56 protein-coding genes, 1 tRNA gene and 2 pseudogenes are annotated in these 55,320 nt (G+C 64.2%); 27 read left to right on the top strand and 32 right to left on the bottom strand.

Annotated features, from left to right (window positions below; translation table 11 throughout):
- Window positions 1-30 precede the first annotated feature (30 nt).
- Window positions 31-753, top strand: a complete 723-nt coding sequence (locus J1C48_RS17515) for a hypothetical protein (protein WP_207259299.1) — start codon at window positions 31-33, stop codon at window positions 751-753.
- Between the two features lie 40 nt (window positions 754-793).
- On the opposite strand, the gene J1C48_RS17510 is transcribed toward J1C48_RS17515, so the two are convergent.
- From J1C48_RS17510 to J1C48_RS17500, 3 genes are all read right to left on the bottom strand, one after another.
- Window positions 794-1,435 (bottom strand): MBL fold metallo-hydrolase, encoded by a 642-nt coding sequence (locus J1C48_RS17510; protein ID WP_207259298.1) that lies wholly within the window; start codon window positions 1,433-1,435, stop codon window positions 794-796.
- Window positions 1,436-1,527: 92 nt separating this feature from the next.
- Complete coding sequence (locus J1C48_RS17505; RefSeq protein ID WP_207259297.1) at window positions 1,528-2,208, bottom strand: spermidine synthase; 681 nt, start codon at window positions 2,206-2,208, stop codon at window positions 1,528-1,530.
- A gap of 107 nt (window positions 2,209-2,315) precedes the next feature.
- Entirely contained in the window at window positions 2,316-3,206 is an 891-nt protein-coding gene (locus tag J1C48_RS17500; RefSeq protein WP_207259296.1) for a branched-chain amino acid aminotransferase, read from the bottom strand.
- A 209-nt stretch (window positions 3,207-3,415) separates the two neighbouring features.
- Between J1C48_RS17500 and J1C48_RS17495 the strand changes: the two genes are divergently transcribed.
- The 3 genes from J1C48_RS17495 (at window position 3,416) to J1C48_RS17485 (ending at window position 6,271) form a co-directional block, all read left to right on the top strand.
- Window positions 3,416-3,964 carry a MarR family winged helix-turn-helix transcriptional regulator gene (locus J1C48_RS17495; protein WP_207259295.1) on the top strand — a complete coding sequence of 183 codons (549 nt, stop codon included), beginning with the start codon at window positions 3,416-3,418 and terminating at the stop codon, window positions 3,962-3,964.
- Window positions 3,961-4,686 (top strand): response regulator, encoded by a 726-nt coding sequence (locus tag J1C48_RS17490; RefSeq protein WP_207259294.1) that lies wholly within the window; start codon window positions 3,961-3,963, stop codon window positions 4,684-4,686. Before J1C48_RS17495 ends, J1C48_RS17490 begins: the two co-directional genes overlap by 4 nt.
- Window positions 4,687-4,975: 289 nt before the next feature.
- Window positions 4,976-6,271 (top strand): ATP-binding protein, encoded by a 1,296-nt coding sequence (locus J1C48_RS17485; protein ID WP_207259322.1) that lies wholly within the window; start codon window positions 4,976-4,978, stop codon window positions 6,269-6,271.
- A 32-nt stretch (window positions 6,272-6,303) separates the two neighbouring features.
- Here the strand turns inward: J1C48_RS17485 and J1C48_RS17480 are convergent, their stop codons facing one another.
- A complete protein-coding gene (locus tag J1C48_RS17480; protein ID WP_207259293.1) occupies window positions 6,304-7,260 on the bottom strand; it encodes a D-2-hydroxyacid dehydrogenase in 957 nt (318 codons plus the stop codon).
- A 318-nt stretch (window positions 7,261-7,578) separates the two neighbouring features.
- On the opposite strand from J1C48_RS17480, the gene J1C48_RS17475 reads away from it, so the two are divergent.
- Window positions 7,579-8,955: a tetratricopeptide repeat protein gene (locus tag J1C48_RS17475; RefSeq protein WP_207259292.1), complete on the top strand. Its 1,377-nt coding sequence runs from the start codon at window positions 7,579-7,581 to the stop codon at window positions 8,953-8,955.
- Window positions 8,956-8,967: 12 nt separating this feature from the next.
- On the opposite strand, the gene J1C48_RS17470 is transcribed toward J1C48_RS17475, so the two are convergent.
- On the bottom strand, window positions 8,968-9,981 hold the full coding sequence (locus tag J1C48_RS17470; RefSeq protein WP_207259291.1) for a ligase-associated DNA damage response exonuclease: 1,014 nt from the start codon (window positions 9,979-9,981) through the stop codon (window positions 8,968-8,970).
- Between the two features lie 134 nt (window positions 9,982-10,115).
- Between J1C48_RS17470 and J1C48_RS17465 the strand changes: the two genes are divergently transcribed.
- On the top strand, window positions 10,116-10,790 hold the full coding sequence (locus J1C48_RS17465) for a YitT family protein (protein ID WP_207259290.1): 675 nt from the start codon (window positions 10,116-10,118) through the stop codon (window positions 10,788-10,790).
- Window positions 10,791-11,225: 435 nt separating this feature from the next.
- Here J1C48_RS17465 and infC read toward each other — a convergent pair whose 3' ends face one another.
- Window positions 11,226-11,765, bottom strand: coding sequence for a translation initiation factor IF-3 (gene infC / locus J1C48_RS17460; protein ID WP_207259321.1), 540 nt, complete (start codon window positions 11,763-11,765; stop codon window positions 11,226-11,228).
- A 328-nt stretch (window positions 11,766-12,093) separates the two neighbouring features.
- Between infC and J1C48_RS17455 the strand changes: the two genes are divergently transcribed.
- The 3 genes from J1C48_RS17455 to J1C48_RS17445 all read left to right on the top strand — a co-directional run bounded on the left by J1C48_RS17455 (window position 12,094) and on the right by J1C48_RS17445 (window position 14,343).
- The gene (locus J1C48_RS17455; protein WP_207259289.1) at window positions 12,094-12,921 is read left to right on the top strand and encodes an alpha/beta hydrolase; all 828 of its coding nucleotides are present in this window, start codon (window positions 12,094-12,096) and stop codon (window positions 12,919-12,921) included.
- Window positions 12,922-13,206: 285 nt separating this feature from the next.
- On the top strand, window positions 13,207-13,833 hold the full coding sequence (locus J1C48_RS17450) for a transglutaminase-like cysteine peptidase (protein WP_207259288.1): 627 nt from the start codon (window positions 13,207-13,209) through the stop codon (window positions 13,831-13,833).
- A 261-nt stretch (window positions 13,834-14,094) separates the two neighbouring features.
- Window positions 14,095-14,343: a hypothetical protein gene (locus J1C48_RS17445; protein WP_207259287.1), complete on the top strand. Its 249-nt coding sequence runs from the start codon at window positions 14,095-14,097 to the stop codon at window positions 14,341-14,343.
- 323 nt (window positions 14,344-14,666) lie between these two features.
- On the opposite strand, the gene yacG is transcribed toward J1C48_RS17445, so the two are convergent.
- The 5 genes and pseudogenes from yacG to cysS all read right to left on the bottom strand — a co-directional run bounded on the left by yacG (window position 14,667) and on the right by cysS (window position 19,475).
- Entirely contained in the window at window positions 14,667-14,870 is a 204-nt protein-coding gene (yacG, locus tag J1C48_RS17440) for a DNA gyrase inhibitor YacG (RefSeq protein ID WP_207259286.1), read from the bottom strand.
- A gap of 461 nt (window positions 14,871-15,331) precedes the next feature.
- Window positions 15,332-15,937 (bottom strand): annotated as a pseudogene (locus J1C48_RS19035) (Maf-like protein); the annotation flags it as partial.
- A gap of 20 nt (window positions 15,938-15,957) precedes the next feature.
- Window positions 15,958-16,176, bottom strand: coding sequence for a translation initiation factor IF-1 (infA, locus tag J1C48_RS17430; RefSeq protein WP_019994787.1), 219 nt, complete (start codon window positions 16,174-16,176; stop codon window positions 15,958-15,960).
- A gap of 315 nt (window positions 16,177-16,491) precedes the next feature.
- The gene (murA, locus tag J1C48_RS17425) at window positions 16,492-17,781 is read right to left on the bottom strand and encodes a UDP-N-acetylglucosamine 1-carboxyvinyltransferase (RefSeq protein ID WP_207259284.1); all 1,290 of its coding nucleotides are present in this window, start codon (window positions 17,779-17,781) and stop codon (window positions 16,492-16,494) included.
- A 230-nt stretch (window positions 17,782-18,011) separates the two neighbouring features.
- Window positions 18,012-19,475, bottom strand: a complete 1,464-nt coding sequence (gene cysS / locus J1C48_RS17420; RefSeq protein ID WP_207259283.1) for a cysteine--tRNA ligase — start codon at window positions 19,473-19,475, stop codon at window positions 18,012-18,014.
- Between the two features lie 467 nt (window positions 19,476-19,942).
- Between cysS and J1C48_RS17415 the strand changes: the two genes are divergently transcribed.
- Complete coding sequence (locus J1C48_RS17415) at window positions 19,943-20,122, top strand: hypothetical protein (protein ID WP_207259282.1); 180 nt, start codon at window positions 19,943-19,945, stop codon at window positions 20,120-20,122.
- Between the two features lie 272 nt (window positions 20,123-20,394).
- Here J1C48_RS17415 and J1C48_RS17410 read toward each other — a convergent pair whose 3' ends face one another.
- On the bottom strand, window positions 20,395-21,024 hold the full coding sequence (locus tag J1C48_RS17410; RefSeq protein ID WP_207259281.1) for an SOS response-associated peptidase: 630 nt from the start codon (window positions 21,022-21,024) through the stop codon (window positions 20,395-20,397).
- 76 nt (window positions 21,025-21,100) lie between these two features.
- On the opposite strand from J1C48_RS17410, the gene J1C48_RS17405 reads away from it, so the two are divergent.
- From J1C48_RS17405 to J1C48_RS17390, 4 genes are all read left to right on the top strand, one after another.
- Entirely contained in the window at window positions 21,101-21,517 is a 417-nt protein-coding gene (locus tag J1C48_RS17405; RefSeq protein WP_207259280.1) for an NUDIX hydrolase, read from the top strand.
- 263 nt (window positions 21,518-21,780) lie between these two features.
- Window positions 21,781-22,230, top strand: a complete 450-nt coding sequence (locus J1C48_RS17400; protein WP_207259279.1) for a TIGR02301 family protein — start codon at window positions 21,781-21,783, stop codon at window positions 22,228-22,230.
- Window positions 22,231-22,331: 101 nt separating this feature from the next.
- On the top strand, window positions 22,332-22,592 hold the full coding sequence (locus J1C48_RS17395) for a hypothetical protein (RefSeq protein WP_207259278.1): 261 nt from the start codon (window positions 22,332-22,334) through the stop codon (window positions 22,590-22,592).
- 154 nt (window positions 22,593-22,746) lie between these two features.
- A complete protein-coding gene (locus J1C48_RS17390) occupies window positions 22,747-23,727 on the top strand; it encodes a hypothetical protein (protein ID WP_207259277.1) in 981 nt (326 codons plus the stop codon).
- 244 nt (window positions 23,728-23,971) lie between these two features.
- Here J1C48_RS17390 and J1C48_RS19200 read toward each other — a convergent pair whose 3' ends face one another.
- The 3 genes from J1C48_RS19200 to J1C48_RS17375 all read right to left on the bottom strand — a co-directional run bounded on the left by J1C48_RS19200 (window position 23,972) and on the right by J1C48_RS17375 (window position 27,863).
- On the bottom strand, window positions 23,972-25,240 hold the full coding sequence (locus J1C48_RS19200; RefSeq protein ID WP_207259276.1) for a diguanylate cyclase: 1,269 nt from the start codon (window positions 25,238-25,240) through the stop codon (window positions 23,972-23,974).
- 421 nt (window positions 25,241-25,661) lie between these two features.
- A complete protein-coding gene (locus J1C48_RS17380; protein ID WP_207259275.1) occupies window positions 25,662-27,053 on the bottom strand; it encodes an 8-oxoguanine deaminase in 1,392 nt (463 codons plus the stop codon).
- Between the two features lie 12 nt (window positions 27,054-27,065).
- Window positions 27,066-27,863 (bottom strand): creatininase family protein, encoded by a 798-nt coding sequence (locus J1C48_RS17375; RefSeq protein WP_207259274.1) that lies wholly within the window; start codon window positions 27,861-27,863, stop codon window positions 27,066-27,068.
- Between the two features lie 198 nt (window positions 27,864-28,061).
- Here J1C48_RS17375 and J1C48_RS17370 point away from each other — a divergent pair, with 198 nt between their 5' ends.
- Window positions 28,062-28,532: a MarR family winged helix-turn-helix transcriptional regulator gene (locus J1C48_RS17370; protein ID WP_207259273.1), complete on the top strand. Its 471-nt coding sequence runs from the start codon at window positions 28,062-28,064 to the stop codon at window positions 28,530-28,532.
- A 46-nt stretch (window positions 28,533-28,578) separates the two neighbouring features.
- On the opposite strand, the gene J1C48_RS17365 is transcribed toward J1C48_RS17370, so the two are convergent.
- The 6 genes from J1C48_RS17365 to J1C48_RS17340 form a co-directional block, all read right to left on the bottom strand.
- Window positions 28,579-30,030 carry an aspartate aminotransferase family protein gene (locus tag J1C48_RS17365; protein WP_207259272.1) on the bottom strand — a complete coding sequence of 484 codons (1,452 nt, stop codon included), beginning with the start codon at window positions 30,028-30,030 and terminating at the stop codon, window positions 28,579-28,581.
- A gap of 11 nt (window positions 30,031-30,041) precedes the next feature.
- A complete protein-coding gene (locus tag J1C48_RS17360) occupies window positions 30,042-31,055 on the bottom strand; it encodes an NAD-dependent epimerase/dehydratase family protein (RefSeq protein ID WP_207259271.1) in 1,014 nt (337 codons plus the stop codon).
- The gene (locus J1C48_RS17355) at window positions 31,052-31,513 is read right to left on the bottom strand and encodes an EamA family transporter (RefSeq protein ID WP_207259270.1); all 462 of its coding nucleotides are present in this window, start codon (window positions 31,511-31,513) and stop codon (window positions 31,052-31,054) included. The genes J1C48_RS17360 and J1C48_RS17355 overlap by 4 nt, the downstream gene beginning before the upstream one ends.
- 89 nt (window positions 31,514-31,602) lie before the next feature.
- A complete protein-coding gene (locus J1C48_RS17350; RefSeq protein WP_207259269.1) occupies window positions 31,603-33,039 on the bottom strand; it encodes an FAD-binding oxidoreductase in 1,437 nt (478 codons plus the stop codon).
- Window positions 33,032-34,468: a UbiA family prenyltransferase gene (locus tag J1C48_RS17345; RefSeq protein WP_207259268.1), complete on the bottom strand. Its 1,437-nt coding sequence runs from the start codon at window positions 34,466-34,468 to the stop codon at window positions 33,032-33,034. Before J1C48_RS17345 ends, J1C48_RS17350 begins: the two co-directional genes overlap by 8 nt.
- 274 nt (window positions 34,469-34,742) lie before the next feature.
- The gene (locus J1C48_RS17340; protein ID WP_425523522.1) at window positions 34,743-35,090 is read right to left on the bottom strand and encodes a hypothetical protein; all 348 of its coding nucleotides are present in this window, start codon (window positions 35,088-35,090) and stop codon (window positions 34,743-34,745) included.
- 212 nt (window positions 35,091-35,302) lie between these two features.
- Between J1C48_RS17340 and J1C48_RS17335 the strand changes: the two genes are divergently transcribed.
- Window positions 35,303-35,377 (top strand) — tRNA-Asn (locus tag J1C48_RS17335).
- Window positions 35,378-35,499: 122 nt separating this feature from the next.
- A complete protein-coding gene (locus J1C48_RS17330) occupies window positions 35,500-36,690 on the top strand; it encodes a BaiN/RdsA family NAD(P)/FAD-dependent oxidoreductase (protein ID WP_255679446.1) in 1,191 nt (396 codons plus the stop codon).
- Between the two features lie 437 nt (window positions 36,691-37,127).
- Here J1C48_RS17330 and J1C48_RS17325 read toward each other — a convergent pair whose 3' ends face one another.
- Window positions 37,128-37,649 carry a hypothetical protein gene (locus J1C48_RS17325; protein ID WP_207259267.1) on the bottom strand — a complete coding sequence of 174 codons (522 nt, stop codon included), beginning with the start codon at window positions 37,647-37,649 and terminating at the stop codon, window positions 37,128-37,130.
- A gap of 505 nt (window positions 37,650-38,154) precedes the next feature.
- Between J1C48_RS17325 and rpsF the strand changes: the two genes are divergently transcribed.
- From rpsF to J1C48_RS17300, 5 genes are all read left to right on the top strand, one after another.
- Complete coding sequence (gene rpsF, locus J1C48_RS17320) at window positions 38,155-38,604, top strand: 30S ribosomal protein S6 (protein WP_207259318.1); 450 nt, start codon at window positions 38,155-38,157, stop codon at window positions 38,602-38,604.
- A 6-nt stretch (window positions 38,605-38,610) separates the two neighbouring features.
- Window positions 38,611-38,859, top strand: coding sequence for a 30S ribosomal protein S18 (rpsR, locus tag J1C48_RS17315; RefSeq protein ID WP_207259266.1), 249 nt, complete (start codon window positions 38,611-38,613; stop codon window positions 38,857-38,859).
- A 210-nt stretch (window positions 38,860-39,069) separates the two neighbouring features.
- Window positions 39,070-40,038, top strand: coding sequence for a hypothetical protein (locus J1C48_RS17310; RefSeq protein WP_207259265.1), 969 nt, complete (start codon window positions 39,070-39,072; stop codon window positions 40,036-40,038).
- Window positions 40,039-40,092: 54 nt separating this feature from the next.
- Entirely contained in the window at window positions 40,093-40,701 is a 609-nt protein-coding gene (gene rplI / locus J1C48_RS17305; RefSeq protein ID WP_207259264.1) for a 50S ribosomal protein L9, read from the top strand.
- Window positions 40,702-41,055: 354 nt separating this feature from the next.
- Window positions 41,056-42,345 carry a cyclopropane fatty acid synthase gene (locus tag J1C48_RS17300; RefSeq protein ID WP_207259263.1) on the top strand — a complete coding sequence of 430 codons (1,290 nt, stop codon included), beginning with the start codon at window positions 41,056-41,058 and terminating at the stop codon, window positions 42,343-42,345.
- A 239-nt stretch (window positions 42,346-42,584) separates the two neighbouring features.
- Here J1C48_RS17300 and J1C48_RS17295 read toward each other — a convergent pair whose 3' ends face one another.
- The 9 genes from J1C48_RS17295 to J1C48_RS17255 all read right to left on the bottom strand — a co-directional run bounded on the left by J1C48_RS17295 (window position 42,585) and on the right by J1C48_RS17255 (window position 49,759).
- Window positions 42,585-42,929 carry a hypothetical protein gene (locus J1C48_RS17295; protein WP_207259262.1) on the bottom strand — a complete coding sequence of 115 codons (345 nt, stop codon included), beginning with the start codon at window positions 42,927-42,929 and terminating at the stop codon, window positions 42,585-42,587.
- 85 nt (window positions 42,930-43,014) lie between these two features.
- Window positions 43,015-43,554: a chemotaxis protein CheD gene (locus tag J1C48_RS17290; protein ID WP_207259261.1), complete on the bottom strand. Its 540-nt coding sequence runs from the start codon at window positions 43,552-43,554 to the stop codon at window positions 43,015-43,017.
- Window positions 43,551-43,940 carry a response regulator gene (locus tag J1C48_RS17285; protein ID WP_207259260.1) on the bottom strand — a complete coding sequence of 130 codons (390 nt, stop codon included), beginning with the start codon at window positions 43,938-43,940 and terminating at the stop codon, window positions 43,551-43,553. The genes J1C48_RS17290 and J1C48_RS17285 overlap by 4 nt, the downstream gene beginning before the upstream one ends.
- 89 nt (window positions 43,941-44,029) lie before the next feature.
- Window positions 44,030-45,058: a protein-glutamate methylesterase/protein-glutamine glutaminase gene (locus J1C48_RS17280; protein ID WP_207259259.1), complete on the bottom strand. Its 1,029-nt coding sequence runs from the start codon at window positions 45,056-45,058 to the stop codon at window positions 44,030-44,032.
- A 143-nt stretch (window positions 45,059-45,201) separates the two neighbouring features.
- Complete coding sequence (locus J1C48_RS17275; protein WP_207259258.1) at window positions 45,202-46,098, bottom strand: CheR family methyltransferase; 897 nt, start codon at window positions 46,096-46,098, stop codon at window positions 45,202-45,204.
- A gap of 115 nt (window positions 46,099-46,213) precedes the next feature.
- A complete protein-coding gene (locus J1C48_RS17270) occupies window positions 46,214-46,696 on the bottom strand; it encodes a chemotaxis protein CheW (protein ID WP_207259257.1) in 483 nt (160 codons plus the stop codon).
- 5 nt (window positions 46,697-46,701) lie between these two features.
- On the bottom strand, window positions 46,702-48,996 hold the full coding sequence (locus J1C48_RS17265) for a chemotaxis protein CheA (RefSeq protein WP_207259256.1): 2,295 nt from the start codon (window positions 48,994-48,996) through the stop codon (window positions 46,702-46,704).
- 80 nt (window positions 48,997-49,076) lie between these two features.
- Window positions 49,077-49,448, bottom strand: a complete 372-nt coding sequence (locus J1C48_RS17260; RefSeq protein ID WP_207259255.1) for a response regulator — start codon at window positions 49,446-49,448, stop codon at window positions 49,077-49,079.
- Window positions 49,445-49,759: an STAS domain-containing protein gene (locus J1C48_RS17255; protein WP_207259254.1), complete on the bottom strand. Its 315-nt coding sequence runs from the start codon at window positions 49,757-49,759 to the stop codon at window positions 49,445-49,447. The genes J1C48_RS17260 and J1C48_RS17255 overlap by 4 nt, the downstream gene beginning before the upstream one ends.
- A gap of 697 nt (window positions 49,760-50,456) precedes the next feature.
- On the opposite strand from J1C48_RS17255, the gene J1C48_RS17250 reads away from it, so the two are divergent.
- The 5 genes from J1C48_RS17250 (at window position 50,457) to modC (ending at window position 54,485) form a co-directional block, all read left to right on the top strand.
- Window positions 50,457-51,434: a ribokinase gene (locus tag J1C48_RS17250; protein WP_207259253.1), complete on the top strand. Its 978-nt coding sequence runs from the start codon at window positions 50,457-50,459 to the stop codon at window positions 51,432-51,434.
- A complete protein-coding gene (locus J1C48_RS17245) occupies window positions 51,431-51,820 on the top strand; it encodes a LysR family transcriptional regulator (RefSeq protein WP_207259252.1) in 390 nt (129 codons plus the stop codon). The genes J1C48_RS17250 and J1C48_RS17245 overlap by 4 nt, the downstream gene beginning before the upstream one ends.
- A 60-nt stretch (window positions 51,821-51,880) precedes the next feature.
- The gene (gene modA, locus J1C48_RS17240; RefSeq protein WP_207259251.1) at window positions 51,881-52,642 is read left to right on the top strand and encodes a molybdate ABC transporter substrate-binding protein; all 762 of its coding nucleotides are present in this window, start codon (window positions 51,881-51,883) and stop codon (window positions 52,640-52,642) included.
- Window positions 52,639-53,313: a molybdate ABC transporter permease subunit gene (gene modB / locus J1C48_RS17235; protein WP_207259250.1), complete on the top strand. Its 675-nt coding sequence runs from the start codon at window positions 52,639-52,641 to the stop codon at window positions 53,311-53,313. Before modA ends, modB begins: the two co-directional genes overlap by 4 nt.
- 89 nt (window positions 53,314-53,402) lie before the next feature.
- The gene (modC, locus tag J1C48_RS17230) at window positions 53,403-54,485 is read left to right on the top strand and encodes a molybdenum ABC transporter ATP-binding protein (protein ID WP_231081880.1); all 1,083 of its coding nucleotides are present in this window, start codon (window positions 53,403-53,405) and stop codon (window positions 54,483-54,485) included.
- Window positions 54,486-54,715: 230 nt separating this feature from the next.
- Here the strand turns inward: modC and J1C48_RS17225 are convergent.
- Window positions 54,716-55,121, bottom strand: a pseudogene (locus J1C48_RS17225) (transposase); the annotation flags it as partial.
- Window positions 55,122-55,320 lie beyond the last annotated feature (199 nt).

Here is a 55,320-nt window from a genome sequence, read left to right as displayed (position 1 = left end):
GTTAATCAATCCTTACCCAGGGAGTGCGACATGGCTCGATTCGGACTGTTCGCCCTGACGACGTTTGGGGCGATCGCTTTCGCCGGCGGCGCGCTCACACCCCATGCCGATGCGCAGCCGTCGTCCCGCACAGCAGCTTCCGGCCATGAAATCACGGGGCAAGAGCGCTTCCTGCGCGATGGCGGCAGCGTGCGGTTGACCCCGGAGGCGAGCCGGCGGGGCTCTCACGGACGCAAGATCCCGATCAGCGATCCCGGCGATCGCGGGATCAGCGGCATCGACCAACTGAGCGGTGGCGGTGCTCTGGAGGATTACCGAGAGGACAATCTCGGCACCACGCCGGATATGGGCTCCACCAACGAACGAGAAGACTTCGTCGAAGATGGCGGCACCATGCCGCCGGCGATCGTCAAGCGTAACGGCGTCGAGATCATCCGCGAGACCAACATCGCGCAGTTGCGTCACGTCATCGTCAAGCCGGCGAGGATCAGCGAGCGCGGCTCCTTCGCCTTCATCACCGCCGATGTCGACGACCATGAAGGCGACACGTCATTCGCGGGCAGCGCGGACGGTTTGGGCGTGACGATCAGCCGCCCGTTGAGCCAGCCGAAAATCATCGACGTTGCCCGCGAACGTCTCGACCGCCGGCAGATCCCGCCCGAGGGCATCGAGATCATCTGGCACGGCGGCGCCAAGATCATCCGCATCGCCCACGGCTACACGCGTCGCGACGCGTCGGACTCATTGAAATAGGCCCGCGTGCCGGTTGGCTTGAGGCCACCCGGCCACAGCCTTATCGCAGGAACGGATTGGTTCGTCGCTCATCGCCAATACGGCTACCGGGGCCATGGCCGCAGAGGAAACCAACGTCATCGCCGAGCGGCAGCACCTTGTCCTCGATCGAGCGCAAAAGTGTCGCGTGATCACCGCCAGGCAGATCGGTCCGGCCGATCGAGCCGGCAAACAGCACGTCGCCGAGGTGAGCAAAGCGGGCCGCCCGGTGGAAAAAGATCACATGCCCCGGCGCATGGCCGGGCGTGTGAAACACCTCGAATACATGACTGCCGACGGTCAAGCTGTCGCCCTCCTCCAGCCAGCGATCGGGAGCGCAGTTCTTCATCCCCGTGCCGGCGCCGAACATCATCGCCTGTTCTTCGATCGATTCGAGCAGCATCTGGTCGTCTCGATGTGGCCCGACGATCGGCACGCCGGCCAGGCTTTTGAGATCCATCGCGCCGCCGGCATGATCGAGATGGCCATGGGTTAGCCAGATCGCCGTCAGATCGATTCCAAGCTCTTTGACCGCTGCGAAAATGTGATCGGCCTCACCGCCCGGATCGATCACCACCCCCACCTTGTCGTCGGCATCGAAGAGGATGCAGCAATTCTGCTGAAACGGTGTAACCGGAATGATCTGAGCGCTGAGTTGAGTCAAGTTGGCCTCGATAGGCGAGAGAAACAGGGATCGTCGCCTCTGTTTAGAACAGGCCGACGGCCGGGTCACGGCCGGGCGCCAGGCACAACCGATCAGCCGCCCGGCTTGATGCCGAGCCAGACCACATGCTTGGCGCCGCGCCCCTTGCGGTTGGCGCGCACCCGATGCTCCTCGCTCGCAAAACCGGTCTGGCGCAAACGAGCGGCAAAGCTTGGCGAAGGATGGGCCGACCACACCGCCAGGACGCCGCCCTTCTTCAGCGCCCGTCGCGCGATGCCGAGGCCGCTGGCGTCGTAGAGCTGATCGTTCGCCGCGCTGGTCAGCCCGTCGGGGCCGTTGTCGACATCGAGCAGGATCGCATCAAACCTCGCTGTTTCGGCCGCGATTACCGCTGCGACGTCGCGGATAACGATCTCAACCCGCGGCTCATCAAGACAGCCGCCGAAGATCGATGCCATCTCGTCCCGCGCCCAGGCGACGATATCCGGCACCAACTCGGCGACGACGATCCGCGCCCGCTGCGGCGCAGCCGCCAGAACGGCGCGCAGCGTAAAACCCATGCCGAGCCCACCGATCAGGATCACCGGCGCCGGCTTGTCGGCGATCGCGTCGAGGGCGAGCGTTGCAAGCGCCTCCTCGGAGCCGCTGAGCCGGCTGTTCATCAGCTCGTTGGCACCGAGCATGATCGACAATTCGCTGCCACGCCGCATCAGCCGCAATTCGCCGGTATCGCCGGGAATGGCGGCGGTCTGCAAATGCTCCCAGGGGATCATGGCCTTGCGGCATCCTTCGATCAATGGGCGATCAGGGGGCGAAAAGCGATGCGGCCCGAAAAGCCTGTCGCTCTTCGGGCCGCTCCTCGTTCGATAAAGGGCGAGGCCTACTCGGCCGCCACGCGCTTTGGCGTCACCTCGGCGGTGTAGTCCTCGACCAGACGCTTGGAGATCTCGCCCGGCGTGAACCGCCAATCAGCGATCTCGGAGACCGGCGTCACCTCGGCGGCGGTGCCGGTAAGGAAACACTCGGAAAAGCCCGGCAGCTCCTCCGGCATGATCGCCCGCTCGACCACCTCGAGGCCGCGACGTTTGGCCAGCCCGATGACCGTGCGCCGGGTGATGCCGTCGAGGAAACAATCAGGCTTCGGCGTATGGATCACGCCGTCCTTGACGAAAAACACATTGGCACCGGTCGCCTCGGCCACCTGACCGCGCCAGTCGAGCATCAGCGCGTCGGCATAGCCTTTGGCCTCAGCGGCATGCTTGGAGATCGTGCAGATCATGTAGAGCCCCGCGGCCTTCGACTTCGACGGCGCGGTCCTCGGATCAGGCCGGCAATACTCGGCCAGGTCCAGCCGGATGCCCTTCATCTTCTGCTCTGGATCGAAATAGCTCGGCCACTGCCAAATCGCGATGGCGACGTTGATCTTATTCTTCTGGGCCGAAACGCCCATCATCTCCGATCCGCGCCAGGCGATCGGCCGAACGTAAGCGTCGCTGAAGCCCTGGCGGACCAAAAGCTCGTTCGTCGCAGCATCGATCTCGTCGGCGGCATAAGGCAGCTTGAAGCCGAGAATGCGACCCGACTCGATCAGCCGCTCGGTATGCTCGCGCAGCTTGAAGACTTCGCCGCCATAGGCCCGTTCCCCTTCGAAGACAGCACTGGCATAGTGCAGACCATGGGTCAGCACATGAATCTTGGCGTCCTTCCAGGCGACGAACTCGCCATTGAACCAGATTTCGCCCTCGAGTTGATCAAATGGAACCGCGCTCATAGTGTTTTCAGCGTCGAATCCGACGCTCTCCCTAGATTGCCGTTGGACGTAGCATCACGCTGCGGGCAAAAACGGGCGAGCGCAACGTGAAAGGACGGCGATTAATGTTTTGAGGCTCGGTGCCGCCTGAGCGGTATCGCGCTGTTTCCACATCCATGATGCCGGTGTAACAATAAAGCCAAATTACGTCAACTGTACTGACCTATCTTATGGAAACCTCCGCCGTTCGCATCGAGCCGCCCCGTGAAAACGACTGCGACATCGTTCGCGATCCGCTCCCGACCCAGGGCCTCCTCGATTTTCGCGTCATCGAGCTCTTGTTCTTCGCCTATCGGGAGTTCACGGCCGACGCCGATTCCATTCTCGTCCGCTACGGTTTCGGCCGGGCCCATCACCGGGTGCTGCATTTCGTCAATCGCGCGCCGGGCCTGACCATCGCCGAGCTGCTCGACATCCTGCAAATCACCAAGCAGTCGCTGTCGCGGGTGCTGCGGCAGCTGATTGACGAGAATTTCGTGGTCCAAATTCCCGGCGACGAGGATCGGCGTCAGCGCCGCCTCTATCCGACAGAGAAGGGCCGCAAGCTTGCCGTCGAGCTGTCGCGGGCACAGGTCCGACGGATCGATGCGGCTTTGACCATGACCAGTGACGAGGACATGCGACCGATCGCAGCCTTCCTCAAGGCCATGGCTTCCGATCGTGAAGCGGCCCGCGATTGGTTCGAACGTCAGGACATCAGTTGGAAAGATCCGGAATGAGCGAATCCGCCGACATCCTCCCCGAAGCCACAAACGCCATCGATGACGACGCGCCGCATATTCTGATCGTCGACGACGATCGCCGGATCCGGTCACTGCTGTCGCGCTTTCTGGCCGAACGTCGGTTCCGGGTGTCGGTCGCGGCTGATGCCGCGGAAGCGCGGCGGATTCTCGGCGGTCTCGACTTCGATCTCGTCGTCGTCGACGTGATGATGCCCGGCGAAAACGGTGTCGACCTGGTCCGCTCGGTGCGCAAGAGCCGCGATGCGCCGATCCTCATGCTGACCGCCCGTTCGGAAACCGAAGACCGCATCGAGGGCCTGGAGGCCGGCGCCGACGACTATCTGTCGAAGCCCTTCGATCCGCGCGAGCTCTTGCTGCGGATCAACAATATTTTGAAGCGCGGCAGCCAGCAGCCGGTGACGAAACTGGAGCATGTCCGCTTCGGCCCCTTCACCTTCTATCTCTCACGACGCGAACTGAAGCGCGGCTCGGAGGTCATCCGCCTGACCGACCGCGAACAGGAGATCATGTGCCAATTTGCCGCCAAGCCCGGCGAAACGATCCCACGGCTTGATCTGCTTGGCGAGGAAAGCGACGTCGGTGAGCGCACCGTTGACGTCCAGATCAATCGCCTGCGGCGCAAGATCGAGTCGGATCCGACCAATCCGCTCTGGCTGCAGACGGTGCGCGGCATCGGCTACCGGCTGAACATCGACTGAACCAGCCGCCGCAGCGCCAGCATCACCGCCGCCGCGCCCGTGCCCCACGATCGGCACGGCGATTTCGCGGTGTCATCGAAACGGGCTAAACTTGGCGATGACCCTGATCGACCGCATTTTCCGCGCCCGCAAGCGCGCAGGCCGGCCACTCACCCTGCGCGAGCTGCGTGCCAGACTGCCGTCGGAGCGGATCGGCCGTCTCGTCGAGGCGAGCGTCAATCGGGCGCCGAGCCGGATCAATATCTGGCGCGGACCGCTGCGACCGATCCCTCGCCTCGTCCAACGTTACATGCCGAAGGGTCTCTATCCCCGCTCGCTGATCATTATCCTCGCGCCGATGATTCTGCTGCAATGCGTCGTCACCGTCGTCTTCATGGAGCGGCATTGGGCGATGGTGACCGAGCGCCTTTCCCAGGCCGTGGTCCAGGACGTCGCGGCGGTCGTCGATCTCGTCAATGAGAGCGATAGCCAAGCCGATCTCAATCAGGTCTTCGACATCGCCCGCAGACGCCTCGACCTCAACGTCTCGCTGCTGCCGCCGGCCCCGCTGCCGCCGCCGGCCCCCAAGCCGTTCTTCAACATCCTCGACGGCATCCTGTCCGAACAGATCACCAACCAGATCGGTTTGCCGTTCTGGATCGACACTGTCGGCAATTCGAAAATCGTCGAAATCCGCATCCGGATGGACAAAGGCATCCTCCGCGTCTTCGCCCGGCGCAATTCCGCCTATGCCTCCAACACCCACATCTTCCTCGTCTGGATGGTCGGCACCTCGCTGGTGCTGTTGGTGATTGCCATCCTGTTTTTGCGCAATCAGATCCGGCCGATCCAGGCGCTCGCCGCCGCCGCCGAGGATTTCGGCCGTGGCAAGCCGATGCCGCCGGATTTCCGGCCGCGCGGCGCCTCGGAAGTCCGGCGGGCCTCGGTCGCCTTCATCCAAATGCGCGACCGGATCGAGCGCCAGATCGAGCAGCGCACCCGCATGCTGAACGGCGTCAGCCACGATCTCCGCACCGTCCTGACCCGCTTTCGCCTGCAGCTCGCACTGCTCGGCGAAGGCGAGGACCAGGACGAGTTGAACGCCGACATCGACGAGATGCAGCGCATGCTCGAAGGCTATCTCGCCTTCGCCAAGGGCGAGGTCGGGGAAGATGTCAGCGAGATCGACCTTGAGCCGCTGATCGAGCGCTATAAGGCTGAAGCCGCGCTGAAGGGCAAGACGCTGACCTTTGAGATCCATGGCGATCCGCGCGTCACGGTGCGACCCGATGCCTTTTCGCGAATGATCGCCAATCTGGTCGCCAACGCCATGCGCCACGCCGAGACGGTGCAGCTCACCGTCAGCCACGATTCGCGCTGGCTGTCGGTGGCGATCGAGGACGACGGCCCGGGGATTGAGCCGAACCAGCGCGAGGAGGTGTTCAAGCCCTTCGTGCGGCTCGACGGCGCCCGCAATCTCGACGCCGGCGGCACCGGTCTCGGCCTCGCCATCGCCCGGGACATCGCCCGCGCCCATGGCGGCGATATCCTGCTCTCCGACAGCCAGCTCGGCGGCCTGCGCGCGCTGGTCCGGCTGCCGGCATGACGCGCAGCAGCGCGCCGCAGCGCGCCGCGGCCTTACACCACCCGGCGCACCGGATCGCCGGTGACGAAGCGATCGATGCTGTCGATCACCTGCCGCCAAACTTCGCCCATCGCCTCGTTGCTGGCCCAGGCGACATGCGGCGTGACGATGACGTTCGGCCGATCCAGCACCGTCAAAAGCGGATTGTCGGCCGCCGGCGGCTCCTTGGTCAGAACGTCGAAGCCAAAGCCGGAAATCAACCCGCGATCGAGGGCCTTGACCAGATCGGCCTCATCGACCAGCCCGCCGCGCGAGGTGTTGATGATCAGCGGCTTCTTCCGCATCCGCTCGAACTCCGGCATGGCGATCACGTTGCGGGTCCGCGGCGTCAGCGGCGCATGCAGGGTGATGATGTCAGCGGTCTCGATGACCTCGTCGAAGGGGGTGTAGAGCGGCCCCAGGCCGTCGACGCCCTTATGCGCGGCGAACATCACCGACATGCCGAAGGCTTCGGCCCGCCGGGCCACGCCCTGACCGATGATGCCCTCGCCGATGATGCCGATCTTACGATTCGCCAGATCGAAGATCGGATGGTTGAAGAAGCAGAACTGGCCGGCCGTCTGCCAGGCGCCGTCGATGACGTCCTGGCGATAGCCCGGCAGCGAGCGCGACAGCGCGAGGATCAGCGCCATCGCATGGTCCGGCACGGTGTTCACCGCATAACCGCGCACGTTCGACACCGGGATGCCGCGTTCGCGGCAGGCCTCGATATCGATGACGTCGTAGCCCGTCGCCGCCACCGTGATGAATTTCAGATCCGGCAGCTGATCGAGACTTTCGCGGCGGATCGGCACCTTGTTGGTGACGGCGATCGTGGCCCCCTTGAGCCGCGCGACCACCTCCTCGGGCGGCGTCGCGGCATATTCCGTCCACTCATGGGCGCCCGAAGGCTTGCTGAGCTCGATGTCCGGACCGATGGTCTCGCGATCGAGAAAGACGATCTTCGTCATGAAAAAGGTTCCTCCAGTTTACGCTGGTGCCACGACGCCACTCTAGATCAGATGAGGCCCCTGGTCGTCCATGGCCGAACGTCTCTCTTTCCTGTTCTTCAGCCGCTCGGCAACCGAGCGCGGGCTTGGAGCGCCCTGCGTCCTATCGGACGCAGGCAGGACGCTCTCACTCTTTCAATCGACGCATCGTGCTTACCGAAAATCGATTCCGATGTTCGGGAAGCACGATGCTGTAGCGGAAGCTTCACGCTTTGCTGCGAGGCTTTGCGCGAAACTCAGCGCACGACTGCGCCCTGGCGACGGAATCGGGAGACCGCCATGAGGACTTGGCAACCGCAGGCAAGGCGCCGGTCGCGGTATCGGCCGGCCGCGCCGTGCCGCGCTCGCCAGAGACCGCTGATCCTTCTCATCACCCTCGCCTTTTCGCTCGGTGCTCTCGCGTCGCTCGGACACGCCGCGGCAAAACCGCTCGCCACCGTCACCACCGACGGCCTCCGCGTCACGGTCGTCGGCGGCGACTCCAAGAGCCTGCAATCGGCGCCCGGCGGCGTACTGGTGACGCTCGGCGACGACCGGGTCGTCATCGTCAAGGACGCAGTCCACTTCAACGGCGCTGACACCTTTCGCGGGACCGTTCGCGATGCGATCGTCACCCGCGACGGCTGGGGGTTGACGCTCCAAATCAACGGTAAGACCATCGTTCTCGTCGCCCCGGTGACGGGCCTGAAGCGCGCCGCCAGTCAAGGCAACACACGCGCCGAAAACGATCTCGCCGTGCGGCTTGCGACCGGCGACGGCGTCCCCCAAAACGCCAGCCAGGCGGCGCTGCTTTATCGCCGCGCGGCCGAAGGCGGCCTCGCGCTGGCCGCGCGCAATCTCGGCTTTCTGATGTGGAACGGCGCGGGCGTTGCCGAAGATCGCGCCGGCGCCGTCGTCTGGTTCCGCCAAGCCGCTGCAGCCGGCGATCCCGCCGCCCAGGCCATGCTCGGGACGGCCTACGCCAAGGGCATTGGGGCGGCGAAAGACGCGCGTCAAGCGATCCGCTGGCTGAACGAAGCGGCCAAAGCTGGCGATCCCCATGTGCTGAACGATCTTGCCAATCTCCTGGCATCGACCGACGGGCCGGAGCGCGATCTTGAGCGTGCGGCCGCCCTTCACCGCCAGGCGGCGGGGAAGGGTCTGACGGTCGCCGTCCTTAATTACGGCTTCGATCTGTGGAACGGCGCCGGCGTTACCGAAGATCGGCCGGCCGCGTTCGGCTTTTTCGCAACCGCCGCGAAGGCGGGTTCGGTGGTGGCGATGGAAAAGCTCGGCGAAGCCTATTTCGCCGGTGAGGGGGCCGCGAAAGACCGCGCCAAGGCCGCCGACTGGTTCCAGAAAGCATCGGCGTCGGGAAGCGGCAACGCCGCGAACTATCTCGGGGTGATGCATCTTGACGGCGACGGCCTCGCCCGCGACACAGCCAAGGCCCTCGCCTACTTTCAGCTCGGCGCCGATCGCGGCAACCCCGCCGCAACGCGCAACCTCGCCATGCTCTATCTGACGGGCAAAGGCGTTGCCCGCAATCGCGACAAGGCCCGCGACCTGCTTCAAACCGCGATGCGTCTCGGCAGCCGCTCCGCCGCGGCCGATCTGCATGCGCTGGACGACGGTGACCCCGGGCACGACACGCTGGCATCGACGGCGCGACGATAAGGCGCCGCGCCCCTACTCGGCCTCGTCCTCGTAGCCGACGAGATGCAGCGGCTTGGCGCTCAACTGGCGCAGCTCGCACCACCGCACGAGGGCCTCCTCGCGACCATGGGTCACCCAGAGCTGGCTGGGCGCAAGCTCCGCGACCGTCTCCGTCAATTCGTCCCAGTCGCAGTGATCGGAAATGATCAGCGGCAACTCGACGCCCCGCTGGCGGGCTCGCTGGCGCACCCGCATCCAGCCCGAGGCGAAGCTGGCCACCGGGTCCGGAAAGCGCCGCGCCCATTTGTCGGCAAAGGCCGACGGCGGGCCGACAATCACCGCGCCGGCGAAATCGGTCTTCTTGCCGCCCTCCACGGTCGCCGGGCGCAACCTGCCGAGATCGACGCCCTGATCCTGATAATAGGCGCAGAGCGTCTTCAGCGCGCCGTGGATATAGATCGGCGCATCATAGCCGGCCTCGCGCAGATGCTTGATCACCCGCTGCGCCTTGCCCAGCGCGTAGGCGCCGACGAGATGCGCCCGCTCGGGAAAATGCTGCAGCGAAAAGAGCAGTTTGCCGATCTCAGCCGCTGTATCGGGGTGACGAAACACCGGCAGCGCGAAGGTCGCCTCGGTGATGAAGACGTCGCAGGGCACCGGCTCGAACGGCAGGCAGGTGGGATCGACACGGCGCTTGTAATCGCCCGAGGCGACGATTCGCAGCCCCTTGTGCGCGACCGCGATCTGGGCCGAGCCGAGCACATGGCCGGCCGGGTGGAACGATACCGTAACGTCGCCGATCCGCAGCGCCTCGCCCCAGCCGACCGCCTGGCGCTCGCGGGCGAAATTCTCGCCATAGCGCAGCGCCATGATGTCGAGGGTCTGGCGGGTGGCGAGCACCTTGCCGCTCCCGGGACGGGCGTGATCCGCGTGGCCATGGGTGATCAGCGCCCGTTCGACCGGCCGGATCGGATCGATGAAGAAGTCGCCGGGCGGGCAGTAAAGCCCTTCGGGCGTCGGGCGCAGAAGGTTTTCCGGCTTGATCATACCGCTGAGTTAGGGCGAGCGGCGCGAGGCGGAAGCTTTGGCGGTCGCGACCTGCTACGGAAGGCCCACTTCTCCTTTGCCGATGCAAGCGCTAGCGTCGCCGAACGCTTTGCAGTCTTCCACCGGAGCCGCGCATGAACGAGACGCTGGGACGCATTCCGACCGACGCCCCAAGGCTGCGGCGAAAACCGCGGTTCGGCGATTGGAGCGCCACCGCCATCCACCACACCCCGGCCGAGGACGCCCAGGCGATTCTCACCGGCGTGCTGCTCGCCGCGCTTGGGCTCGCCATTCTGGCCCACCTCAAATTTCTCACCGGCGGCGTTGCCGGGCTGGCGCTGATCGTCTCCTACGCCTTCGGCATCAATGTCGGCACCGCTTTTTTCCTGATCAACATCCCCTTCTATCTGCTTGCCATCGGCCGCATGGGCCGCGCCTTCACCATCAAGACCTTTGCCGCCATCACGCTGTTGTCGCTGGTGTCCTATTGGCTGCCCCAGGTGTTTTCGATCGGCTATATTGATCCGCTGGCCGGCGCGGTGATCGGCGGCCTGCTGATCGGCTTCGCCCTGCTCGCGCTGTTTCGCCACCGCGCCAGCCTCGGTGGTGCCGGCATTTTGGCGATCTACCTTCAGGACAATTTCGGCTTCCGCGCCGGCTTTGTGCAACTTGCCTTCGACCTGACGATCCTTGCCCTCGCCTTCTTCGTCGTCGACTGGCACGCGGTGATCTTCTCGCTGATCGGCGCCCTAGTGCTGAACGGCTTTTTGACCATCAACCACCGCCCGGACCGCTACATCGCGACGTAAGGCGGCCAATCAAATGCAGCGGCGAGCCGAGCCGAAGGCAAACGAAAGCACTGCCGCGAGCGGTCTCGCGGCAGTGCCAAATGTCTTGCGGTGGCCGGAATCGTTGCCATGCGTTGCCGGGCCCGGCGTTGCGACGCCCCCGATGGCTACAGCATCGGCCCGAAAATCGGAATTGATTTTCGACAACGCACGATGCGTAGAATCAACGAGTTTGAGCGTCCCTTCTGCGTCCAATCGGACGCAGGGCGCTCAAGAGCGAAATGCGATCGCCGGAACCGCCCTTGCGCTCCCGGTCATTGTTTACCGCATGATGGGATCCGAAACGTCACGCGCCGTTTCCGCATCATGCTCTGGCCTGCGCGAGGCAATAGGCCGGCCCGGGCCTTTGACCGATCTTTGACCGATCGATGGCGCTGTCCGGCCTCGCACGCAGCGTCAGCCGCGCGGAGCGAGCACCATCATCATCTGGCGGCCTTCGAGCTTCGGCTCGGCCTCGACCTTGGAGATCTCCGCCGTGTCTTCCTTGACGCGGTTGAGAAGCTGCATGCCGAGTTCCTGATGCGCCATCTCGCGCCCGCGGAAACGCAGCGTCACCTTGACCTTGTCGCCCTCGTCGAAAAACCGACGCACGGACTTCATCTTGGTCTCGTAATCATGCTCATCGATGTTGGGACGCATCTTGATCTCTTTGACCTCGATCGTCTTCTGGCGCTTGCGCGCCTCGGCCGCCTTCTTCTGGTTCTCGTATTTCAGCTTGCCAAGGTCGAGAATCTTGCACACGGGTGGATTCGCGGTCGGCACGATCTCGACAAGATCAAGGCCCGCCTCTTCGGCGATCGCCAGAGCCTCTTGCGTGGGGGTCGGGCCACGATTCTGGCCCTCTTGATCGATCAGCTGAACCTGCGGAACCCGGATGTCACGATTGGACCGAGGGCCTTCCTTTTGAGCCGGCGGTGCACGGAATGGTCTGCGAATGGTCGTACTCTCCTGTTGTTGACGACACGATGCGAAAGACAGAACGCACAAAAACGGCGATCTGTCCGATCCCCGTCCGGCTACGGCCGATCGCCGCAGTCAATGATGTGCTATAGAACCTTATAACACCGTTCGCGGCGCTTGACACCCGCGCAGGCAAGGTTTCATCCCCCAAACGACAGTTTCGCAACAAGAGATCGGCATCGAGGCCGGGGATTTCATCACGCCAGCGCGCCAACGCCGATCGACAAGACGACCGGCCACTCCCCTTGCGCGACACCGCAGCGCCATGAAACAAGCCCCACATCCACCCGACGAGAGACCCACGATGACCCAGCACCAGCCAGACAAGTCCGTCGATGCCGCCGATGCTGCTGGCGAGATTCTTGTCGGTGTCGGTGAAAAGACCCGCAGGATCGCTTACCGCAAGCGCGACGGTCGGGCGCCAACCCTCGTCTGGCTCGGCGGCTATCGCTCCGACATGCGCGGCACCAAGGCCGAGTTTCTTCTCGATTTTGCGGTCCAGCATCAGCTGGGCTTCTGTCGCTTCGATTATTCCGGCCACGGCGAGTCCGGCGGCACCTTCGAAGAGGGCACCATCGGGCGCTGGAGCGCAGAGGCGGCCGCCGTTTTGCAGAGCCTCGACGCTGACAATCCGGTGATCCTCGCCGGATCCTCCATGGGCGCCTGGATCGCGCTCAATCTGATCCGCCGGGCGCAAAGCTTCGGCATCGAGACCAAGATCGCCGGCCTTCTGCTCCTCGCCCCCGCCCCGGATTTCACCGAGCGGCTGATCCTGCCGAAGCTCGATGCCGCGCAACGCGCGTCGATCGAGACCGCCGGTCGGCTCGAAACCCCATCGCAATATGCCGCCGAGCCGGACATCTACACCCGTGACCTGTTCGAGGATGGCCGCGCCAATCTCGTCCTCGACGGACCGATCGAAACTCACTGCCCGGTGAGCATCATTCAGGGCATGGCCGACGACGACGTGCCATATGAGCACGCGCTGACGCTCGTTGAGCACCTGCCGCAATCGGCCGTCACGCTCAGCCTCGTCAAGGATGGCGATCACCGCCTGTCCCGCCCGCAGGACCTCACCTTGATCGGCCGGATCCTTGCCGATCTCGTCGAAGCGGCTGGTAAGATGGCCTGACGCCCGAGAAGTTCCAGGGTTGATAGCGCGTTCGCCGCCCGCCGTTGCCGGAGCGCAACACGCCAGAGAGATACAGACGTTTTTCTCATCTTTTCAGATGCTTAGACAAAGCGTGATCGGCATTCTCACGCCAATTTTCTGATCGCAATGCGTGTGCCTGATCCCAATCTTGCGCTTGGCTGGTAACCGTGACGGTCTCGCACTGCACAATCGATTGACAGTTTTTCGCATTGCACTCAACATCGGCAGATCATCTCGAAGATTGACCCGCGCGTGAGGGGACGCATGGTGGGACTTCGCGCGATCGGCGCCACACTCTTTCTTTGCCTTCTTCTTGCCGGCCAGCAGAGCCCAGCGGCAGCCGTCGAACAGGCCGGCCGCTTCATGCAGGTGGGCGTCAGTGCGCCGCGGCCGATCGGCCACCAGGATTTTTGCAAGCGCTATCCGAGCGAGTGCCGCCCGACGCCGGGCCATTCGGCGCCGCAGCCGCTGAATCTGACCCCCGAACTCATCCACAAGATCGCCGCCATCAATCTCGCCGTTAATGCCGGGATCCGCGCGGAGTCCGACGAAGACCTTTACGGCGTCAAGGAATATTGGGCTTATCCGAAGACGGCTGGGGACTGCGAGGACTATGCGCTGTTGAAACGCCGGCGACTGCATGAGGAGGCCGGCATCGACTACGACGACCTGCTGCTGACTGTGGTGCGTAAGCAAAATGGCGAAGGTCACGCGGTGTTGACGCTGCATTCCACCGCCGGCGATTTCATCCTCGACAATCTCAACTGGCGGATTTTGCCCTGGACCCAGACACCTTACACCTACCTCAAGCGCCAGAGTGAGCACGACCCGGGTGGGTGGAACCGGATCACCAACGGCCATGAGATTTTGGTCGGCGCCCTGAAGCGGTGAGTGGCACCCGCCCGCCAGACGGCCGAAACGGCACCGCATAAATTTGCGGTCATTTATTTAAGTGTTTGATATTGAACCTTGGCTCAATCTCATATGGTCAAAGCTGACGAATCGACGTTGCATGCGGCTGGCGCGCTCGGCGAGCCTGCAATCGGCAGCAGACCGATCGCCGCGCATGCGCCATGGATCCGCCAGACAGACGACCGCCAGAAAGACGACCGGCTGCCTTTCCGCCTTGAGCTTCGAAGGATGAGAAATCGCATGCGGATCGACGATGATGACGACCTGGCCGAGGAGGTCGAGCAGGCTCTACGCGCGCTCGATATCGCCTGCACGTCTCGCGATGCCGCAAGCGCGCAGTCGCTCGCTTTGGCGGTTTCGGAACTGCGCCATGCCCGCCATGGTCTGGCGGAGCGGGTGTCGCCCGCGTCCTCGCTCCACGACGACCATGAGTCCCATTCTGCCGGCGGCCTTTGCGCCAACCGGCAGAGCGAGCGCAAGGCGGTTTGAGCCACGGGACGCCTCACCGCCAGTTCCGTAAGACGTCAATTTTTGTCGTGCGTCTGGATATCTGCTCGCGCAAACGCATCGCGCGTATTCGCGAGACGGCGGCGAGAGGTTCCCCTGCGACAGAATCGGCCCGAAAATCGGAGGCGATGTTCGGCAAAGCACGATGCGGAGAACCAGTCAGCGTGCGTGTCCTTTGTGTGTCCGATAGGACGCAGGGCGCGCTAGAGCGGAATGCGATAAACTGGAATCGCCATTCCGCTCTAAGCCATTGTTTTGCCGCATGATGTGACCCGAAAAGTCATGCAACTTTTCGGCACCATGCTCTAGGCCTCGCCGCTTTCGTCCCCCGCATCCTCGATCGAGGAACCCGGAATGACATAATGGCCCGACAGCCATCGGTTGAGATCGACCGCTTTGCAGCGCGGCGAGCAGAACGGAAAGGTCTCGCGGCGCGAGGGCTTGCCGCATTCGGGACATTTGCGGGTCGGGCGCATCGGGGTCGGCGCCCCGGCGGGGCCGGCGCTCATCGCCCCCCTCCCGGCCCGTCTTGCTCGGCGCTTTGCGACGCCTCCGACCCTTCGGCTTCGGGCATCTCTTTCGGCGAAGGCGTTGCGCCCGCCGCGGCCGGCTCGCTCTTGCGGCCAAACTGCTTCAGCGCCCCGAGCACATGGTCGATCCGCCGCGCCTGGCGCCGATCCTCTTCATCGGCGTCGGCAGCATCGTCTGCGGCGGCGACCGCGTCGGCGGGTGGTGATGCCGCAGCCATCTGCGCCCCGGACTCAGCCTCGGCCTCGGGCGGCGCCTCGCCCTGCATCGTCACCGCCTCGCTCATCGCCTCAGCCTTGGCGCCGTGCTCGGGCTCTGGATCTCGCGGGAAGGCAGATCCGATCACCTCGCCCGAAACGAGAACCGGCGCGGCGCCGTCCAAGGTCTCCGCGTCCTCGCCGCTGATCGCCGCCACCTCGTCCGGCGTCATGCCGGGCGCGCGCCAGCCGGCATGGATGTCGTAGCCCTCGCCGGCCAGAAGTCCTAGAGTCTCGGCGAGCGGCAGGCCGACGACATTGGTGTAGGAGCCGATCAGCCGGACGACGAAGGCGCCGGCCAGGCCCTGAATGGCGTAGCCGCCGGCCTTCCCCTGCCATTCGCCGGAGGCGATGTAGCTCTGGATATCCTGCCGCGACAGCCGCTTGAAACGCACCCGGCTTTCGATCAGCCGCTCGCTCAGAGCGCCGTTCGGCCCGATCACGCAGATGCCGGTATAGACCCGGTGCGTTCGACCGGAAAGCGTCCGCAAATTGGCGAGCGCATCCTCGACGAACTCCGCCTTCGGCATGATCTGACGACCGACCGAAACGACGGTGTCGGCGGCCAGCACGCAGGCCGGCTCCGCGCCGAGATCGCGCAGGCGGCGTGCGGCGACCTCCGCCTTGCCCTTTGAGAGGCGCTTGGCGAGCGAGCGCGGATGCTCGCTCTTGTGCGGCGTCTCGTCGATGTCGGCCGGCATCAGCATCTCAGGCTCGATGCCAGCCTGCTGCAGGAGCGCCAGGCGCCGCGGCGAACCGGACGCGAGGACCAGGCGTTGTGAGGGCGACATGCGGATCCGGCTTGGAAAGCTTACTTGAAGCGGTAGGTAATGCGACCTTTGGTCAGGTCGTAAGGCGTCATCTCCACCAGCACCTTGTCGCCGGTCAGAACGCGGATGCGGTTCTTGCGCATCCGGCCGGCCGTATGGGCGATGATCTCGTGGTCGTTCTCGAGCTTGATCCGAAAGGTCGCATTCGGCAGCAGCTCGGTCACGACGCCCGGAAATTCGAGAACTTCTTCTTTTGCCATTCGCTCTATGATCCTGACATCGGGTCGGCGAGCGCCTGTTCTGCATGAGAAGGCGTCGCCACTAAGGGTTGGCGCAGCGCTCGGGGCAACCCCGTTTCGCCACAAGGATGGTCTCAAACGTCTTCGAAACGGCAGGCAGGCCGGTCGCAAGCCTCAAGCCTCCGTCCAGCCGCGATCCGCCCCTCGCTTCATCGCGCCATTCGCGCGATCAATCGGGAAACGCCCCTTAGATCGGCGCAATCGCCGCAAAATGCAAGTCGCCAGAGCGGCGCTCCACTGGCATTCGCACCGATGTTTCGCCGCAAGTAGGCCCGATCAGCCCGAGATTCGCTCGATCTCCGCACCGCAGCGCGAAAGCTTTTCCTCCAGCCGCTCGAAGCCGCGATCGAGATGGTAGACGCGGTTGACGACGGTGTCACCTTCGGCGGAAAGCCCGGCGATCACCAGCGACACCGAGGCGCGCAGATCCGTCGCCATCACCGGCGCGCCCTTCAGCCGCGTCACCCCCTCGATCCGCGCCACCTGACCGGACAGCTGGATGTTGGCGCCAAGCCGGGCGAGTTCCTGGACATGCATGAAACGGTTTTCGAAGATCGTCTCGGTGACGTGGGAGATGCCGTCGGCCCGGGTCATCAGCGCCATGAACTGGGCCTGCAGATCGGTCGGAAAGCCGGGAAACGGATCGGTGGTGACATCCACCGCCGCGATGCCGCCGCCATTGCGATAGACCCGGATACCGTCCTCGACGGGCATGACCGCCGCGCCGGACCGCGCCAGGGTTTCCACCGCCGTCGGCAGAAGGTCGGCGCGGGTTCCGGTCAGCGTCACGTCGCCGCCGGTCATGGCGACGGCCATGGCATAGGTGCCGGTCTCGATCCGATCGGGCAGCACACGGTGGCGCGCGCCGGACAGTGCGCGCACGCCCTCGATGCGGAGCGTCGAGGTGCCGGCGCCCTCAATCTTGGCGCCCATTGCCGTCAGGCAGACGGCCAAATCGACCACCTCCGGCTCGCGCGCGACGTTTTCGAGGACCGTCTCGCCCTTGGCGAGCGTCGCGGCCATCATCAAAACGTGGGTTGCCCCGACCGAAACCTTCGGCAGGCGAAAGCGATTGCCGACCAGCCCGCCCTTGGCGCTGGCCACCGCATAGCCGGACTCGATCTCGATCGTCGCGCCGAGCTCACGCAGACCCTCGATGAAGATGTCGACCGGCCGCGTGCCGATGGCGCACCCCCCCGGCAGCGACACCTTCGCCTCGTGCATGCGCGCCAGAAGCGGGCCGATCACCCAGAAGCTCGCCCGCATCTTGGAGACGAGTTCATAAGGCGCGGTGGTGTCGACGATGTTGCGGGCATTGAAATGGATGGTGCGGCCGATGCCGGCGTCCTGGCCGAAGCGCTTGCCAGCCACCGACATATCGACGCCGTGATTGCCGAGGATGCGGGTGAGCAGCTCGACATCGGCCAGATGCGGCACGTTTTCGAGCGTCAGGGTGTCGTCGGTCAGGAGCGAAGCGATCATCAGCGGCAGCGTCGCGTTCTTGGCGCCCGAAATCGGGATCACGCCGCTCAGTTCGTTGCCGCCGCGAATGCGAATGCGGTCCATGAATGCTCCTCTAGTGCCGGCTGCGCCGGCCGAAATGGTCGTCAAAGCCGGGCTAGCGCACCGCGAGGTTGCAGCTCGTCCCTGTTGTTCGGCAGGATAACCCGCCTTTGATGGGGCGTCTGAACGCCCCCTTGTCCCTTGGTGCCGTGTCTACACCAGCGACGGAAAGGTGACAAATCGGCAAAGGCCCGAGGCGGCCAGGCAGCGGGCAACCCTCATGCTGCCCCCCGTCATCTTAAGCGCTTCACCGCCCAGCGGGTGATCCGCTCGCCGCTTTCGGGGTCCTTGCCATCCGTCAGCACCACGCCCTTTTCGGCAAGTTCTTCGCGGATGCGATCGGCCTCGGCGAAGTTTTTGACGCGGATGAAGTCGAGCCGCGTCGCGATCGCCGCATCGATCGCCGCCGGATCCAGCGCAAGCGCGGCAGCGCTCGCCGATGACGCCTGCCAATCCGACAGATCGACACCGATGAGGTCCAGCGAGGCCTTGAGCGCCGCCGGATCGGATTTGCGCAAGGCGTGCAGCTCCGCCATCATCGCCGCGCTCGCCAGATCGTCGCTCAGCGCCGCAACGAAGGCCGCGCTCGGGGCACTCGCCTCGATCCCGGCCGCTGCCCGGGCAAAGCCCGCAAGAAGGTCGTCCGCCTCCTCGAGGCGCTTCACCGAAAAGTCGATCGGCTCGCGGTACTGGGTCATCAGCATGGCGAGCCGCAGCACCGGTCCGGGCCAGCGGCGGCCGCCGAAGACCTCGGTTTCGAGAAGTTGCTGGACGGTGAAGAAATTGCCTTCCGACTTCGACATCTTGCGGCCTTCGACCTGCAAAAAGCCGTTGTGCATCCAAACCTTGGCCATCTGGTCGGTGCCGTGGGCGCAGCAGGACTGGGCGATTTCGTTCTCGTGGTGCGGAAAGATCAGGTCGAGCCCGCCGCCATGGATGTCGAAGGTCTCGCCGAGATAGGCCGCACTCATCACCGAGCATTCGATGTGCCAGCCCGGCCGACCCCGGCCCCAGGGCGAGTCCCAGCCCGGCTCGGCCGGCGAGGACTGCTTCCACAGAACGAAATCGCCGGGGTTCTTCTTGTGGGCGTCGACGGCGACGCGCGCGCCGGCGCGCATGTCTTCCAGCTTGCGCCGGGAGAGCCCGCCATAATTGTCCATCGACGTCACGTCGAACAGCACCTCGCCGCCGGCTTCGTAAGCGTGGCCCTTGGCAATGAGCCTTGCGATCATCGTCACCATGTCGTGGCCGTCGGGATGGCCGGTGACAAAGTCGGTGGCGCGCGGCTGATGGGTCGGCGCGAGATTGCCGAGCGTCGCGACATCCGCCTCGAACTGCGCGGCGGTGCGCTCGGTCACCTTGCGGATCGCCTCGTTCAGCGGCAGCTCGGGATGGTCGCGCAGCGCCCGGGCGTTGATCTTGTCGTCGACGTCGGTGATGTTGCGCACATAGGTGACATGCTCGGCACCATAGAGGTGGCGCAGCAGGCGAAACAGCACGTCGAAGACGATCACCGGCCGGGCGTTGCCGATATGGGCGTAGTCATAGACGGTCGGGCCGCAGACATATATGCGAACCTGCCGCTCGCCTTCAGAAATGCCGCCTTCCGGGCCCCAGTCGAGCGGACGAAACGGCGCCTTCTCGCGCGTCATGGTGTTGAAGAGATGCAGGCCGCGAAAACCGTCGTCGCTCGTCATTTGATCGTCCTGTCGAGGCGTGGCGGACGGCCCCGCCCCCTTTCGTCCTATCGGTTCGCCGCCGACATACAGGATGTCGCAGGAGATGGCGATTCGGTGGTCGGAATTTGCGCGGGCGGGCGTCACATCGCGTCTGCGGGCGAACATCACCCCTCATCGCCAGCGCGGTCATAGAACCGTCATGGGCCGCGATTGCACCGGATCCCGAGGCCCCACGATTCGTGTCGCGCTGAAACACAAATTGCGCCCCGATCCGCGTTGGAACGAATTGCTTTCAAATCCCCGCGGTCCAGGAATTTCTTGCTTTTCCCACGGCTTTCGCTGTCACCCCGTAGACACGCCCCGGCAAACTCCGTGACTCGCCACGCAAACGGTCAAGGATGAATAAGGAAACGTCGTCAAACTAGCGTAATTCACCGGCTGAAAAGATCCGTCACCGGACGACGACACACCTTTGGACCAGGACGATGAAAGACAATCTGCAATTCCGCTCGAAGCGCGACCGAGACGCCGAAATCGATCTCGTACGCAACTACCGTGACATCGCCATTCCGGCGATTGCCGCCGCCAGCCAGGCCAGCCGCAAGATTGCTCGGGCCGAGGCAGTGGATCTGCGCAAGACGGACCGGTTGATCGCAGCCGAGTAAGCCGCCAGCGCCTCACACGGCATGGCATGTGAGGATCGGTCACGGTTCGCCGGCCGTGGCGTGGATAGGCGTCTCGCGCGGACCTCGGACCGGCCTCTGAAGCTCTTCTCAGCGCCTCCGTTCACGGCCAGACGCTGTTTTGCGGCCAGACGCTTGAGACATCAGCTGGAAGACCGAATGCGGCCGTCGGGCCTCGGATCGCATTCCAACGTTTTGATCGCGCAACCGCGCCGATCTGCCGCCGCGACGGCCTGACCGGCGCAGGCGCAATCTCACGCCGCCGTTAGAGTGAAGGCGGTCAGCGGCAGCGCCCGCATCAGGCCGGCGATTGCCGCCGGCTCATGGCTGCGACAGTCGAGCCAACGCGGATAATCATGCGGCGCAATCACCACCGGCAAACGGCTGAGCCGGCCGCGATCGACGGGCCAGGTCTCGGCCGTCAGGATCGCCGCCGTGTCGACCTCGCTGCCGTCCGGCGCCATATAGCTCTCCATCACCCCCGCCAGGGCGATCACCGCCTCCCCGTCGAGGCTGACGCGATGGGTCGGCCCGCCCTTGCCGCCGAGCTTGCGAAAGAAGGCGCTCGCCGGCACCAGGCAGCGGCGATGACGCAACGGCCCGCGAAAGGCGGCGTTCTCATGCGCCGTCTCGGCCTTGGCGTTGAACAGCGCCGGCAGCGGCCCTTCGGCCTTGAACCAGTTCGGAATCAAGCCCCACCGCACCAGTTGCGCCAGGCGTCCGGCCCGAGCGACCTCGAACCGCCCCTCGCGGCCGGCGAGCACCACCAGGATCGGGTGCGTCGGCAGGATCGCCGGGCGCGGCGGAAACGGATCGAGATCGCTGAGGGCGAAATGCGCCTTTACGGTCTCGGGCGATGCGGTGAGAGCGAAGCGGCCGGCCAATGACGATTCCCTTTGCGGCGATCGGCGAATCGGTCGACACCGAACGCTCCGACAAAGCGAGAAGGAGACGACACCGATGACGCAGCGCGCAAGGCCCGCCCTCGTCGTCTCCATCTGCGTCTTTGACGCCGAGCGTAGCCTGCTGGTGCGCCGCGGCAAAGCGCCCTTCGAAGGGATGTGGAGCCTGCCCGGCGGCGGTGTTGAATTCGGCGAGACCCTGGAATCGGCGGCCCGCCGCGAACTTTTCGAGGAAACCGGTCTGGCGATCGCGGCCCCGCGCTTTACCACCGTTCACGAGACGATCGGCGACAGCCTCCATGTGGTGATCGCCGTCTTTTCCGCCGCCCTCCCCGCCAACGCCGCGCCGAAAGCGGGCGACGATGCAGCCGCCGTCGGCCGCTTCACGCTGACAGACATCCGCGCCATGGAGGCCGCCGGTGAGACGACGCCAGGCCTTTCCGCCGTCGTCGCGCAGTGCCGCAACGAGCGGTGAAACCAGTCGCCCCGCTTAGTCGAAAGGCGGTCTGCGAAGGATCTGTTCGGGCGGAACCCGGACGCACTGCGAATCAAAGGGCGATTTTCGCGATGCACACGCATTTTTGAACACCCGGTCTCCCCTTGAAAAAGACGCGCCACGCCGGAGCGTTAACCGCCTGCATCGATCGTTGTTGCGACCGCGCCGCAGAAAGACGAAGAACGCCCGGCAAGCCCTCCTTTCGCTTGCCATAGGGTTAACGATCGGTGAAAGCTCGCCCCATGCGATCGCGTCGTTTCAGTCTGCCCGTCTTGACCATCCTCGCTGCTTTGGCCATTGCTCTGGCGGACCCGCGGCCGGTTCTTGCGCAAGATCAGGCAAGCGACGCGGCCAATGCCGAGGCGACCCAGCCGCCAGAGCCACCAGGCGAAGCACCGTTCATGCGGCCGCTCGGTCGCCTGGCGACGATTCTGGGTTCGGTGCACTTCCTGCGCAAGCTGTGCGGTGAGCCGGATGCAGATGTGTGGCGTACGGAAATGAGCGCGTTGATCGCGGCGCAGGCTCCTCGCGAGGCCGACAAGCGGCAGTTGATAGCCAGCTTCAACAATGGCTATCGCAGCTTCGCGGCGACCTATCGCAGCTGCACCAAGGCGGCCCGGGTCGCGGTTGATCGTTACCGCCGGGAAGGCGCGGCCCTGGCACGTGAGATCGGGTCCAGGTACGGGGCTTAACGTTTGATTAACGATCTGCGGCGTTTCGCCCGTCGAATCGTTCTGAACATGATAGGTCTTAACGAGTGGTGAAACCGGGGACCGAAATTTTAGAGGGTGACATGATCGATCTACACAGCGCCGAACTGGAGGAAATGATCCAGGCGGAAAAGAAGCAGGTGGCCCTCGAATATCACAACGAGGCCTGGGCGGACGGCATGTCCGACGGCATCGAAACCGAGATCCTGGCCGAGACGGCGATCACCACCGCCCTGACCGAGCTGGTCCGCCTGCATGGCGAGGACGACGTGCTGTCACTGATGGAAACGCTGCGCCAGCGTCTGGAATACGGCGAGTTCCGCCCCGACCGCACGATCCAGTAGCGCGGCCAACACAGCAATCCGGAGGCGCAGTTTTCAGACGCGCGACCGCTCGTTCCCGCCGCCGACAGATCAGCATGAAAGGGGCGAGGCCCGACCACCCACCGAAGCATAGCCATCAGCAAAGGCCTCTGAGACGATGCGTCGTTCGACGAACTTGCCCATCCTTTTCGTCTGCCTCGGTTTCTGTTTCGTCGTCGCGAGCCAAGCCTTCGCCTTTTCGCAGTTCGAAAATGACGACGACAGCTATCATGGCAGTGGTGGCATCGTCGCGGTGCCGTTGCCGCCCTTGCCGGGATCTGAAAAGGATCGCCAAGGCCCCAATCTGCCCTCAGATCAGACAAAGCAAAGCGCCCCTGACAAGGCGCCGAATGGCGCCAAGCCGCCAAGCGCGAACACACCCTCCGTGCCGGAGTCGGAAGGCACCGACGAAGGCGAGGTTCCGCTGTCGCCCGAGGATGAGAACGCCCGCGACGGCAAGATCTATACCCCGCCGCCGGCAAATGGCGCGGCCCGGCCGGAAAATGGTGGTGGTGCGACGGCACCGCTCACCCCACCGCATTCGACCGACGGCCGCGGCGCCGCCAATCAGCCGCCCGTCTTGCCAGGCGGCGACGCAGACCGGCCCCCGGCCGCCTCCGGCACGGCCGGGAGATCGGCGCTGCCCCTCGACTCGGACATCAGCCACGACCCCGCCAAGCTGCCGGCCCCGGTCCGTGAGATGCGGGAAAAGCTGCTGGCCGCCGCCCGCAGTGGCGACATCGGCGAGCTGCGCCCCTTCCTCCGCCCCGGCCCGGACGGCACGCTGTTGACCTTCGCCAACACGCCGGCCGATCCGATCGCCTTTCTCAAGCGCGCATCCGGCGACGGCCAAGGGCTCGAAACCCTCGCCATCATGATCGACGTCCTGAATGCCGGCTATGCGCGTGTGGAGCCGAATGGCGACGACGAGATCTATGTCTGGCCGTATTTCACCCAACTCGATCTCAACAAACTGACCAAGCCGCAGCTGGTCGAGCTGTTTCAAATCGTCACCGCCAACGACTACCAGGCGATGCTCGAATTCGGCGCCTATAATTTCTACCGGATCGGGATCACCCCGGACGGCGATCTGCAATTCTTCGTCGCCGGCGACTGAGCCACGCAGCCGCCTCGGTCGCATTCTGGCCCCCCGCCCTCTTTCCGACGCGGAGCCCCGAGCCTGGGCAAGTCCTGGGCGTTGCCCGCCCCTCACTCCCGATGCGCCGGACGCTCGGAACCTTTAACGTCCAGGATCGAGCTTGTCGGTTTTGCGTCCGACAGGACAACCCGTGACGCTCTCCGTCATGGACGTGACACATCGCGCTTAGTCGAAAATCGATCCCGATTTTCGGGCTGATACGTCAGCGCGAGCGCTCCAGATCCATGGGCGTGCGAGCCACGCTCCCTGAGCGGCGCAGCGTCACCTCCCGTCCGCCCAAGCTATCCTCGCCGTCGAACGCCAACGCGACGCGACCGCGACCGGCATGCTTGGCCCGATAGAGCGCGACATCGGCCGCGGCGATCACCGCATGTGGCGAGGTTTGGGTCGAGGCGGGAACAAACGCCAAACCGGCGCTGATCGTCACCCGGCTGACATTGTCCGGCCGCGCGTCATGAGCGATCGCGAGCGCGAAGATCGCATTGACCAGGTCGTTCGCCCGCTGAAATGCCACCGCCTCGCTGGCCGTCTTGAACAGGATGACAAACTCCTCGCCGCCATAGCGCACCACCAGATCCTCACCCTGGCGGGTCACCCGCCGCAAGGCCGCGCCGATCCGGCGCAGACAGGTGTCGCCGGCCAGATGGCCGTAATGGTCGTTAAAGGCCTTGAAGTGATCGACATCAGCGAGCACCACGGCAAAGCTCTTGGTGCCGCTTCGCGCCTCCTCCAGCCAGCCCGGCAGAGCGTCGTCGAGGCAGCGGCGATTGCCGAGGTCGGTCAGAACGTCGGTCATCGACAATTCGGCGAGACTTTGGCGCGCGACCTCCAGCTGCCGCGAGCGCTCGATCTCGCGCAGATTCGTTAAATATGCCTCGCGCAGGCTCTTCTGCAGCAGCCAGCTGCTCAAGACCAGAAACAGCGAGGCGATTGTCAGCTGCAGGGACAGGCCGAGCCGGAGTTCGTAGCTGAGATCGGGCCGGAGCCAAACAGCGTATTCTCCGCCCGAACATGCCAGCAAGATGAGCAGAGTCGCGGCCGGAAATCGCAGCTGCAGCACGACCACCCCAAAGACCACCGTCAGAAGGTAGTCGACGAAAGTAATGGCCACATCGTTGACCGGGCCGGACCAGAACATCACCAGCGGAATGGTGCAGGCCCCAATCATGATGGCCAACATCAGCGTCTCGCGCATCCTCGAGGCGAGCTTCGGCACCGCCAAATAGGCAGCCAGGGCAAACCCCGTCATCAACAGCCGTAGAAATATCGACTCCGTCGCCAGAAGCGGGAACACCAAGAAACTGATGAGATCGTAGCTGTTGTAGCACAGGATGCCCATCAGCATGCTCAGGCGGAGATGGCGGACCCGGCCGAAGCAGGTGTCCGCCTCGTACCGCCGTCCCAACGCGGGCGAAAAATCGAGTAACGGACCAAGGCGCTCGATCTCAACGTCGATATGGGCTGATCCCACGGGGTTTTGCGCCTTACGAAACACAGCAATCCGTCGCAACGTTTTGACTGAGGCCAAGGTATCGCAACAGTTGTTACAAATCACCGAAGACGTCCAGCAAAAACTGATCCCACCGAAAGAACAACATTACTAAAATATTAGCGTCTCCATTATTGCATGCAATGGAAGCGATTGCCCTCTAGGCAATAATATCGCAACGTTAGTTTTTGATCGAAAGCGGTCACATCCGCGTCGAGGCAGGATACATCGGAGGGGCGGAATCATCATGACTCCAAGCAGCGTCCGGCACGCGGCGCCATGCACGGCGCCAAGGCCCGGCGCCAAGATTCCTTGCACCGCAGATGACGCCGTCCGCCCACCCCGATCGCCTCTGCTGGTCACGCGCCGCGGGCCGGGGTTGGCTCATCGCAAACGCAAAGCCTCAGGCAAAACGCGCGGCCGCGCGTCCATGGTCAGCGCGCAACGCCGCGAGATCGATGCCGAGCGGGACGCCGTCGACGACCCGCCATCGCCCCGCGACCATCACCCGATCGGCGGTCTGCGCCCCGCACAGGATCAGAGCGGCGACCGGGTCATGGGCGCCGGAAAAGCGCAAGTCATCGAGGGTAAAAAGCGCCAGATCGGCCCGGGCGCCAACCGCGATCCGGCCGAGTTCCGGCCGACCGAGGCAGGCGGCCGATCCGGTTGTCGCGAGCTCGATCGCGTCGCGGACACCGAATGCGGCAGCCGAGCGGTAATGCAGCCGCTGCAACAGCAAGGCGCTGCGCAATTCGGCGATCATGTTCGAGCCGTCGTTCGAGGCCGAGCCGTCGACGCCGAGGCCAACCGGGGCGCCGGCCGCGCGCAGCTCGCGCACCTTGCAAAAACCCGAGGCGAGTACAGCGTTGGACGACGGGCAATGGCAGACGCCGACCTGGTGCCGGCCGAGCCGACGGCATTCATCGGTGGTGAAATGGATGCCATGGGCGAGCCAGGTGCGCGGTCCGAGCCAGCCCAGTTCCTCCAGATAGTCGAGCGGCCGGCAGCCGAAGGTCTCGGCGCAAAAGGCATTCTCGTCTTCGGTCTCGCCCAGATGGGTGTGCAGGCGGCAATCATGTTTCTCCGACAACGCCGCAGTCTCGCGCATCAAGAGTTTGGTCACCGAAAACGGCGAGCACGGCGCCAGCGCGATCTGGACCATCGCGTCCGGCGACCGGTCGTGGTAGCGTGAAATCAGCCGCTCGCTGTCGGCCAGGATCGTGTCGGCATCCTGAACGACATGATCGGGCGGCAGGCCGCCATCCTTTTGCGACAGGTCCATCGAGCCGCGGGTGAGTGTCACCCGGATGCCGAGGGCCTGTGCCTCGGCCACCTCGATATCGATCGCATCGTCGAGCCCGGCCGGAAACAGATAGTGATGGTCGGCGGCGGTGGCGCAGCCGGACATCAGCAGCTCGACCAGAGACAGCCGGGCGGCGAGCCGCATCGCCTCCGGATCCAAGCGGCTCCAGATCGGATAGAGCGCCCGCAACCAGGAGAACAGACCCCTGTCGATCGCCGCCGGATGCGCCCGCGTCAGCGTCTGGTAGAAATGATGATGGGTGTTGATCAGCCCCGGCAGCACGACATGGCGCGAGGCGTCGAACGGCGCGTCGAAAGGCGAGACCGGCGCCTTGCCGGCGGCGACCGTCTCGGTGATTTTCCCATCCTCGACCACCACCCCGCCGCCGGCGTCCTCAGCCAGGATCGCCAGCGGATTTTTCAGCCACAATCGGCCGGACCTTTCGGCCTGCCAAGGCACCGACGGCGCCTTGTCGCGAACCGGATCGACCATCCCATTCTCCTCTCAGGCGAGCGACCCCAGATCGAACGCCAGGACATCCTCCAAAAAACTCAGGAAAGCGTCAGCCTGATGGGCTGCGATCGCCGCGCCGATCGCCGGGGTGGCGAGCGTCGCATCGCCGACGACCCCTTGCGGGTTGAGATCGTTTGCCATCCAGCCGAAACCGAGCCGGCCATGGGCGCGCAAATGGGTGTGCTTGTCTTCCAGTCTCGCCTGCAGCGTCTCAAACCGGGCGATCCGCTCGGTCCGCACGAGACGGGGATAAAAATGCAGCATCAGCGCGGTCTCGACGGCGCCGCCGTGAATGCCGTGATCAATCTCTTGTTGCGGCAACACGCCCTCCGGATAGCCGAAGCGCAACCACGAACAGATCCCCACGAGCAGCCCTCGCCGCCGGCGCAGCTCCAGCGCCACCGTGTCCATTGCCGGCGTGTTACCGCCATGGGAATTGACGATGACGAGCCGGCGAAAGCCGGCATCGGCAAGCCCCTCGCCGATCGCGATCAGCGCCGCGGCGAGCGTTTGAGTGTCGAGACTGAGCGTGCCGGGAAACGCCGTGTGCTCGCTCGATTGACCGATTCGAAAGGTCGGCAGAAAGGTCGCTGCCACCGCGTCCGGCAGTTTGGCGATGACGGATTCGACCATGGCGTCGGCGAGATAGGCGTCGGTGCCAAGCGGCAAATGCGGCCCGTGCTGTTCGATCGCCGCGATCGGCAGAACCGCCACGGCCGCGGTGATATCAGGCGCCAGCGCCGCCAACTCGACGCTCGACATCTCCTCAAAACGGCGGCGTAGCGCCATGGCACGAATCCTTTGCAACCCTGCATCCATCGCGGCTTCCCGCGATTATGGCTCTTGCTCTCCCGCTCGGGCATCTCAAATACCGCTTCGTCCCGATCGCGGCAGCCCACGGCGGACTTTTCTTCCCGCATAAACCAAACTTTACAAGCCGGCCGTCTAACGCCCATTCTGCAGCCATTGCAGAAGACGAGAGAATAAATGCCCCGAAAGCGCAAGAAGGGACTGGTGACAGGCCATCTGGTTCTCGCCGCCCGACACGCCCGCACGGCCCTGCTGCACGATCTCGGCACGGCGGAGATTTATCCCGGACAGGACAGCGTTCTGGTCGTCATCGGCAAGAATGACGGCATCACCCTGCGCGATCTGGCGGAAAAACTGGCGGTGCGGCCGCCGACGGTCACCAAGACGATCGCCCGCCTGACCACCCAAGGACTGGTTGAAAAGCGCGTTTCGGAAACCGACCTGCGGCAGAGCCGGGCGTTTTTGACGGTTGAGGGCGCAGCCATCGTCGAGCGCGTCCAAAATGCACAGAAGAGCCTGGAGCGGCGGGCGCTCGCGGGCTTCACAGAACGCGAGCGCAAAGCCTTTCGCCGCTATCTGATCCGCCTCCAGACCAATCTCGCCGCACTCGATGCGGACGAGATCGGTGCGCCAGGCGCCAACGACTGACGCATCCACCCTTAACCCAGGGGCGGCGGTCAGCCGATCAAGCCGATCAGCCGAGCTGTGATTTGACGAAATCCTTGACGATCGACACGATACCGCGCGCCAGCAGCGCGTCGAGTGCGTCGCAAAACTCGTCGACATGGCTCTCGCCACAGATCAGCGGCGGCTCGAGGCGAATGACGTTGCGATTATACTCGGTGAAGGCGACGAGAACGTTGTAGTCCTTCAAAAGCAGCGCGCCGATAAAGCCCGACAACGAGCCCTTCAGCTTGTCGTCGAGGACCGCCACCATCGGCCGCAGCGCCAGCGGCAAGGTGCGGGAAAAATCCTGGAACTCCAGCCCGATCATCAGCCCCTGCCCCCGCACCTCCTTGATGATCTGCGGATATTTCGCCTGGATCGCCTGCAGCCGCGCCAACAGATAGGCCCCCGTCTCGGCCGAATTGCCGATCAGATCCTCATCATAGAGAACGTTCAGGCCCTCGATCGCCGTCACGCAGGCCTCGCCGATGCCGCCGAAGGTCGCCTGGGCGTGGATCATCGCCGTCTTCGGCGTGCCATAGGCCTTCATATAAACATCGCGCGTGGCGATCATCGCGCCGACCGCCGCCTTGCCGGCGCCGAGCGATTTGGCGAGAGCGGTGACGTCGGGCACCACGCCGTGATGCTCGAAGGCGTAGAACTTGCCGGTGCGCCCGTAGCCGCACTGCACCTCGTCGGCGACCCACAACACGTTGTGGCGGTCGCAAAGCGCGCGCAAGCCCTGCCAGTAGGCCGTCGGCGCGCCGATGATGCCGCCGCCGCCCTGCACCGTCTCCAGCACCACGACGCCGACGTCGCTGTCGTTCTCGATCACCCGCTTCAGCGCCTCGAGATCGCCGAACGGCACCTTGTAGCGATTGCCGACAAGCTGGAAGTCGCCTTGATAAAGCGGTGAATCCGTCAGCGACAGAACGCCCTTCGACTTGCCGTGGAACGAGTTCTCGGCATGGACGATCTTACACGCCTTCCGTCCCGAAGCGCGCTCGGCGACCTTGATCGCCGCTTCCATCGCTTCCGAACCGGTCGAACCCAAAAACACCATGTCGAGCGCGCCCGGCGAGCATGCCGCCAGATTCTTGGCGAGCGCGGCGGCATATTGCGAGAGAAAGGCGATCGCGATCTCGTGCCGTCTCTCTTCCTGGAATCGCTCCCGCGCCGCCAGCACCCGCGGATGGTTGTGGCCGTGGGCGAGCGAGCCGAAGCCGCCAAAGAAATCGAGGATCCTCCGGCCGGTCTGGTCGGTGTAATACATGCCCTCGGCGCGCTCGATCTTCACCTTGTGGAAGCCGAGCAGCTTCATGAAGTGGAACTGGCCGGGATTGATGTGATCCTTGAAGAGATCGGCCATGGTCTCCACCGACATCGCCTTGGCGTCATCGACGGACAAGAGCGCCGGCTTGGCGGAGCCACGGCGCGAGGGAGTCGGATCGGCGGCAACGAAGGAGGGGCGGTCGAGCATGGTCATCTCCTTCACTCAGCCGGCTGGGGATGATGCGAGACGGGACCGGCCTTGCCGGACAGCTTGTTGCGATATTCGTTATAGGCTGCGATCAGCATGTCCTCGTCGCGATACTGCGGCACCCAGCCGAGCTGGCGCTCGCCTTTGGACACGTCGAGGACACACATCTCGTCGGCGATCAGATACTGTTCGGGGTCCATCAGCGGCATATTGAGCCGGTCGAGCAGATCGAGCGTGCGCTTCACCGCAAAGCCGGGTGTCGGCACCAGGATCGACTTCGAGCCGGCGTGGCGGATGAGGTCGCCGAGCAGCTTTTTGACCGGCGGAGGATTGAGCGAGCCGAGATTATAAGCCTCGTTCGGAACCCCGGCCTTCCAGGCCAAGCGCGCCGCCTCGGCGCAGTCGAAGACCGAGATGAACTGATAGGGATTCTTGCCCGAGCCGATCATCGGAACCGGCAGATTGTTGTCGATCAGCTTGAACAGCTTCTCCAGGATGCCGAGCCGCCCCGGGCCGATGATCAGGCGCGGGCGAAACAGTGCAATCTTCATGCCCCGGTCCCGCCAGGTGGCAGCCAAAACCTCGGTGTCGAGCTTCGACTGACCGTATTCGCCGAGCGGCGCGACCGGATGCTCTTCGGTCATCGGGTGAGTTACCGTGTGGCCGTAGATCATGTCGGTGGTGAAGTGGACGAGAGTCCGCGCCCCGGCATCGTCCATCGCATGGATGATGTTTTCGGTGCCGAAATAGTTGACCGGGTAGAAGAAGTCGCGGCGCTTTGCCCGCACCTGGATCGGCGACAGCATCTTGGCCGACAGATTGTAGACCATGTCGTCCGGCGCGATCGGCACGGCCGCGACGGCGGCCTTGTCGGTGACGTCACAGGCGATAAAGCGGGCCTGGCCGTAATGCGGCAGGTCGCTCTTGACGATATCGACGACGACCACCTCTTCACCGTCGGCGACGAGCTTTTGCGCAAGGTGGCGACCGACGAAGCCGTCACCACCGAAAAGAACGTGTTTCATCGTGAAATCTCTTGAGTTGTAGAAACCGACGCTTCCTTTTGGGCAACGCCGGCGTCCAGCTTGGCGCCGTCATGCGCACGAGCGGAAGCGCCGCTCTGGGCGATGAAGAAGGTGCCGCCGCAAATCAGCGCGATGCCGATGATGCGCATCACGTTCACCTCTTCGCGGAAGATAAAATAGGCAAATATCGCCACCGCCACATAGGCGAGCGACAGAAACGGATAGGCGAAAGACAGATCCACCTTCGACAGGACGTAAAGATGCGAAGCCATCGAGATGACGAAGGTGAATAGCCCGATAAACACCCAGGGACTGAACACGACCTGCAGGATCTTCACGATCGGATTGACGCCCGCGAAGGTCAAAGGACCGAGCTGCATGATGCCGTATTTCAGCATGATCTGCGCCGCAGCATTGGTCAACACCGTGAACAAGATAAACGGTATGTATTTGGTCATCGGCCCGATCTTTAGGTTCAATCCGCGATGGCGCCAGCCCCGTTGCCATCAGTGATAGCCGGTCGCTCTCTGCGATGCGTTAAATGGCGTCAGCTTGCACGACGTTTGGGAAGCATTCCACTCGCCATGGTAAAAGAACGGCTTTGTTGAGCATTCACATTCTCGACATCGCCCGGATAGTCCTGCGAGGAATTCAGGATCGCCATCGCCGTCCGACGCCAGAAATCTGACATCATCGCCGGATCGCGCAACGTCTCAAGCTTCCGCCACTGCGGGAAACCTGCCGCAAAGGTCGCGGCCGACATGCGCGCGTCCTTGTAGGGGTTTACCGCGCCGCCCGCTTCCACGGTGATCCGATCAAGCTCGCCGAGCAAGGCCAATGTCGCCGCGCCGCGATGGGGAAAGTCGAGGGTCAGCGTATAACCGGGTCGCGGAAAGCTCATGAGGCCCGGACTTGCGAGCGCGCCGAACCGCTTCAAGACGGTCAGGAACGAGCCGTGCCGATGGCGTTGCGCCGTGGTGATCAACGCCCGCACCACCGCTTCGGCATCGCCGGCCGGGATGACGCTTTGGTGCTGATGCAAACCCTTCGCTCCATAGAGCCGGTTCCAGGCGCCAATCCGATCGAGCGGATAGAAGAAGCCCGCAAACGGCACGACGCGGCTGTGGGTGCCGGCCTTGATCTTGCGGAAATAGACCTCGTTGAAGAGCTTCAGAAACGGCCCGGTCAGTGGGCTGATCGGCGGCGTGAAGGGCACGCTCGCCAGCCGGCCGCGAGGCGCCCCGCCGCGCTCGCCGTTCGGCGCGTGATCACCGGTGATGAGATGGCCGCGGCCAAGCTGCCGCCCGCTCGCCAGGGAGTCGATCCAGGCGACGGCGTATTCATGATGCGCATCGGCCTCATCGGCGATGGCGAAATAGTCCGCCAGCCGGTCAAAGCGGGCGGTGGTCTCGACGATCGACAGCGACGGCACCGCGATCAGCCGGATCGTCGCCTGGCAGATCAAACCGGTCAGCCCCATGCCGGCGATGGTCGCGGCAAAGAGATCGGCGTTTTCCTCAGCCGACAGCGTCAAGCGGCCGCGATCGGAGCGCTGCAGCTCGATCGCCTCCACCCAGCGGCCGAAGGTGCCGCGCAGATGATGGTTCTTGCCGTGGACGTCATTGGCGATCGCCCCGCCGAGGGTGACGAACTGGGTGCCGGGCGTGACCGGCAGGAACCAGCCATAGGGCGCGACCGCCTCGGTGATTTCCGCAAGCAGCACGCCGGCTTCGGCGGTCAGACAGCCGGTCGCGGGATCAAAATCGAGGATTTTCGGCGCCATCGCCCGCCGGGCGTCGAGCAGGACGCCGGCGTCGTTGTGGCAGCTGTCGCCATAGGACCGACCGTTGCCGAAGGGCAGATAGCCGGCTGCCCCGCGTTCGGCCATCGCCCGCCAATTGGCCGCCGCGGCCGGCGTTGCCGCGCGCTCGATCGGCCGCAGCCGGCCCCAGCTTTGATGCGCTTCACCGCCCGCCTTACGCATAGGCGGCCAAAAGGAACATCACCGCGCCGATCGCGATCATCATCTGGCTGCGCCAATCCTGCAGGATGAACACCACCGGATCGTCATGCATCTGATTGCGCCGGGCCAACACCCAGATCCGCACGATGATGTAGAGCAGGATCGGACAGAGCGGCCAAACCAGCCAAGGCGTCTTGTAATGCGCCGCGACCGCCGGGCTGTTGATGTAAAGCGCCAGCACCATCACCGCCGCAAAGCCCGAGGCCATGCCGGCCTGGGAAAGCGTTTCCAGATCGGCGTCGACATAGCCGCGCCCGGTCTTGGAGCGCTCGGCGCCCATGCCGAAATCCATCAGCTCGGTGTAGCGCTTCACCAGCGCCAGTGACAGGAAGAAGAACAGCGAGAAAGCCAGCAGCCAGAACGACACGCTGACATTGGTCGCCTCCACCCCGGCGATGATCCGGGTCGTATAGAGGCCGGCGAGCGTCAGCACGTCGATCAACAGCATCCGCTTGATCACCAGCGAATAGGCAGAGGTGGCGACGAGATAGCCGGCGAGCACCAAGAGGAAGGTCGCCGGCAGCAGCAGCCCGATCAGCGCCGCCGTGCCGAGCAGCCCGGCGGCAAGCGCCACCCCTTGGGGAATCGCCAAGGCGCCGCTGGCGAAAGGCCGATGGCGCTTGGTCTTATGCTTGCGATCGGCGGTCAGGTCGAGCAGATCGTTGAGGATGTAGACCGACGAGGCGGCGAAGGAAAAGGCGAGACAGGCCAGCAGCGCCTGGGTGATCATCAAGACGTTCAAGAATTCGTGACTCAGGATCAACGGCACGAAGACGAGGACGTTCTTGGCCCATTGATGCGGGCGCATCGCCTTCAGCGCCGCGCGGTGCGGCCGCTCGCCGGCCTCGATCAGCTCGGCTCCGACGCGCTGTTGCCAGCGCCGCGCGGTGCGGTCAGGCGCGACCACCGTCGCCTCGGCGGCGCCGTCGAGCAGGCAGACATCCTCATGGGAGTTGCCGTAATAGTCGAAGCCCTCCGCGCCGCAATCGGCGCTGATCCGCTCCAGCTTGCGATGGGCCGTCAGATTGACCGCATCGCAGGAGGCCATCACCTCGTCGAACAGGCCAAGGTGATCAGCCACCGCCCGGGCAAGCCGCTCGTTCGCGCCGGTGGCAAGGATGATCCGCCGGCCGTTGGCCTTGGCCTCCTCGAGCGCGGCGATCACCTCCGCGCGATAGGGAAGCAGCGCCGGATCGAGATCCGCCGTCTTGGCGAGCTCGGCCTTCAGCCGCGCCTTGCCGGCGGCGAGCCAGCCCGGCAGCCCGAGCAGTGCCAGCGGCTTCTGGCGCGCCGTCAGGAACAGGCTTTCCCACAACAGGTCGCTTTTGATGAGCGTGCCGTCGAGATCCACGTAGATCGGGCGATCTTGCTGGCCAACACAGGCGTCCAAGGGTCTGGCCTCCTCCGCCGAACTTACGTTGCGGCTGTCACGGTCTTTGGAGAAACTCTCGTTGCGGAGGGTTTCGATGCCGTTGAAATGGTCGTTAGGAAAGGTCGACGCGGCTCAAAAACTGGCCCCTTGGCAAACAGACCGTGAAGATTTTCAATCGAAGGCGGAAAGACTATCAACTTCGCGTGGCCACGAACAGATCACCTGCGTCAGGTCTTGGGTGCCCCCTCAATCCCGATCGCAGATCCGGTGCGCATCCGCCATCGGCGAGCCTTCAAGACCGTCCTGCGTCTTTTGCGCCGCCGACCCCGGTGTTCTGGCGCCGCGCCCGGCGCGTTCGCCACCAGCGCACCAGCGTCACCTCGGCGCGCCGCCGCCGTCGCCGGACCGCCGGCGAATCGACCGACAGCACCATGAGACCGACCGGGATCATCCAGAAGCCGAGAACCGGCAGAAAACCCAGCAGGCCGCCGATGATCAGGGCAATGCCGAGCGCCACCCGCCAGCGCCGCGAGCCGGGCAACGGCACATCGCGGCCGAACATTTTGACTCGCGCCGGCCGGGGCGCGTTCTCGCCCAGGGCCTCGGCCCGCGGGGGCGCCTCATCTGATCCCTGCCTCATTCCCCGCTCCCGTAGCCAGCTCCCGTGTCCCGCCGTTTCGAGCCGCGCAAATGGGGCGCGCGGTGCCGGCTTGCAATGGACGGGCGCCGTGTCGCCACGCTGTCAGGCGACCGGTTGTCATCAGCCGGTTCGATGGCGAAACGTTTTTTGTGCACGAGGCTTGGCAAAAGGGGAAAGGCTTTGCTATAGGCCTCGCCAACGCAAAGGCGTCTTCCCCGGTAGCTCAGTGGTAGAGCACTCGACTGTTAATCGATCGGTCGCTGGTTCGAATCCGGCCCGGGGAGCCAGTTTTAAAAGGTAAGGGCTTGAAATCACCACGGTTTCGAGCCCTTGCTTTTTGGGCAAAGCGCCATGGCACCGGCGCCCCGATCGATCCGCCCCGCCCGAAGCCGAGCCCGAGCGAAAAGTTTTGAGCCCAACGCCCCAGACGTTCGACGCAATCATCCTCGGCGCTGGCGGCGCCGGGCTGATGGCGGCTGCGGCGGCCGGGAACGCCGGCGCCAAGGTGCTTGTCCTCGACCACGCAAGCGAAGCCGGCAAGAAGATCCTGATTTCCGGCGGCGGACGCTGCAACTTTACCAATCTCAACATCGCGCCGGACTGCTATCTTTCGGACAACCCGCATTTCGTGAAATCGGCCCTCAGCCGCTACACCCAGTGGGACTTTCTCAGCCTCGTCGAGAGCCACGGCATTGCCTGGCACGAAAAGACCCTCGGCCAGCTGTTTTGCGACGAATCGGCCCGGCAGATTGTTCAAATGCTGCTCGACGAATGCCGGCGCGGCGGTGTAACCATCGGTCTATCGACGCCGATTGGGGAGATCGCCCATCGCGACGGCCGGTTTCAAGTCGCCGGCGCCACCGCCCCGCGCCTTGTCATCGCCACCGGCGGCCCGTCGATCCCGAAAATGGGCGCCACCGGCCGGGCCTATGCGATCGCCGCGCAGTTCGGCCTGACGGTGATCAAACCGCGCCCGGCTTTGGTCCCGCTGACGCTCGGCGGCGAAGAGCGCCTCTTCAATGAGATCGCAGGCGTCGCCTGCCCGGTCGAGGCGCGCGCTGGGCAGGCCCGCTTCAACGAGGCGGCGCTGTTCACCCATAAGGGGCTCTCCGGCCCGGCGATCCTGCAGATCTCCTCCTACTGGTCGCCCGGCGAGCCGATCAGCCTCTGCCTCTGCGCCGCCGCCAGCGATGCCCTCATCGAGGCCAAGCGCCGCATGCCCCGCGCCCATCTCAAAGCCGCCCTTTCCGAGCTTCTTCCCAACCGCCTCGCCGATGCCCTCGCCGCCCGTATCGGCCTGGCCGCCCCGCTCGGCGACCTGCCCCATGCCGAACTCGAGCGCGCGGCGGCGATGTTGTCGGACCTCACCCTCCATCCAACCGGCACCGAAGGTTTTGCCAAGGCCGAAGTCACCGCCGGCGGCATCGCCACCGAGGCCTTGTCCTCCAAGACGATGGAGGCCCGAAGCATCCCCGGCCTTTACGCCATCGGCGAAGCCGTCGACGTCACCGGCTGGCTCGGCGGCTACAATTTCCAATGGGCCTGGTCCTCAGGCGCCGCCGCCGGCAAAGCGATCGCCGAAGCGGTCCGCGCGGGTTGAAATCGGCAGCGCCGCGCCACCCGCACGATGCCGGCGAGGACGCGCCTCTGCCATTGAAGAGCGGGCGATCAAAACCACCGCAACCCTTCGTCATCCCAAAGCGTTATGGCATCACGATAAGACGTGAGGAGATCAGGATGATCAGGAGTATTTTGAAAGCTTTGTTTGTCGGCTGGGTCGCCAAGAAGTTTCTGGAGCGTGACCGGGACGAGCGCCCCGCCCCGCAGCCGCGCCGGGTCTGACGAGAGACACAATGCCAAAGGCGGCCAGCCTGTCACGGCCGGCCGGCCGCCGCTGACGCTCGGGTGGTCTGCATTCGGGCGCTGCAGGGCCTAAAGCATCGGCGAGACAATCGGAATCGATTTTCGGCAAAGCACGATGCGTCGATTCCAAGGGTTCGAGCGACCTTTCTGCGTCCGATAGGACGTAAGGGCGCTCTAAGCCAGGTTGCGCCCGGATTTCGGGCAGCTCGGCTTGGCGCCAACATACCAGCCTCGCGCGGTCCAGTTGCGCCCGGCGCGAATATCGTCCGCCGAGGCAATCGCCACAAAGCGCGGTCCAACGGTGTAAAAGTCGAAGCAATTGGCGCCCCGCTGTGCGACGACGAAGCAGCCGCCATTCAACGCCGCACTTTGGTAGAAGGTGCAAAACGTCGCTCGGCGCACGCTCCAATCGCCAGACCATTCGCCCTGCGCGTCGCGATAGGACAGCGTGCCATTCGAGGTATAGGACTCCGACCAGTGCCGGGCATCGGCGTAGACGCCTTCGAGATGCTTGCCGGCAAAGGCCGCCGCCAGGGCGTGATCGTCAAGGGTATTGGCGATCAGCCCGTCGAGCCCCTCGGTCGCACCGTCCGCAGGCCCGGCAAGCACCACGCAAAGGGCCAACGACACGGCCATGAACACGGCGCCGGCCCAATCGGCGATCGACGCGAGACCTGCTGTCGTTCGGTGCGCCATGGACAACCGTCTCTTTCCGATCCGCCTCCACCGACCGCGATTGTGCCGCAGAATTCCAACCACCGCCAGATGATCGGTGCTGCGGATGCGCGTCAATCTTTAACGGTTGACGAAGCCTTCGCGCCGCGCCGCGAAGGCTTGCATGCTGGACCACGATCGAGACCTGTGAGTGAATGCACCACGCCAAGTCGAGATCGTCATCCTCGCGTCGCCGCGGCAAGTCACGCGGCACCGGCAATGCCGCAATCCGTCACCGGGCTTGCATTTTTTCGTCACACAGGCTATCCGCCCCGCTGTCAAAGCCCGGTTTCAGCTGGGGGCTGAACGGAAGGCTGCCGGTTCGCCGGCTTCATGGCGCGAAAATGTCGCCTGCTTCCCGTGTCTCCGCTCTCGACCGCTCTCCATGCCGCCTTTCCGATCCGGCCGTCCGGCCACCTTGGGAAGTCGCAGAGGCTTAGCCGCTGGATCGGGCTCAACACGGACGAAACGGAAAGGCGTCAAGCTTATGGCTCTCTACGAGCACGTATTTCTTTCGCGCCAGGACATCTCGAACCAGCAGGTGGATCAGCTGGTGGAGACGTTCCGGGGCATTCTCGAAAACAATGGCGGCAAAATCGTCAAGGTCGAGAATTGGGGCCTGAAGACCCTCGCATACCGCATTAAGAAGAACCGCAAGGCGTATTACACCCTGCTCAATATCGACGCCCCCTCCGAGGCCGTCGACGAGCTGGAGCGTCTGATGCGCTTCAATGAGGATGTTCTTCGCTACATGACCATCCGCGTCGAGGAGCACGAAGACGGCGCCTCCGCGATGATGCAGAAGCGCGACGACCGTCCGCGTCGCGGCGGCGACCGTGGTGAGCGCGGCGAACGTGGCGATCGCGGCGATCGCGGCCCGCGTCGCGATCGCGACGATGATCGTCCCCGCCGTCCCCGCGAGCAGGATTCGGAGTAAGGTTTCATGGTCGATATCGCACAGCTTCCCACCCGGCGCCCGTTCCACCGCCGCCGCAAGTCCGATCCGTTCTCCGGCTCTGATTCGCCGAAGATCGACTACAAGGACATTCGCCTGTTGCAGCGCTACATCTCGGAGCGCGGTAAAATCGTGCCGTCGCGCATCACGGCGGTGTCGCAGAAGAACCAACGTGCGCTGGCTCGCGCCATCAAGCGCGCCCGTTTCCTCGGCCTTCTGCCTTACGTGATCAAGTAAGGGCGAGCCGGTTTTAGGCCGGATCCCGATAAGAGAGATGTCCGGCAAGGCCGGCGCTCTCCCCTGCCTCTGGCACGTCGCGCCCGGACCAAATCTTCGGCGCGGCTTGCCGCTATGACCAAACGGCCGCCGGCGCTTTTTTGAAAGACCGGCCTGCCGAGTTGGGGCGATTTGCCTCTAACTGCGAATTTGCAGGACAGCGACCGGACGATGACCCCTTCCAAGCTCCTCATAGCCATAGCAGCGGGCGCAGCGAGCGCCCTGCTGTTTGCCGGTGTCGTGCTGCAGTCGGGTTCCGCCGTCACCTTGGCGCTCGCCGCCCCGATCCCGATCTTCATCGCCAGCCTCGGCTGGGGTAGCCTTGCCGGCGGCCTTGCCGCCGTGATCGCCGCGGTTGTCGTCGGCGCGATTTCCGGCGCCGTCTCCGGCGGCATCTTGATGTTCGCCGCCATCGCCCTGCCGGCGGCGATCGCCGGCCATCTCGCCGGTCTCGCCAAGCCGGCTCCGGAGCTGGAGGCGGCCGCTTCACGGCCTTTCCCGTCGAGGGCCGGCAACACACAGCCGACGCTGATCTGGTTCCCGGTCGAGCATATTCTCTTCGCCATCGCGCTGATGGCCACCCTCGCCTGCCTCGGTCTCGGCTGGTATTTCGGCTACGACATCGCGGCGCTGAAACCCGAGATCGTCGCGGCGTTGCGCCAGGGCGACAGTAGCAGCCAGATCAGCGGGCTGGAACTTGATGCCGTCGCCGGCCTGCTTTTGTCGCTGGTGCCATTGGTGCAGCCGGCAGTGCTAACCCTGACCCTCGCCGTCGGCCTTTATCTCGCCGCTTGGATTACCCGGATTTCCGACCGCCTGCAGCGCCCGCGCGACGACCTGCCGACGGCGGTGCATCTGCCACCGGTGGCGCTCGTGCTGTTTGCCGGCGCGCTCGCGGCGAGCTTCGTCGGCGGCACAGTCGAACTCGTCGCGCTCGTCGTCTGCGGTGCCTTCGGCATGGCGTTCACGCTGGTTGGTCTCGCCCGGCTGCATGCCCGCACCCGCGGGCGGTCCAATCGCGGCCTGCTGCTTTTTGTCGCCTATGCGGCGATCGTCATCCTCTCCTTTCCGCTCATCGTCTTCACCGCCTTCGGCATCTACGACACGCTGCAGCGGATGCGCCCTTCTCCCCCGGCCTGATCCGGCCGTCGAGACCTTTGAATTGAAAAACCGCAAGCAAAAGGACTAAAAGCCATGGAAGTCATTCTTCTTGAACGCATCGCCAAGCTCGGCCAGATGGGCGAAACCGTGAGGGTTCGCGACGGCTATGCCCGCAACTATCTCCTGCCGACGGGCCGCGCGCTTCGCGCCAACGACGCCAACCGCACCCGTTTCGAAGCCCAGAAGGCCCAGTTGATCCAGCGCAACGAAGAGCGCAAGGCCGAAGCCAGCGGCGTCGCCGAGACGCTGAACGGCCGCGCCTTCATCGTCGTGCGCTCGGCTGGCGAAACCGGCCAGCTCTACGGTTCGGTATCGACCCGCGACATCGCCGAGATTCTGGCCAATGAGGGCTACAAGGTCGGCCGCAACCAGGTCGAACTGAACCAACCGATCAAGACCATCGGCCTGCACAGCGTCTCGATCAGCCTCCATCCGGAGGTCGTCGTCGAGATCCAGCTCAACATCGCCCGTTCGCCCGACGAGGCCGAGCGCCAGTCGCGCGGCGAAGATCTGAGCTCGGCCGATGCGATCTACGGCACCGACGAACCCGACTATGCTCAGGCTGACGAGGAAGACCTCGAGGGCGATGAAGCGGACGCGGATGAGGCCGCCGCGGACGAAACCGACGAAACCGCCGCCTGAAAATAGCCGGCAAGTGCCATTTCGGTGTCGAAATTAAGGGCGCCATGCAAATGGGCCCCTTTTCTTATGCTCTGAAGCTCTTAGGATTCAATTTGCACAGTTGAATGAGCAACGAGTACCCGGCGGCTATCGTATGCCGCCGCGGTCTCTGGGGTATCGGAAGATTTTCTCGACGCATCGCGTTCGGGACGGTTGGGATCGAAGCGAGCGACGGGTCGAGGCCAAACCGCCCGGCTCGTCGTCTCATATGATCACCAACGTTCTCGATTGCGAATGAAACGGGGACTCAAAAAACGAGCTACCGTCGAGACGAGCGTTCGATACGCCAACGGCTTATGCCAGGAGATCGGCGCAATGAATCGCATTTTGAAATACTATCTCGATCAATTGATCCAATTCGGCGACTTCACCGTCATCGATGCGGACGGCAACGCCCACAACTGGGGCGACGGCACCGGCACGCCGGTGACGGTCCACTTCAGGACCAAGGCGGCGGAACGGGCGGTGGCGTTGAATCCGAGCCTGAAATTCGGCGAAGTCTACATGAACGGCGACGCCAACGTCGTCGAAGGCAGCATCTACGACGTGCTGGCCTTGGTTTTCCAGAACGCCGGCAACTACGCCACGAGCCGAGCCTGGATGCGGGCGATCGAGCGGGTGCGCTACGCCGCCCGTTACATCATCCAGAACAACACGCTGAAGCGGGCCCGCTCCAACGTCCAACGCCACTACGACCTATCCGGCGCACTTTACGACCTGTTTCTCGACGAGGACCGGCAATATTCCTGCGCCTATTTCGAACGCCCGGATGTGACGCTCGAAGAGGCCCAGCTCGCCAAAAAGCGGCACATCGCGGCCAAACTGCGGTTCGACAGGGAGAAGCTGAAAACCCTCGACATCGGATGCGGCTGGGGCGGCATGGGCCTTTATCTCGCCGGTCACCTCGATGCCGACGTCATCGGGGTGACACTCTCCGACGAGCAGCTCACGATCGCCAAGCAGCGCGCCGCCGACGCCGGACTCGCCGATAAGGCAGAGTTCCGCCTGCAGGACTATCGCGACACCAAGGAACGCTTCGACCGTATCGTGTCGGTCGGCATGTTCGAGCATGTCGGCATCGGCTATTATGACCAATTCTTCTCCCACTGCGCCAAGGCGCTGAAGAACGACGGCGTGATGCTGCTGCATACGATCGGCCGCTACGATCCCCCCGGCAACACCAACGCCTTCATCCAGAAATACATCTTCCCCGGCGGCTATATTCCGGCCTTGTCGGAAGTGATGGCGGCGGCTCAGCGCAGCGGCCTGATCGTCAACGACGTCGAGATCCTGCGCATCCATTACGCCGAAACGATCAAGCACTGGCGCGAACGCTTCCGCGCCCATCGTGAAGAGGCCAAGGCGCTCTACGACGAGCGTTTCTGCCGGATGTGGGAGTTCTATCTCGCGGCATCGGAATCGGCGTTCCGCTGGCAGGATCTGGTGGTCTTCCAGCTGCAGTTCACCAAGAGCCTCGACACGCTGCCGATCACCCGCGGCTATATGCAAGCCGAGGAGGACAGGCTGCGCCGCGTCGAAAAGACGGGGGCGTCGGGCATGACGTCGAGGATCGCCGACATCCGCGACTGCGAAGCCGCCGAATGATCCCGACCGCTGACGCGGTCGCTCGAACCGGCAAAGGCGGCGGCGATTTTTCAATCACCACCGCCTGCGGTCTGATCGCCGATTCCGACGCGGCGTTCGAGCACGCTCAGCCGAAGCAAAGGCCGACTTTTACGTCTCAAATTGCTTTGAAATAAGCGCGTTTTCCCGTTTCACGACGCAAAGCACGCAGGCAGCGCGGAGTGGCATCAGCGCGGCCCGCGTTTTGCCCGCGTCCTCGATCAGCCGAACAGTTCCAGATCACCGTCGTCATTGACGGGCTCAGCGACGGGCTCGTTGCGATGCAAGCGACGTTTGAGGTCGCCCAGCCGAATCCCGTCCAGCGCTTCGCCGATGGTAATCTGCCAGTCCTCGTCCGTTTCGCGGCCGACCGCGAGGACGAAATGCGACAAATTTTCGAGCATCTGCGTCGTGTGGTCGATCTTCTGAACGGCCCGGATGTAATTCGGATCGCGCCCCAGATGGTCATGACAGACGAGTTCGTGCATCTCCTCGGAGGTGGTAGCGAGATCCCGCAGTTCTTCGGCGAGGATTTGCAGAAGGCTGGTGAGGGGAAGGGTCGTCATGGTCGAGCTCGATTCATCCGATCTATCAACTTTGCGAAGGTCGCGGCTCGCGACAGACCAAGCGGCTGTCGCATGCCAGGGCCGATCAGAATAGATCGACATCGCCGACCGATTGCGGCGGACGCACCGGAGGTGCCACCGGAATCTTCGGCATCGCCGTCTCTTCAAAGAAGATCTGACGGGCGCGGCCCGAATGGGGCCAGTACTCGATGCGCCGGCCCCTCGTGCCGCCGAGCGATCCACCCAGATGACGAATGTTTTCCATCTGCAGGAAGCGCTCGGCAAACGCCGCGTTCTTCGCCCCGACGTCGGACAGGCCGTCGACCGTGCGAGCGCCGCCGAACAGCTTGGCTTCCAGATGGTTGCGGCGCGCACCCTTCTTCATCAATTCGTTGACGAGAAGCTCCATCAGATAAAGCCCGAAGCTTTCCGTGCGCCCGGCATCGGCTCCGCCGCTGCCGGGAAGCAGGAAGTGGTTCATGCCGCCGATGCCAGCCTCAGGGTCGCGGATGCAGGCCGCAACGCAGGAGCCAAGAAGCGTCGTCAGAACGGTCTCTTCCCCGCGGGCTATCTTGGCTTCGCCCTGCATGATGTGGATCCGATTGGGCCGGCTAGCGGAAATCATTGCAGACGCCCCACCACCGCTTCGATAGTCTTTTTCAGCACCGGAACGGTGATCGGCTTCGCCAAGAAGTTGTTGACCCCGAGCTGCGCCGCCTTCATCACGAGCTCGCGGTCGCCCTTGCTCGTGAGAATGATGAAGGGCGTGCGCTGCGTCTTTTTGTACGACCGAATTGCCTTGAGGAGCTGGATCCCGTCAAGCTTCGGCATGTTGAAGTCGGAGATGATGATGTGACACGGGGTCTGCATCATCGCCTTCAAGGCTTCCTCACCGTCGCAAGCGAACACGATCTGCTTGATGCCGAGCTGCTCCAGTGCGTCGCGAATCAGCATCCGACTAGTTCTATGATCGTCAACGATCAGGACTTTCAGTTGATCTTTGATGCTCATGACGTGCTTCCTTCTGGGGACCAGTAGACCCGAATTTCATGAACGAAGTCTCTCATCCGCTCAAAAATTCGTTGTTTACTAGTGGCTTACTACGCCCCACTGAACAATTTCTTCGCAACCCGTCCCAGCGGCAACTGACGTTCCACTGCCCCGATCTCATATGCCACCCGTGGCATGCCATAGACGAGGGAGGTCTCCTCATCCTGACCAAACGTCTGGCCGCCGGCCCGACGCATTTCCAACAGCCCCTGGGCCCCGTCCCGTCCCATGCCGGTCAGAATGACGCCGCATGTCGAGCCCTTGAAATTCTTGGCGACCGACGAGAACAGCACATCGACCGACGGCCGGTGGCCGGAGACCGTCTCCCCCTCATAGAGGTCGATGATCGGCTGCGCGCCCGGCTTGACGATCATGTGGCGAGCGCCGCCGGGAGCGACATAGACGTGCCCCCGCCTCAGCGTCTCGCCGCCGCCAGCCTCAACAACCTTAGCGTGCGAAGCTCGATCAAGCCTTGCCGCAAAGGAGCCGGTGAAGGCGGCCGGCAGATGCTGAACGATCACCGTCGGCGGGCAATCAGCCGGAAATTCCGATAACACTTGCATCAGCGCTTCGACGCCGCCGGTCGAGGAGCCGATCGCAATCAGATCGGCCCAGCCTGCCTTCCGCATCCGCGCCGGCTCGGCGGCGACCCGCGCGACAGCCGCACCGGTCCGGCGCCGGACCATGCCGCGCTTAGCCATGGCCGCTTCCTTGACCAGATTCGGCAGCGACTCGAACATGCCCTGCTGCGCGCTCGGCTTGGCGATGCAGTCGAAGGCACCAATCTCCAGCGCAGCAAGCGTCGTCGCCGCCCCCGGCGCGGTGAAGTTCGAGACCATAATCACCGGCGTCGGCCGCAGGGTCATGATCTTCTTCAAAAACTCGATCCCGTTCATATTCGGCATCTCGACGTCGAGGGTCACGACGTCGGGATCGAGCTCCTTCATCTTGTCACGTGCTTCGTAGGGATTGGACGCTTCGCCAACGACGACAATCTCCGGATCGCGCTTGAGAGCATGGCGGATCAAGGCCCGCATCGTTGGTGAATCGTCGACGACAAGAACGCTCGCAGCGCACATTGGCGTGAATCTCCCTTGTCAATTCCAAGCCACCGGCTTGCTCTGCTGCGGCTTTTCTCAAAAATGGAAATCGGTTCGGGCAAAGCTCGGATCCGCGCTGGCAGAGATCTGCGATCCTCATGGCCAGCGCCAGCAGCGGCCGATCAACGAACCTTTTTGTAAGACGTGTTGCCCTGGAATTCGACCGACTGCAGCGCCGGTCCGGTGACCCTTTCCGAATGGCCGATGAACAAGGTTCCCCCCGGCAGCAACCGATCGACGAACCGCTTCCACACCCGCTCGCGGGTCGGCTGGTCGAAATAGATCGTCACGTTGCGGCAGAAAATCGCGTCGAACTGGCCGCGCATCGGCCACTCGCCATTGAGGTTAAGCTCCCGGAAAGCGACGATGTCGCGCATCGGATCGGTCACCTCGAACATCATTTCCGTTGCTCCCTGCCCAGCTGCACCGGAATCGGCAGCGCTCGGCCGGAACCACTTGCGGCGCAGATCCGTCGACACGCTCTCCAGGGCGCTCGCGCCGTAGACGCCCGCCCGGCCGGTCGCGACGACATTGGGATCAATATCGCTGGCCAGAATCCGCACATCATAATCGGCGGCATTGCCCATCATCGACAAGATCGTCATGGCGATCGAATAGGGCTCGTGACCGATCGAGCAGCCGGCCGACCAGATCCGCACACGCCCGCCGCGCTTGGCGTCGTTCAGAAGCGGCGGCAACAGCGTCTGGCGAAGATAGTCGAAATGATGCTTCTCGCGGAAGAAGTGGGTGACGTTGGTGGTCAACGACGCCAACATGGTCATCCGCTCGCTGGAGCCTTCGCGACCCTGGACGAGGGTACAATAGTCCTTGAAGCTCTGCAGGCCGAGCGCACGCAGGCGCTTTGACAGGCGCGAATAGACAAACGTCGCCTTGGTCTCGGCCAGGAAGATCCCCGCATCCTCGTAGAGCAACTTGGCGATGGTCGAGAAATCCTTCTCGGTCATCAAAAATTCGCCATTGCCCAACGAGGCGTTGCCCGTCTGCTTGGACGTCCGCATCGGGGACTCGCGCGTCGCTGTCACCGCCTGATACTCCTCGGTCGCAGCCGACCTTTGCCGGCGATGAAGTCATAGGGCGCCATGTGATCGACCTCGCCGCCCACGCATGTCGAAATCAGGCCACCGCCTGAAATTGCGGCAGCACATTGTCCGTCGCGATCAATGAGATCATCCGCCCCTCGATCGCCATGACCCCACGAACGAAAGTCTTGGCGAGGTCGGAGGCCAGATCCGGCGTCGGCTGTAGGATCTCGTCGGTGATTGTCAGGATATCGGACACCGCATCGACGAGCAGACCGAACAGCTGCTGCTCCACGCGGACGACGATGATGACGCTACGCGCGGTCGGCACCGTTCGGGGGAAGCCGAGGCGGGCCGCCAGATCGACGATCGGCAGGACCGCACCGCGCAGGTTGATGACACCATTCACATAGGAGGGCGCATGCGGCAATGGCGTCGCCTGCGTCCAGCCCCGGATTTCGCGCACCGACATGATGTCGACGCAGAACTCCTGCTCGCCGATGCAGAACGCGATGAGTTCACGCGCTGAACCGTGTTCGGTGTGGTTGTCGTTCTGGGGTAGCGAAAGCGTCGTCATTCTGCTCACTCCGCTGCGTGCTTCATGCTGCCGTTGAAGAAGTTGCCCTCGACCCGAGACGTTGCCACAACGGCGTCGACGTCGAGAATGAGAGCGACGCGACCGTCACCGAGGATCGTCGCGGCGGCGATCCCGGGCACCCGGCCGTAATTGGCCTCAAGACTCTTGATGACCACCTGGCGCTGCCCCTGGATCGCGTCGACGAGGAGCGCCGAGCGAGCACCGTTCTCGGCTTCGACCAGAATGGCAACACCACCGGTGGCGCTGGCCGGCTCATAGGCGTAGCCGAGTTCGCGAGCGACATCGACCAGCGGCAGGAACGTGTCGCGCACCTGCACCAGTCTGGCATCGCCGCCGAAGCTCTTCACCTCACTGGCCTTCGGCTGCAGCGTCTCGATAATCGCCGTCAGCGGCACGACGATCGTCTGTTCGCCGACCGAGACGATCATCCCGTCGAGAACCGCAAGGGTCAGCGGCAGGCTCATGGTGAATGTCGAGCCTTTGCCGGGCTTCGACGCGATCGAAACGCGACCGCCGAGCGCCTGGATCGAACGCTTGACGACGTCCATGCCGACGCCGCGCCCCGAGAGCGACGAGATCTTGTCCGCCGTGGAGAAGCCGGGCAGGAAGATCAGGTTGTCGATCTCTTCGTCGGACAGGTTGGCGTCCGCCGGAATAAGCCCCTTGTTGGCGGCGATTTCCTTGACACGCCTGCGGTTGATACCGCCGCCATCGTCCGAGATTTCGATAACGATGCGGCCAGACCGATGCATCGCCGCGACGCGCACTGTGCCCTCTTCCGGCTTGCCGGCGGCGATCCGGTCTTCCGGCTTTTCGAGGCCGTGATCGATGGCGTTGCGGATCATGTGGGTGAGCGGGTCGGCCAGACGTTCGATGACCGTCTTGTCGACTTCGGTCCATTCACCCTCGGTGACCAGCTTGACCTGCTTGCCGGAAATGTCCGCGACTTCGCGCACCAAGCGAGGCAGACGCTGGAACACCGACTTCACCGGCTGCGCACGGATCGCCATGACGCTGTCCTGGATCTCGCGGGTCAGCTGCTCCAGTTCGTCGAAACCGACGGCGACGTCCGAGGCCCGAGCCAGGCCCGCCTGATAGGCGCGCTGGGACAGCATCACCTGGTGGATCACCAACTCGCCGACGAGGTCGATCAGGCGGTCGACGCGTTCGAGATCGACGCGGATCGTCTGAGCGGCGCCGGCGCCGGCCGTCGCGCCCTTGGCGTCGCCGCCCGCCTCCCCCTTCGCCGGTGCGCTCGCGGCCGCCGGCTTGGCGGGCTCCGGCTTAACCGGCTCGGGAGCGGCCGCCTTCGGCGCCGGTGCCGCCGCCTTCGGTGCGGGTTCGGGCTCATCCTCTTCGGCCGCGACGGCAGGCTCGTCAGCCGCGGATTCCTCTTCGTCGTCGGAGGTCGCCTTGATCCGGTTCAAGATGTCGGCAATGTCCGGATCGTCGGCGCCGAAATCGTCATCCTCCTCGCTCTCAATCGCCTCGATCGAAAGCTCGCAGTCGAATTCGACAAATTCGAAAACCTCGCGGACCTTCTCCTCTGGCTCGGCCGTCGATAGCTCGATGGTAAAGGTGAGATAGGCGCCTTCCGGATCGAGGTTCTGCATCAGCGGAACCTCGGCGGTGTTGCAGATCACCTTGGCCTCGCCGAGGGCGTAGAGATCGCGCAGCACGCGAGTGGCCTCGTTGGCCTTGGCATACATGCGCGGCATCGGCTTGAAGACGATGCGGAAGGTGTTGTCGCCGCCATCGCCCATTAGCTCGCTGAGGTCGACCGCGACCGGGGTGAAATCGAGATCGCCCATGCCGTCGTCATAGACCGGCCCGTCGCTGGCCTCGCTCGTGCCGCCGCCAGCGGCCGTCGGAGCCGGCGGCTCCTCGCCCTTGGCAAGGGCGACGAGGCCCTTCAATTCGTCGATCAGGCTGGCATTGCGCGCCGCGTCCGCCGTGCCGCCGTCGCGGGCGACGGTGACGAGGTCGGCCAAGGCGTCGGCCGAGCGCAGCATGATCTTGATGACCTTTTCCGACGAGTCGAGCCGGCCGGAGCGCATCTCGTCGAGGGTGGTCTCGAAGACGTGGGCGAAATGGACGAGATCATCAAGGCAGAACGCGCCGGCGCCGCCCTTGATCGAATGCACGGCGCGGAAGACGGCATTGACGGTGTCGGAGTCCGCTTCGCCATTCTCGATCGCCAGAAGGCCCGCTTCGAGGTCGGCGAGCTGTTCGGCACACTCCTCGAAGAAGGTTTGCCGGATTTCGGCCATTGCGTCCATGATCTGTCTCTTTCAACCTTCGCGCCGGCAGTACGACGCCGGTTTTGCCTGGTCCCCTACGCGCTGCCCGCAGTCGCGCCTTAGGCGGCGACGCGGTTGATCGCGTCGACGAGTTTGGTCGGATCGAACGGCTTGACGATCCAGCCGGTCGCGCCGGCCAGACGGGCGCGCTGCTTCTTCTCGGCGTCGCTCTCGGTGGTCAGCACCAGGATCGGAATGGCGCGGCGGCTGCTGTCGGCACGCACTTCCTCGATGAACTGGAAACCGTCTTTGCGCGGCATGTTGATGTCGGTGATGATGACATCCGGCTCGCTGGCCATGCTGGCGAGCACCTCGATGCCATGCTGGCCATCTTCCGCCTGGACGACGGTGAAGCCGGACGAGGCCAGCGTGACTTTCAACATCTCGCGCATGGTGCGCGAATCGTCGATGGTAAGAATCGTGCGGCTCATTGCGCAACTTCCTTTTCGATAATGGCCTGCGGCGTCAGGCCCAGAACTTGGAGACCGGAGGTGAATGCATCGGACGGTTCGGCGATGGTGAAGGCCGCCATTTCGTCCTTCCAGGTCGCGGCAGCCGAGATCAGGATTTGCACGCACTGCGTACCGAGTCGCTCGACCTTCGAGGCGTCGATGACCAAGTCCTGCCCCCTCAACGCCATCAGCTTTTCCGTTAGCGGCGTCGCTGCTTTGAGATCCAGCACCTGCGGCAGGGCGAAGATCGTCCCCTCAACCGAAGTGGCCTTATTTGACTTTCGGGGCATCAGGACCTCTCCCTGCCTTCAATGAAAACGTCGTTGTGGATCGCCGGGGTCGGACCGGCCGAAATCGCTGTTCGCGTCCTGACAATCCAGTCGTCCGCTCCCCCCCGTTGAGGGCGGCGGCATTGCAATGGACCGTCCGGCTACGGGCGGCATGCTGCGGCGAGTGGGAGGCATGGCGGCCCCCTCGGCCTTATCTCTCCCTCGCCCAACGCTGCCGGTACGATCGGTGCCATGATCGGCGACGGCAGACCGCATGAGCCAATCCATCCCCCGCAGCGTCAGGGGAGAAATCCCCAACGGCACTACCCACTTCGAGAATGTCGTCATCTTCCGTCGATGCATGAACCGATCTCGGTGCCTTGTCGGCCTCTACGCCAGCGTTACGTTGGAAAATAGCCTGAAGCTCCTAATCAATTCTTTATCGGCGAAGTGACGTGCGATCCCTGCACGACGAAAATCTCCGCCGGATCTCGATAATTTTAGCTTATTTTACAATCTTCACGCGCTTTTCTTAATGATTCACCGCTGGAAATTGAAGCATATCCAAGTCTTCATTCAAGCTTTGACCAACAAATTTACGCCCCCCATAGAATACGTTACGCCATGCGCGAGGCTTGCGCGGCAGCGCTTGAGCAGATCCCGAGAATGCGCGACAAGGATAGAATCACACGACTTGAGGAAGGACGCTCGCCGCGCCATGTCGAATTCTGCCCTCTCCGGCCCCACCGTCTTCGTGTTCGGATCGGTCAACATCGATCTCGTCTGCCGGGTCGCAGCGATCCCGCGGCCGGGCGAAACGGTGCTGTCGGCCCGCTACGAGCAGCTTTTCGGCGGCAAGGGCGCCAATCAGGCCGTCGCCGCGGCGCGCTCCGGCGGCCGGGGCAAGGTCGCCTTTGCCGGCGCGGTCGGCGATGACGATCTCGGCCGCGCCGCCAGAGGCGCACTCGAAGCCGAAAGGATCGATACGACGCATCTTCGCCTCGGCGGCGAGCGAACGGGCTGCGCCTTCATCACCATCGACGCCAGGGGCGAAAACGCCATCACCGTCGCCAGCGGCGCAAATAGCGATGCCCGGGCCGCGGCGATCGATGCAAGCAGCTGGCACGCCGAGACCGTCCTCGTCCTGCAGATGGAAATTCCGCTGGCCGAAAGTCTTGCCGCCGCCCGGCGCGCCAAGGCGGCGGGCGGGCGCGTCGTCGTCAATCTCGCGCCAGTCCCCGCCGATCTCCGCACTGAGGATCTCGCCGCCCTTCTCGCCACCAGCGACGTCCTCGTCGTCAACGAGACCGAGCTCGCCGCCGCCGCCCGCCTCACCCAAGTCGGCCAAGTCGGCCAAGACGCGCCCGAGACCATGGCAGCGGCGCTCGCCGCCCGGTCCGCCATCACCGTGATTGCCACTTGCGGCGGCGATGGCGTGCTGGTCGCCGACGCCGCTGGCGCCGCCGGCCCGGTGACGCGGCTCGCCGCCCTCACCGTCGACGTGGTCGACACCACCGGCGCCGGCGACACCTTCGTCGGGGTCTTTGCCAGCGCCTTTGCCGCAGGGGACAGCGTTCTCGAGGCCGCCCGCCGGGCTGTCGCCGCCGCCTCGCTGGCCTGCCAGAAGCTCGGCGCCCAAACGGCGATGCCGCGGGCCGCCGAGATCGACGCTGCCCTGGCCCGGCGGCGCCCGTGACGAGCGAGCAGGCGGCCATTGCGCATCTCAGATTGCGCCTCGACGACCGGCTGAGCATCGGCCCGGGCAAGGCAAGGCTGCTGGCTGCGATCGAGGAGACCGGGTCGCTTGCCGCGGCAGGACGGCGGATGAAGATGAGCTACAAGCGCGCCTGGCTGCTCGTCGACGAGATGAACCGAGCCTTTCGCGAACCGCTGGTCAGCGCGGCGCGTGGCGGCTCCAGCGGCGGCGGGGCGAAACTCACCGAGACCGGCCGCACGGTTCTGACCGCTTACCGGGCGAGCGAGAGCCTGGCCGAGGCGGCGGTGCGCGCCCATGTCGAGGCGCTCCGCCGCCTTCTTTGCGACCCCACGAGCCGCAAAGAGGGCGGCGGCGATGAAAATTAGCGTGACAGGGTCGTCGTTTTCTGTTGAACGATATGTCCTGCAAAACATATCGGAGGATCTATGTCGCGCTTCATTTCCCTCGCCGCTGCGGCGCTGATGCTGGTTTTCGCCGACCCCGCCTCTGCGGCTTCGACGGTCGTCGCCGTCGCTGCGAACTTCACCGAGCCGGCGAAGAAGATCGCCGCCGCCTTCGAGAAAAAGACCGGCGACACCGTCACGCTAAGCTTCGGCTCGACCGGTTCGCTCTACACCCAGGTTAGCCAAGGCGCGCCCTATGAGGTGTTTCTCGCCGCCGATCAGGCGCGGCCCAAGCGGGCGGTCGAGAAGGGCTTTGCCGTCAAGGACAGCGAATTCACCTATGCGGTCGGGGCGCTGGTGCTTTACAGCTTGAAGCCCGGCCTGGTCACCGGACCTGAAGTCCTGAAGGCTGGCCGCTTTTCCAAGCTTGCCATCGCCAATCCCGATACGGCCCCCTACGGCAAAGCGGCGATCGAGACGATATCGAAACTCGGCATCTCCGGCACGCTGTCCGATAAGATCGTCAAGGGCAACAACATCGCCCAAGCCTATCAGTTCGTCGCCAGCGGCAATGCTGATCTCGGCTTCGTCGCACTGTCTCAGGTGATCAAGACAAAAGGCGGATCGCGCTGGATCGTGCCAGCCAAGGACCACACACCGATCCGGCAGGATGCGGTGCTGCTCAACACCGGCAAGACCAATCCGGCGGCCAAGGCCTTCATCGACTTCCTGAAGGGGCCGGAAGCCGCCAAGATCATCAAAAGCTACGGCTACCGCCCCGCCGATGGAGCCGCCAGCGGATGACGATCGATGAGGGCGACATCCTCTCGGCGCTGGTCCTGACGCTCGAACTTGCGAGCGTGACGACCGTTATTCTCGTTCTGATCGGAACCCCGCTGGCGTGGTGGCTGTCGCGCTCACGCTCCTTCCTGTCCGACGTCGTCGGAACGCTCGTCGCCCTCCCGCTCGTGCTGCCGCCGACCGTGCTCGGCTTTTATCTTCTGATTGCGCTCGGGCCGAGCGGTCTCGGCGGCCTTGTCGGCCTGCGCTCGCTTGCCTTCTCCTTTTTAGGGCTTGTGGTCGGCTCGGTCGTCTATTCGCTGCCCTTCGTCGTCCAGCCGATCCGCAACGCTTTCGAGGCGGTCGGCCCGCGGCCCCTGGAAGTCGCCGCGACACTACGGGCCTCGCCCCTCGACCGCTTCTTTACCGTCGCCATTCCGCTCGCCCGCTCCGGCTTTCTGACCGGCGCCGTGCTTGGCTTTGCCCATACCGTCGGCGAGTTCGGCGTGGTGCTGATGATCGGCGGCAACATCCCCGGCCAGACCCGCGTCGTCTCGATCGCGATCTTCGACTATGTCGAACAGCTGCGCTTTGCCGAAGCCCATATCCTGGCCGGCGGCATGCTGGCCTTCTCCTTCCTGGTGATCCTGTCCATCTCGCGGGTCGGGCGTCGGCTCGGCGACGTTCGCCCGTGAAATTTATCCCGAGCGCCCCCCGATCGCCGGATCAATCGGCCCCGGGCCCGCCCCCTCGGACCACCGGCTCGTCCGGCCTGTCGGTCGCCTTGTCCGGCCAACGCGGCGGCTTCCATATCGACGCTGACTTCACCGCACCGGCCCGGGGTGTCACCGCCCTCTTCGGCCCCTCCGGCTCCGGCAAAACCTCCATCTTGCGCGCCATCGCCGGGCTGACGCGGCTTGACGGCCGGGTCAGCGCCGGCGGCGAGATCTGGCAGGATGGGGGGTGCTTCGTGCCGCCCCACCGGCGGGCGCTCGGCTACGTCTTTCAGGAGGCGAGCCTGTTTGCCCATCTGTCGGTCGAGGGCAATCTTCTTTACGGCGCCAAACGCAGCGCCGGCGGCGTCGACGCCACGCTGCGCCAGCAGGCGATCGATCTGTTTGGCCTCGACAGGATGCTGAGGCGCTCGGTCGCCGATCTGTCCGGCGGCGAGCGCCAGCGCGTCGCCATCGGCCGGGCGATCCTGTCGCGGCCCCGGCTGCTGCTGATGGACGAGCCGCTCTCCGGCCTCGACAGCCAGGCCAAGGACGACATCCTGCCCTTTCTTGAGCGCCTCGCCGGTGCCTTCGACCTGCCGATCCTCTATGTCAGCCACGACATCGGCGAGATCGAGCGGCTGGCGAGCCATATCGCCGTGGTCGAAGCCGGCATGGTGAAGGCCAGCCGCGCGTTGAACGCGGCGCTGACCGATGTCAGCCTCGGCTTCGTCCGCCGTCCTCATGCGGCCTCGGTGCTGCCGGCCCGCGTCGTCGGCTTTTCGAGTGCAGACGGGCTTGCCGAGCTCGATCTCGGCGGCCAGCCGGTCTATGTCGACGCCAGCGGCCCGACCGAACTCGGCCTGCAATGCCGTCTACGGATCGAGGCGAGCGACGTCAGCCTGACCCGGCAGACCCGCGAGGCCGCCGGCCTGTCGACGATCCTCAACACCCTCACTGTCGAGATTTTGGCGATCGAACCGGCCGGCCGCGCCGATTTGGCCATCCTCCTTGCCCTTGACGGCGCCAGCGAGCTGACCTTCATCGCCAAAGTCACCCGCCGCTCGGCCGGCCGCCTGACGCTGCAGGTCGGCGACCGCCTGCTCGCGCAGATCAAATCGGTGTCCCTGGCAACCGCCCCGGCCGGCGCCTGATCGCGGCCTCTGATCGTGAGCCCTGACCGCAGCCCCTCCTCCGGTGCGTCCTGACGCGACCTGGCCCAGCCCGGCGCGTCTGCCAACGTCATCGGCCGAACGGTCCGCATCGACCGGCAAAGGCGATCGCCGTCTCGTCGAGGGGCATCGTCTCGATCGCCCCGATAGCGGGTCAGCCGACCGCCGAGATCTTTATCCTCAACACCATGTCCCGCAGCGTCATTGCCGTAGCGATAGACCCGACCGAGCGCATTGATAACCGCGACGAGCCGGCCCTCGATCGCCCCATCCAGGAGCCGGTCGCGGTTCTTCGAGAAGGTCGAGTGGCCCCACACCGGGTTGTCGATGCCGAGCCCGGCGAACCAGCGGAACAGAAGGTCAAACGCCAGTCGCTCCATCATCTGCCGCTCCGAGCGGATGGAAGAGAACGCCTGGAGCAGCATCGCCCGCAGCATCTCCGGCGCGATCGATGGCCGCCCCAGGCCCGAGTAGAGCTTGGCGAAGTCGCTCGACAGCGACAACAACGCAGCATCGGCGACGTCCCGGATCAGCCGCAGCGGATGATCCGGGCGCACCCGCTTCTCCAGATCCACATAAAAGAACAGCTCTCCTGTCCGCTTGTCCCGTTCCGCGCATCTGTCCCTCGCTCTTGGGGACGGATTGAATCACGCCAGCAACGCCAATACGAGTAACTTCTTCAACACCCTGCTAGAGCGTCGGGCGGGAACGCTGAATCGAGATTCCGTTTTTTGCTGAAGTCTGATTCTGTGGTGCTGGAGGTGCGCCATGGGGAAAGCAGTTTCAGCAGATTTGCGGCTTCGGATCGTTCGGGGCA

Source organism: Jiella flava, assembly GCF_017349315.1.
Classification (GTDB): Bacteria; Pseudomonadota; Alphaproteobacteria; order Rhizobiales; family Rhizobiaceae; genus Jiella; species Jiella flava.
Note: the sequence above shows the minus strand (reverse complement) of the source record. Positions and strands in the feature narration are given on the sequence as shown.

Bases quoted from the DNA above. Each gene is read 5' to 3' on its own strand.
- J1C48_RS17515 (WP_207259299.1), top strand. From the start codon at position 31: ATGGCTCGATTCGGACTGTTCGCCCTGACGACGTTTGGGGCGATCGCT.
- J1C48_RS17505 (WP_207259297.1), bottom strand. From the start codon at position 2,208: ATGATCCCCTGGGAGCATTTGCAGACCGCCGCCATTCCCGGCGATACC.
- J1C48_RS17500 (WP_207259296.1), bottom strand. From the start codon at position 3,206: ATGAGCGCGGTTCCATTTGATCAACTCGAGGGCGAAATCTGGTTCAAT.
- J1C48_RS17495 (WP_207259295.1), top strand. From the start codon at position 3,416: ATGGAAACCTCCGCCGTTCGCATCGAGCCGCCCCGTGAAAACGACTGC.
- J1C48_RS17490 (WP_207259294.1), top strand. From the start codon at position 3,961: ATGAGCGAATCCGCCGACATCCTCCCCGAAGCCACAAACGCCATCGAT.
- J1C48_RS17485 (WP_207259322.1), top strand. From the start codon at position 4,976: ATGCCGAAGGGTCTCTATCCCCGCTCGCTGATCATTATCCTCGCGCCG.
- J1C48_RS17480 (WP_207259293.1), bottom strand. From the start codon at position 7,260: ATGACGAAGATCGTCTTTCTCGATCGCGAGACCATCGGTCCGGACATC.
- J1C48_RS17475 (WP_207259292.1), top strand. From the start codon at position 7,579: ATGAGGACTTGGCAACCGCAGGCAAGGCGCCGGTCGCGGTATCGGCCG.
- J1C48_RS17470 (WP_207259291.1), bottom strand. From the start codon at position 9,981: ATGATCAAGCCGGAAAACCTTCTGCGCCCGACGCCCGAAGGGCTTTAC.
- J1C48_RS17465 (WP_207259290.1), top strand. From the start codon at position 10,116: ATGAACGAGACGCTGGGACGCATTCCGACCGACGCCCCAAGGCTGCGG.
- J1C48_RS17455 (WP_207259289.1), top strand. From the start codon at position 12,094: ATGACCCAGCACCAGCCAGACAAGTCCGTCGATGCCGCCGATGCTGCT.
- J1C48_RS17450 (WP_207259288.1), top strand. From the start codon at position 13,207: ATGGTGGGACTTCGCGCGATCGGCGCCACACTCTTTCTTTGCCTTCTT.
- J1C48_RS17445 (WP_207259287.1), top strand. From the start codon at position 14,095: ATGCGGATCGACGATGATGACGACCTGGCCGAGGAGGTCGAGCAGGCT.
- yacG (WP_207259286.1), bottom strand. From the start codon at position 14,870: ATGAGCGCCGGCCCCGCCGGGGCGCCGACCCCGATGCGCCCGACCCGC.
- infA (WP_019994787.1), bottom strand. From the start codon at position 16,176: ATGGCAAAAGAAGAAGTTCTCGAATTTCCGGGCGTCGTGACCGAGCTG.
- murA (WP_207259284.1), bottom strand. From the start codon at position 17,781: ATGGACCGCATTCGCATTCGCGGCGGCAACGAACTGAGCGGCGTGATC.
- cysS (WP_207259283.1), bottom strand. From the start codon at position 19,475: ATGACGAGCGACGACGGTTTTCGCGGCCTGCATCTCTTCAACACCATG.
- J1C48_RS17415 (WP_207259282.1), top strand. From the start codon at position 19,943: ATGAAAGACAATCTGCAATTCCGCTCGAAGCGCGACCGAGACGCCGAA.
- J1C48_RS17405 (WP_207259280.1), top strand. From the start codon at position 21,101: ATGACGCAGCGCGCAAGGCCCGCCCTCGTCGTCTCCATCTGCGTCTTT.
- J1C48_RS17400 (WP_207259279.1), top strand. From the start codon at position 21,781: ATGCGATCGCGTCGTTTCAGTCTGCCCGTCTTGACCATCCTCGCTGCT.
- J1C48_RS17395 (WP_207259278.1), top strand. From the start codon at position 22,332: ATGATCGATCTACACAGCGCCGAACTGGAGGAAATGATCCAGGCGGAA.
- J1C48_RS17380 (WP_207259275.1), bottom strand. From the start codon at position 27,053: ATGGTCGATCCGGTTCGCGACAAGGCGCCGTCGGTGCCTTGGCAGGCC.
- J1C48_RS17375 (WP_207259274.1), bottom strand. From the start codon at position 27,863: ATGGCGCTACGCCGCCGTTTTGAGGAGATGTCGAGCGTCGAGTTGGCG.
- J1C48_RS17370 (WP_207259273.1), top strand. From the start codon at position 28,062: ATGCCCCGAAAGCGCAAGAAGGGACTGGTGACAGGCCATCTGGTTCTC.
- J1C48_RS17365 (WP_207259272.1), bottom strand. From the start codon at position 30,030: ATGCTCGACCGCCCCTCCTTCGTTGCCGCCGATCCGACTCCCTCGCGC.
- J1C48_RS17360 (WP_207259271.1), bottom strand. From the start codon at position 31,055: ATGAAACACGTTCTTTTCGGTGGTGACGGCTTCGTCGGTCGCCACCTT.
- J1C48_RS17355 (WP_207259270.1), bottom strand. From the start codon at position 31,513: ATGACCAAATACATACCGTTTATCTTGTTCACGGTGTTGACCAATGCT.
- J1C48_RS17350 (WP_207259269.1), bottom strand. From the start codon at position 33,039: ATGCGTAAGGCGGGCGGTGAAGCGCATCAAAGCTGGGGCCGGCTGCGG.
- J1C48_RS17340 (WP_425523522.1), bottom strand. From the start codon at position 35,090: ATGAGGCAGGGATCAGATGAGGCGCCCCCGCGGGCCGAGGCCCTGGGC.
- J1C48_RS17325 (WP_207259267.1), bottom strand. From the start codon at position 37,649: ATGGCGCACCGAACGACAGCAGGTCTCGCGTCGATCGCCGATTGGGCC.
- rpsF (WP_207259318.1), top strand. From the start codon at position 38,155: ATGGCTCTCTACGAGCACGTATTTCTTTCGCGCCAGGACATCTCGAAC.
- rpsR (WP_207259266.1), top strand. From the start codon at position 38,611: ATGGTCGATATCGCACAGCTTCCCACCCGGCGCCCGTTCCACCGCCGC.
- J1C48_RS17310 (WP_207259265.1), top strand. From the start codon at position 39,070: ATGACCCCTTCCAAGCTCCTCATAGCCATAGCAGCGGGCGCAGCGAGC.
- rplI (WP_207259264.1), top strand. From the start codon at position 40,093: ATGGAAGTCATTCTTCTTGAACGCATCGCCAAGCTCGGCCAGATGGGC.
- J1C48_RS17300 (WP_207259263.1), top strand. From the start codon at position 41,056: ATGAATCGCATTTTGAAATACTATCTCGATCAATTGATCCAATTCGGC.
- J1C48_RS17295 (WP_207259262.1), bottom strand. From the start codon at position 42,929: ATGACGACCCTTCCCCTCACCAGCCTTCTGCAAATCCTCGCCGAAGAA.
- J1C48_RS17290 (WP_207259261.1), bottom strand. From the start codon at position 43,554: ATGATTTCCGCTAGCCGGCCCAATCGGATCCACATCATGCAGGGCGAA.
- J1C48_RS17285 (WP_207259260.1), bottom strand. From the start codon at position 43,940: ATGAGCATCAAAGATCAACTGAAAGTCCTGATCGTTGACGATCATAGA.
- J1C48_RS17280 (WP_207259259.1), bottom strand. From the start codon at position 45,058: ATGTGCGCTGCGAGCGTTCTTGTCGTCGACGATTCACCAACGATGCGG.
- J1C48_RS17275 (WP_207259258.1), bottom strand. From the start codon at position 46,098: ATGCGGACGTCCAAGCAGACGGGCAACGCCTCGTTGGGCAATGGCGAA.
- J1C48_RS17270 (WP_207259257.1), bottom strand. From the start codon at position 46,696: ATGACGACGCTTTCGCTACCCCAGAACGACAACCACACCGAACACGGT.
- J1C48_RS17265 (WP_207259256.1), bottom strand. From the start codon at position 48,996: ATGGACGCAATGGCCGAAATCCGGCAAACCTTCTTCGAGGAGTGTGCC.
- J1C48_RS17260 (WP_207259255.1), bottom strand. From the start codon at position 49,448: ATGAGCCGCACGATTCTTACCATCGACGATTCGCGCACCATGCGCGAG.
- J1C48_RS17255 (WP_207259254.1), bottom strand. From the start codon at position 49,759: ATGCCCCGAAAGTCAAATAAGGCCACTTCGGTTGAGGGGACGATCTTC.
- J1C48_RS17250 (WP_207259253.1), top strand. From the start codon at position 50,457: ATGTCGAATTCTGCCCTCTCCGGCCCCACCGTCTTCGTGTTCGGATCG.
- modA (WP_207259251.1), top strand. From the start codon at position 51,881: ATGTCGCGCTTCATTTCCCTCGCCGCTGCGGCGCTGATGCTGGTTTTC.
- modB (WP_207259250.1), top strand. From the start codon at position 52,639: ATGACGATCGATGAGGGCGACATCCTCTCGGCGCTGGTCCTGACGCTC.